The 57671-nt window shown below is 38.2% G+C and carries 53 protein-coding genes, 5 tRNA genes and 2 rRNA genes (2 of these 60 cut by a window edge); 19 read left to right on the top strand and 41 right to left on the bottom strand.

The features are described 5' to 3' along the window. On the bottom strand, window positions 1–420 hold the 5' portion of the coding sequence (locus PHV78_00570) for a prepilin-type N-terminal cleavage/methylation domain-containing protein (GenBank protein MDD5395747.1). The gene continues 57 nt to the left of window position 1, outside the view; 420 of the gene's 477 nt are visible here — the first part of the coding sequence; its start codon is at window positions 418–420; its stop codon lies off the left edge, out of view. 173 nt (window positions 421–593) lie between these two features. On the opposite strand from PHV78_00570, the gene PHV78_00575 reads away from it, so the two are divergent. Genes PHV78_00575 through pth form a run of 3 tightly spaced genes read left to right on the top strand, consistent with a single transcriptional unit; the run spans window position 594 to window position 4027 of the window. Then, window positions 594–2060: an LCP family protein gene (locus PHV78_00575; GenBank protein MDD5395748.1), complete on the top strand. Its 1467-nt coding sequence runs from the start codon at window positions 594–596 to the stop codon at window positions 2058–2060. A gap of 8 nt (window positions 2061–2068) precedes the next feature. Continuing rightward, entirely contained in the window at window positions 2069–3424 is a 1356-nt protein-coding gene (gene der / locus PHV78_00580; GenBank protein ID MDD5395749.1) for a ribosome biogenesis GTPase Der, read from the top strand. 45 nt (window positions 3425–3469) lie between these two features. Beyond that, window positions 3470–4027, top strand: coding sequence for an aminoacyl-tRNA hydrolase (pth, locus tag PHV78_00585; GenBank protein MDD5395750.1), 558 nt, complete (start codon window positions 3470–3472; stop codon window positions 4025–4027). 101 nt (window positions 4028–4128) lie between these two features. Here pth and PHV78_00590 read toward each other — a convergent pair whose 3' ends face one another. Next, window positions 4129–4506, bottom strand: a complete 378-nt coding sequence (locus PHV78_00590) for a hypothetical protein (GenBank protein ID MDD5395751.1) — start codon at window positions 4504–4506, stop codon at window positions 4129–4131. A gap of 506 nt (window positions 4507–5012) precedes the next feature. Here PHV78_00590 and PHV78_00595 point away from each other — a divergent pair. From PHV78_00595 to PHV78_00610, 4 genes are all read left to right on the top strand, one after another. Then, on the top strand, window positions 5013–6701 hold the full coding sequence (locus PHV78_00595) for a hypothetical protein (GenBank protein MDD5395752.1): 1689 nt from the start codon (window positions 5013–5015) through the stop codon (window positions 6699–6701). After that, entirely contained in the window at window positions 6698–7918 is a 1221-nt protein-coding gene (locus PHV78_00600) for a hypothetical protein (protein ID MDD5395753.1), read from the top strand. The genes PHV78_00595 and PHV78_00600 overlap by 4 nt, the downstream gene beginning before the upstream one ends. Then, window positions 7872–8612 carry a glycosyltransferase gene (locus PHV78_00605; GenBank protein MDD5395754.1) on the top strand — a complete coding sequence of 247 codons (741 nt, stop codon included), beginning with the start codon at window positions 7872–7874 and terminating at the stop codon, window positions 8610–8612. Before PHV78_00600 ends, PHV78_00605 begins: the two co-directional genes overlap by 47 nt. Before the next feature lie 379 nt (window positions 8613–8991). After that, complete coding sequence (locus PHV78_00610) at window positions 8992–9681, top strand: hypothetical protein (protein MDD5395755.1); 690 nt, start codon at window positions 8992–8994, stop codon at window positions 9679–9681. A 94-nt stretch (window positions 9682–9775) separates the two neighbouring features. Here the strand turns inward: PHV78_00610 and PHV78_00615 are convergent, their stop codons facing one another. The 9 genes from PHV78_00615 to PHV78_00655 form a co-directional block, all read right to left on the bottom strand. Next, on the bottom strand, window positions 9776–10189 hold the full coding sequence (locus tag PHV78_00615) for a hypothetical protein (protein ID MDD5395756.1): 414 nt from the start codon (window positions 10187–10189) through the stop codon (window positions 9776–9778). Window positions 10190–10225: 36 nt separating this feature from the next. Beyond that, window positions 10226–10603 (bottom strand): hypothetical protein, encoded by a 378-nt coding sequence (locus PHV78_00620; GenBank protein MDD5395757.1) that lies wholly within the window; start codon window positions 10601–10603, stop codon window positions 10226–10228. Window positions 10604–10745: 142 nt separating this feature from the next. After that, a complete protein-coding gene (locus tag PHV78_00625) occupies window positions 10746–11126 on the bottom strand; it encodes a pilin (GenBank protein MDD5395758.1) in 381 nt (126 codons plus the stop codon). 28 nt (window positions 11127–11154) lie between these two features. After that, window positions 11155–11832 (bottom strand): peptidoglycan-binding domain-containing protein, encoded by a 678-nt coding sequence (locus tag PHV78_00630; GenBank protein MDD5395759.1) that lies wholly within the window; start codon window positions 11830–11832, stop codon window positions 11155–11157. A 4-nt stretch (window positions 11833–11836) separates the two neighbouring features. After that, window positions 11837–12463, bottom strand: a complete 627-nt coding sequence (locus PHV78_00635) for a fibrillarin-like rRNA/tRNA 2'-O-methyltransferase (GenBank protein ID MDD5395760.1) — start codon at window positions 12461–12463, stop codon at window positions 11837–11839. 95 nt (window positions 12464–12558) lie between these two features. Beyond that, on the bottom strand, window positions 12559–13077 hold the full coding sequence (locus tag PHV78_00640) for a phosphatase PAP2 family protein (protein ID MDD5395761.1): 519 nt from the start codon (window positions 13075–13077) through the stop codon (window positions 12559–12561). Continuing rightward, entirely contained in the window at window positions 13074–15464 is a 2391-nt protein-coding gene (locus PHV78_00645; GenBank protein MDD5395762.1) for a lamin tail domain-containing protein, read from the bottom strand. Before PHV78_00645 ends, PHV78_00640 begins: the two co-directional genes overlap by 4 nt. Before the next feature lie 5 nt (window positions 15465–15469). Continuing rightward, window positions 15470–15850, bottom strand: coding sequence for a septum formation initiator family protein (locus PHV78_00650; GenBank protein ID MDD5395763.1), 381 nt, complete (start codon window positions 15848–15850; stop codon window positions 15470–15472). An 11-nt stretch (window positions 15851–15861) separates the two neighbouring features. Continuing rightward, entirely contained in the window at window positions 15862–17322 is a 1461-nt protein-coding gene (locus tag PHV78_00655; GenBank protein ID MDD5395764.1) for a flippase, read from the bottom strand. 30 nt (window positions 17323–17352) lie between these two features. Between PHV78_00655 and PHV78_00660 the strand changes: the two genes are divergently transcribed. The 3 genes from PHV78_00660 (at window position 17353) to PHV78_00670 (ending at window position 19534) form a co-directional block, all read left to right on the top strand. Then, window positions 17353–19314 (top strand): SpoIID/LytB domain-containing protein, encoded by a 1962-nt coding sequence (locus PHV78_00660; GenBank protein MDD5395765.1) that lies wholly within the window; start codon window positions 17353–17355, stop codon window positions 19312–19314. A gap of 64 nt (window positions 19315–19378) precedes the next feature. After that, a tRNA-Pro gene (locus PHV78_00665) sits at window positions 19379–19455 on the top strand. Between the two features lie 8 nt (window positions 19456–19463). After that, window positions 19464–19534: transfer RNA gene (locus tag PHV78_00670), tRNA-Gly, on the top strand. Window positions 19535–19610: 76 nt separating this feature from the next. On the opposite strand, the gene PHV78_00675 is transcribed toward PHV78_00670, so the two are convergent. The 9 genes from PHV78_00675 to PHV78_00715 all read right to left on the bottom strand — a co-directional run bounded on the left by PHV78_00675 (window position 19611) and on the right by PHV78_00715 (window position 24203). After that, window positions 19611–20858 (bottom strand): LUD domain-containing protein, encoded by a 1248-nt coding sequence (locus tag PHV78_00675; protein ID MDD5395766.1) that lies wholly within the window; start codon window positions 20856–20858, stop codon window positions 19611–19613. Continuing rightward, the gene (locus PHV78_00680) at window positions 20859–21155 is read right to left on the bottom strand and encodes a GIY-YIG nuclease family protein (protein MDD5395767.1); all 297 of its coding nucleotides are present in this window, start codon (window positions 21153–21155) and stop codon (window positions 20859–20861) included. A 9-nt stretch (window positions 21156–21164) separates the two neighbouring features. Continuing rightward, a complete protein-coding gene (locus PHV78_00685) occupies window positions 21165–21905 on the bottom strand; it encodes a (Fe-S)-binding protein (GenBank protein MDD5395768.1) in 741 nt (246 codons plus the stop codon). A 3-nt stretch (window positions 21906–21908) separates the two neighbouring features. Further along, window positions 21909–22583, bottom strand: coding sequence for a GAP family protein (locus PHV78_00690; GenBank protein ID MDD5395769.1), 675 nt, complete (start codon window positions 22581–22583; stop codon window positions 21909–21911). Next, window positions 22580–23107 (bottom strand): hypothetical protein, encoded by a 528-nt coding sequence (locus tag PHV78_00695; GenBank protein MDD5395770.1) that lies wholly within the window; start codon window positions 23105–23107, stop codon window positions 22580–22582. The genes PHV78_00690 and PHV78_00695 overlap by 4 nt, the downstream gene beginning before the upstream one ends. A gap of 172 nt (window positions 23108–23279) precedes the next feature. After that, on the bottom strand, window positions 23280–23558 hold the full coding sequence (locus PHV78_00700) for a GIY-YIG nuclease family protein (GenBank protein ID MDD5395771.1): 279 nt from the start codon (window positions 23556–23558) through the stop codon (window positions 23280–23282). Window positions 23559–23576: 18 nt separating this feature from the next. After that, window positions 23577–23648 (bottom strand) — tRNA-Phe (locus tag PHV78_00705). A 194-nt stretch (window positions 23649–23842) separates the two neighbouring features. After that, window positions 23843–23913: transfer RNA gene (locus PHV78_00710), tRNA-Val, on the bottom strand. A 217-nt stretch (window positions 23914–24130) separates the two neighbouring features. Beyond that, window positions 24131–24203: transfer RNA gene (locus tag PHV78_00715), tRNA-Ala, on the bottom strand. Window positions 24204–24394: 191 nt separating this feature from the next. Between PHV78_00715 and PHV78_00720 the strand changes: the two genes are divergently transcribed. Beyond that, on the top strand, window positions 24395–24760 hold the full coding sequence (locus tag PHV78_00720; GenBank protein ID MDD5395772.1) for a hypothetical protein: 366 nt from the start codon (window positions 24395–24397) through the stop codon (window positions 24758–24760). A gap of 484 nt (window positions 24761–25244) precedes the next feature. On the opposite strand, the gene PHV78_00725 is transcribed toward PHV78_00720, so the two are convergent. The 21 genes from PHV78_00725 to wecB form a co-directional block, all read right to left on the bottom strand. After that, a complete protein-coding gene (locus tag PHV78_00725) occupies window positions 25245–25667 on the bottom strand; it encodes a hypothetical protein (protein ID MDD5395773.1) in 423 nt (140 codons plus the stop codon). Between the two features lie 824 nt (window positions 25668–26491). Next, on the bottom strand, window positions 26492–27043 hold the full coding sequence (locus PHV78_00730) for a hypothetical protein (GenBank protein MDD5395774.1): 552 nt from the start codon (window positions 27041–27043) through the stop codon (window positions 26492–26494). An 18-nt stretch (window positions 27044–27061) separates the two neighbouring features. Beyond that, window positions 27062–27907, bottom strand: coding sequence for a Wzz/FepE/Etk N-terminal domain-containing protein (locus PHV78_00735; protein MDD5395775.1), 846 nt, complete (start codon window positions 27905–27907; stop codon window positions 27062–27064). An 11-nt stretch (window positions 27908–27918) separates the two neighbouring features. After that, window positions 27919–29373: an NAD-dependent epimerase/dehydratase family protein gene (locus PHV78_00740; GenBank protein ID MDD5395776.1), complete on the bottom strand. Its 1455-nt coding sequence runs from the start codon at window positions 29371–29373 to the stop codon at window positions 27919–27921. A 7-nt stretch (window positions 29374–29380) separates the two neighbouring features. Beyond that, a complete protein-coding gene (locus tag PHV78_00745; GenBank protein MDD5395777.1) occupies window positions 29381–30520 on the bottom strand; it encodes a DegT/DnrJ/EryC1/StrS family aminotransferase in 1140 nt (379 codons plus the stop codon). A gap of 136 nt (window positions 30521–30656) precedes the next feature. Beyond that, window positions 30657–31271 carry an acetyltransferase gene (locus PHV78_00750; protein MDD5395778.1) on the bottom strand — a complete coding sequence of 205 codons (615 nt, stop codon included), beginning with the start codon at window positions 31269–31271 and terminating at the stop codon, window positions 30657–30659. 137 nt (window positions 31272–31408) lie between these two features. After that, window positions 31409–31999, bottom strand: a complete 591-nt coding sequence (locus tag PHV78_00755; GenBank protein MDD5395779.1) for a sugar transferase — start codon at window positions 31997–31999, stop codon at window positions 31409–31411. Further along, window positions 31993–33225: a glycosyltransferase family 4 protein gene (locus tag PHV78_00760; protein MDD5395780.1), complete on the bottom strand. Its 1233-nt coding sequence runs from the start codon at window positions 33223–33225 to the stop codon at window positions 31993–31995. The genes PHV78_00755 and PHV78_00760 overlap by 7 nt, the downstream gene beginning before the upstream one ends. A gap of 2 nt (window positions 33226–33227) precedes the next feature. Then, window positions 33228–34208: a D-glucuronyl C5-epimerase family protein gene (locus PHV78_00765; GenBank protein MDD5395781.1), complete on the bottom strand. Its 981-nt coding sequence runs from the start codon at window positions 34206–34208 to the stop codon at window positions 33228–33230. 4 nt (window positions 34209–34212) lie between these two features. Further along, complete coding sequence (locus PHV78_00770; GenBank protein ID MDD5395782.1) at window positions 34213–36366, bottom strand: bi-domain-containing oxidoreductase; 2154 nt, start codon at window positions 36364–36366, stop codon at window positions 34213–34215. 42 nt (window positions 36367–36408) lie between these two features. Continuing rightward, window positions 36409–37215, bottom strand: a complete 807-nt coding sequence (locus PHV78_00775) for an AglZ/HisF2 family acetamidino modification protein (GenBank protein MDD5395783.1) — start codon at window positions 37213–37215, stop codon at window positions 36409–36411. A gap of 2 nt (window positions 37216–37217) precedes the next feature. Beyond that, entirely contained in the window at window positions 37218–37832 is a 615-nt protein-coding gene (gene hisH, locus PHV78_00780) for an imidazole glycerol phosphate synthase subunit HisH (protein ID MDD5395784.1), read from the bottom strand. Window positions 37833–37843: 11 nt separating this feature from the next. Further along, window positions 37844–38986, bottom strand: a complete 1143-nt coding sequence (locus tag PHV78_00785; protein ID MDD5395785.1) for an N-acetyl sugar amidotransferase — start codon at window positions 38984–38986, stop codon at window positions 37844–37846. A gap of 11 nt (window positions 38987–38997) precedes the next feature. Beyond that, window positions 38998–39840, bottom strand: a complete 843-nt coding sequence (locus PHV78_00790) for a methyltransferase domain-containing protein (protein MDD5395786.1) — start codon at window positions 39838–39840, stop codon at window positions 38998–39000. 1 nt (window position 39841) lies between these two features. Further along, window positions 39842–41212, bottom strand: coding sequence for a right-handed parallel beta-helix repeat-containing protein (locus PHV78_00795; protein MDD5395787.1), 1371 nt, complete (start codon window positions 41210–41212; stop codon window positions 39842–39844). Between the two features lie 12 nt (window positions 41213–41224). Beyond that, the gene (locus PHV78_00800) at window positions 41225–42346 is read right to left on the bottom strand and encodes a glycosyltransferase (GenBank protein MDD5395788.1); all 1122 of its coding nucleotides are present in this window, start codon (window positions 42344–42346) and stop codon (window positions 41225–41227) included. 1 nt (window position 42347) lies between these two features. Continuing rightward, on the bottom strand, window positions 42348–43535 hold the full coding sequence (locus tag PHV78_00805; GenBank protein ID MDD5395789.1) for a glycosyltransferase family 4 protein: 1188 nt from the start codon (window positions 43533–43535) through the stop codon (window positions 42348–42350). After that, a complete protein-coding gene (locus tag PHV78_00810; GenBank protein ID MDD5395790.1) occupies window positions 43528–44451 on the bottom strand; it encodes a class I SAM-dependent methyltransferase in 924 nt (307 codons plus the stop codon). Before PHV78_00810 ends, PHV78_00805 begins: the two co-directional genes overlap by 8 nt. A 9-nt stretch (window positions 44452–44460) precedes the next feature. Further along, window positions 44461–45975, bottom strand: coding sequence for a hypothetical protein (locus PHV78_00815; GenBank protein MDD5395791.1), 1515 nt, complete (start codon window positions 45973–45975; stop codon window positions 44461–44463). Window positions 45976–46082: 107 nt separating this feature from the next. Next, the gene (locus PHV78_00820; GenBank protein MDD5395792.1) at window positions 46083–46817 is read right to left on the bottom strand and encodes a class I SAM-dependent methyltransferase; all 735 of its coding nucleotides are present in this window, start codon (window positions 46815–46817) and stop codon (window positions 46083–46085) included. A 120-nt stretch (window positions 46818–46937) separates the two neighbouring features. Next, complete coding sequence (wecB, locus tag PHV78_00825; GenBank protein ID MDD5395793.1) at window positions 46938–48098, bottom strand: UDP-N-acetylglucosamine 2-epimerase (non-hydrolyzing); 1161 nt, start codon at window positions 48096–48098, stop codon at window positions 46938–46940. A gap of 100 nt (window positions 48099–48198) precedes the next feature. On the opposite strand from wecB, the gene PHV78_00830 reads away from it, so the two are divergent. The 8 genes from PHV78_00830 to PHV78_00865 form a co-directional block, all read left to right on the top strand. Continuing rightward, complete coding sequence (locus PHV78_00830; GenBank protein MDD5395794.1) at window positions 48199–50448, top strand: O-antigen ligase family protein; 2250 nt, start codon at window positions 48199–48201, stop codon at window positions 50446–50448. Window positions 50449–50460: 12 nt separating this feature from the next. Continuing rightward, window positions 50461–51108, top strand: a complete 648-nt coding sequence (locus tag PHV78_00835; protein MDD5395795.1) for a PHP-associated domain-containing protein — start codon at window positions 50461–50463, stop codon at window positions 51106–51108. Window positions 51109–51153: 45 nt separating this feature from the next. Further along, window positions 51154–52299, top strand: a complete 1146-nt coding sequence (locus PHV78_00840; protein MDD5395796.1) for an aromatic amino acid transport family protein — start codon at window positions 51154–51156, stop codon at window positions 52297–52299. Window positions 52300–52308: 9 nt separating this feature from the next. Then, window positions 52309–52626 (top strand): cupin domain-containing protein, encoded by a 318-nt coding sequence (locus PHV78_00845; GenBank protein MDD5395797.1) that lies wholly within the window; start codon window positions 52309–52311, stop codon window positions 52624–52626. A gap of 325 nt (window positions 52627–52951) precedes the next feature. Continuing rightward, a 23S ribosomal RNA gene (locus PHV78_00850) occupies window positions 52952–56062 on the top strand. Between the two features lie 65 nt (window positions 56063–56127). After that, window positions 56128–56242: ribosomal RNA gene (rrf, locus tag PHV78_00855) — 5S ribosomal RNA — on the top strand. A gap of 67 nt (window positions 56243–56309) precedes the next feature. After that, window positions 56310–57590: an endonuclease Q family protein gene (locus PHV78_00860; protein MDD5395798.1), complete on the top strand. Its 1281-nt coding sequence runs from the start codon at window positions 56310–56312 to the stop codon at window positions 57588–57590. Window positions 57591–57592: 2 nt separating this feature from the next. Then, window positions 57593–57671, top strand: partial view of a radical SAM protein gene (locus tag PHV78_00865; protein MDD5395799.1) — the start only. Its footprint extends 722 nt past the window's final position; the window shows 79 of its 801 coding nt (coding positions 1–79); the start codon lies at window positions 57593–57595; its stop codon lies beyond the right edge, outside the window.

Raw genomic sequence — 57671 nt, forward strand, 5'->3', positions numbered from 1 at the left:
ACCGAGACAATACTTAATAGTGTAACTGGCTCCGCTATTGTCATAACTATAAGTATAAACAGCACCAACGCCGGTTGAGGGACAGCTGCCATCGTTAACCGGAGTAGGGTTTGACGGAGCAACGGCCATATAAGTAGTGCCCGTGCAAGGCGCGGCAGACCAACCAGAAATGCTACTTAGGCATTTGCCTTCAATGGTTCCTGTATTAGTACCACCAGTAATGTTGGGGTAGGCATTATTGTCCAAAAAATACATTTCTAAGGCAGTTTGGACTTGTCTAACATCCGAAACACGTCGAGCGTCGCGCGCTTTAGCTCGAGCATTGCTTAGGGCGATAACCGCCATCGCGGCTAATAGACCAATAATAGCTACAACCACCAATAATTCGATAAGTGTGAAACCTTTTTTGTTGTGTCGCATATATTTTCTAAATTTCAAATAAAACGACCTTTAGCTAAAGATAAACATACTATATCATATCTATTATTTTTGGGTAGTAGTTATCCACAGAATAAGATTTAACGGTCTCGCCTTGCTAAAAAATAAAATTTTTGCTAACATAAAAACAAATTTAGAAATATTAAATCTTCTTCATGAAAGATTATCAGGTAAATCTTATCGACGGCATCAGACCGATAGATAAGATACAACTGGGCTACACAAAACCAACTAAGCCGGGCGGCCGCAGCAAGGTTGGTCGTTTTTTGTTTCGTATTTCAGTAATAGTAGTAATCATTGTCGTCTTCTTTTATACTAATATTAATTTTTCATCTCAAGGGCTAATCGGCGGCGTTGGCCGTTTGTCGTTTTGGGAAGGTATGGCCCGCCTAGCCTTAGGTAAAGATAAAATCTTAAAAGGAGAGCTGGGCGATCGTATTAATATTTTAATTTTAGGCATAGGCGGAGCTGATCATGAAGGGGCCAACCTAACTGATACTATTATCTTAATGAGCATTAAGCCCTCAACTAACGAAGTGGTTCTATTTTCTATACCGCGCGATCTGTACGTGCCAACCAAAGAATATGGTTGGCAAAAAATAAACGCCATAAATAGCCTGGCTTCGGCAAAAGCCAAAGACGGATCAGCCGTAACCAGTAAGATTATCGGCAATCTTTTTGGGACTACGGTTAATTATTGGGTTAAAATAGACTTCGCGGCTTTTAAAGATTTTGTTGACTGGATGGATGGCGTAGAGATTAATGTCGAAAGATCTTTTATAGACACGCAATATCCGGCCGCCAATTACGAATTCAAAGTAGTAAGTTTTAGAACCGGCCAGCAACATATGGATGGAACCACGGCCCTACAGTATGCCCGCTCCAGACATGGCAATAATGGCGAGGGCAGCGATTTTGCCCGAATGAAACGACAACAAAAATTGTTGTTAGCCATGAAAGAAAAAATGCAACAAAAAAACTATATCACTTCGGCTACCAAACTTTGGGAGGCTTATAATATTTTTAATCGGCGCATCGCCACCAACCTGGATTTTTCTGAAATGATCAGGCTCGGCAAAATGATGACCAGCTTTACCGAAAATAAAATTAAAAATTATACTTTTGAAGAAGAACCAACCGGCCCCCTGTATTCAGAAATCATTTCTACCGGCGCCTATGTGTTAAGACCTAAAGACGGTAATTTTAACCTATTGGCCGAACCAATAAAAAATGCTTTTAAAAATAACGCCGCTTCTTTGCCGACTCAAGGCCAAACAAACAATGAAAATATTAACGAATCGCCAATAACCAATATCACAAATAATGAAACGAGTCCTGCCGGCGCCAAACCGCAAATAATTATTTTGAACGGCACGAAAATTACCGGCCTAGCCCAGCAAATAAAAGGGCAATTAGAAAAACTTGACTACCAAATAATTAGTATAGGCAATGCGAGCACACAAAATTATACCAAAACAATAATTTACACTGTTGGTTCAGAGACCAACAGATTAAACGAATTAAAAAACGTCTTACGGGCCGATGCCGAATCTCTGCCCAATGCACTTAAATATTTAGTCACGCCGAATATTAATTTTTTGATTATTTTAGGTACTAACTAACACATTGTATGGCATACCCAAAAGTAGTTCTTGTCGGACAGATCAATGCCGGAAAATCTTCCCTTTTTAACCGTATTATCTCTAGGCAAAAAGCGTTAGTTTCAAAAACTCCCGGAACAACACGTGATCGCAATTATGCGGAAAGCGAATGGCAAGGAAAAAAATTTACTTTAGTTGATAGCGCCGGTTTTGAAAAAAGAATTAGCTTGGCCCAAGATTCTCTGTCGGCTGAATATTCTTCAATATTACAACAAGCCATTAAAAAACAAATCGAGCTTGCCATTGCCGAAGCAGATTTGATTTTATTTCTAATCGATATTCAGCAAGGCACTAACCAATTAGACATTGAGATGGCTAAGATGATTAAAAAAAATAAAAAACCTGTTATCTTGGTTTTGAATAAAGCTGACAGCTCTAAGTGGGTAAATGAAGCAAATGACTCTGCTTATTGGAATCTGGGCTTAGGTGAACCGCGAGCAGTCTCGGCCGTCACCGGATTAGGAATAGGCGATTTGCTTGACGAAGTCGCCAAAAAAATAAAACGCGGAGCGGGCGATAAAAAAAACACCATGCCAGCTATTCGCGTCGCCATCGCCGGCAGGCCTAACGTGGGCAAATCCAGTTTGATTAATGCCATCTTGGGAGAAGAGCGGGTTATTGTTTCGCCGGTTGCCCACACCACGCGCGAACCACAAGACACGCTTTTTTATTTTAACGATAAGCCAATTGTTTTTATTGATACGGCTGGTATTAGAAAAAAATCTAAAGTTAAACCGGATATTGAAAAAACCGGCGTATTAATGTCGCTTAAAGCTATTCGTAAAGCTGATATTATTGTTTTGGTCTTGGATATTAGCGAAAAAATTAGCCATCAAGACAAGGCTTTGGTTGATTTGATAGTCGAAGCTGGCAGAGGATTAATCCTGGCTATAAATAAAATCGACCTAGAAAACAACTTTAATAATAAGTTCGAAAAGTTTATCGAATATTATCAATGGAATTTGCCCGGAGCTAGTTGGGCGCCAATTATATTTATTTCTACTAAAACGAAGCAAAACGTCAATGAAATTTTAAACCTGATTGAATGTGTCGAAACCAATCGTCAACGAAAAATCTCCGAAAAAGATTTAACCGATTTTATAAAACAAGTCGTCTTAACTAAAAAATTCCGCGATAAATGGTGGGCTCAAGTAAAATTTACTCAAATTGACATTAACCCACCGCAGTTTTTACTTCTGATTCCACCTCTGGCGGCTAAAAGAAAGTTGCTCTCCCCGGCTCAACTTGCTATAATAGAAAAAAGCCTGCGACAAAAATGGTCCCTTGAGGGCACTTCCATTAAAATTAGCACTGGCGTTTTATAAAGGGCTTCGCCCCTTGTTGCCAGCGCTCATTCGGCAATAAATTTTATGTTCGCTATTATTGGTTTAGGCAATCCCGGAAAAAAATACGCCGACACGCGCCATAACGCGGGCTGGCAAATTTTAGATTCGCTGTCTGGCAAATTAAAATGGTCAAGCAGCAAACATTCTCCTATAAGCTATTGCTGGAAAGACATTAATGGGCAATCAATTGAACTAGTTAAACCGACTACTTTCATGAATAAATCCGGCCTAGCCATCGGTCATCTTGTTAAAAAACACCAGCTTAAGCCCCAAGATCTTATTGTCGTTCATGATGACAAAGACTTGCCCTTGGGAAAATTAAGAATTCAAATTAATCATGGAGCCGCCGGCCACAACGGCGTTAAATCTATCATCGAACATCTGAAATCAACCAACTTTATCCGTGTTCGCATCGGTATTCAGTCGGACGAAACAGAAAACACGCCGGCAGAAAAATTAGTATTACAAAAATTCTCAAAAAAAGAAAAATTGATTTTAAAAAAAGTGATTAACCAGGCCAACGAAGCGATAAAAATGATTATTGAAAAAGGATTAAATAAGGCCATGAGCAAGTTTAATTAAAATTTTTCTTAAGTAAAAATCGCTAAACTATTTTTGGCGATTTTTACTTAACACAAAAGGGGCTGCGTTAGCAGCCCCTAAGTCGTATTCATAACCACCTCCTATCGAACAATCTGGTAGTACGTGGTTAGCGTATCGCCCAGACCCTTGCGCCAGAACATTATCATTACTTCGTCTCCATATTCCACGAAACAGTCGCGGCGCGCTTCTCCATAGCAGCTGAGATAGACCCAGAACTTACTGCTGTAGGTGCCGTCGTTCTCGCGGACCGAAACCTCCAACCACATGGGCTGTTGGCCCTCATTGTACACTTCGGCGCTCTGGTTGGGAACGTGCAAGTACAAATACACATCCCCAGAAAAGACCAAACCCTGCTGGTCGACGTTCCACGTTTCTACGGGGAAAAACGACTGACAGGCTGGGCCACCAAAGAGAACCAGGGCCGAAAAGAACAAGAACAGCCTCCCGGCTGTTTTCATGATACTCTCCTTTCGTGAAGGCTTGTTTGTCCCTCACTCTTATGCCCCTCAGCCTATGACCTACGCTAGATAAACTAGATCAATCATAAATTGTGGCTACTTCCTGACTAGGAGGGATTGTCAGTTTCACCGCTGAGGAGCAGAAGAGTAAAGAACAATTCATTCATTCATATTAATATCATAACAGATTTTTTGACTTTTGTCAACCCCCCACCCTAAACTTTTTGGCGGGGTTAAGCCCGCACTTGAAATTTATAGGTAAGAGATCAAGAGGAAGGTGTTGCCTATAATAATTTTTTTTAATATAATAAAGGTAGTCCCTCCTCGCCCAGCTAGCTGATTCGAGGTGCTCCCGCCAGCCGTCGCCTGCCAGATGTTATAGTAAATAAAATTTAGATACGCCCTGCTAATAATAAACATTGAAAACACTTTGACTTATGGTAGGCAGGCCAAAATTCTAAGAAAAATTTTACAAATTGTGTGCTTAATTTTCTAATAATCTTAGTATGAAAAAGCTTCTGCCTTACATTATAATTTTCCTGCTAGTTTTAGGATTTTTCACCTTTTTGCAGTCCGCACCGCGACTAGGCGACGGTGATTCTTTTTATCACGCCAAAATTACCGAATTAATGATTCAGGGTCGTGCACCGGTTAAAATTTTTCCTTGGCTGCCTTACACAATTTTAAACAACTTCTATTACGACCATCATTTTTTGTTTCATATCTATCTTGTTCCTTTTCTTCTACTGATTGGCCAACCGTTGGTAGCTATTAAGGTCGGGACGATAATTTTGGGCGCACTTTTTGTCACCGTGCTCTATTGGTTTTTACGCCGCTATCAAATTAAATACGCACTGCTTTATCTTATTCCAGCCATCACTTCATATGTGCTAATCGTCAGATTAAATTTAGATAAAGCACCTGGCGCTTCGCTAATTTTCTTCTTGCTGGGCATTTATTTCATTTTACAAAGAAAAAAAATTGCCCTAGCAATTTTGTCTTTTTTGTATGTTTGGCTTTATGACGCCTGGCCGATTATTTTAATCACCACCCTGGCTTATTGCTTGGCTGTCGCCATTAAATCCGTTATCGATGATTGGCCCGCCTTAAGCAAAACTTTGGATAAAAAACTACTAAAGCAGGTTTTATTCTTTATTAAAAAAACCTTTGTTGGTTTTTTCAGTAAATCAAATCTAGCTCTCTTGGGGTCGTGCCTGATTGGCTTGATAGCCGGTATTGTTATCAATCCATACTTCCCTAATGATTTAAAGTTTTTCTGGGTTCATATCGTCAAAATCGGCATTTTCACACCAGGCTTAAAATACGGAGTTGGCGCTGAATGGTATCCTTACGACACCATTGCTCTGGTAAAAGAAAATATTTTAATCATGGCTCTTTGGCTATTTACAGTAGCTTGGTTCTTGGTTAGTTTTAAAAAACCAAGTAAAACCTTTCCTGAGGTAGAACCGCTTTTACCTCAACTCGGGCAAAGCAAAGAATCACTGTTTCTTGTTATTCTAAATACCTTTTTCTTTTTATACACGCTTAAGGCCAGGCGCATAGCTGAATATTTTATTCCGCTCACGGCCATCACCGCGGCTTTTGTTTTAAATAAAGCCATAAAAAATATTAACTTTAAAGAATTTTGGCAAGAAATAAAAAACGTATTCCTTAAGCCACGATTCATTTTAATAAGCATGCTCATCGCCCTGTTGATTGTAGTCTCGCTGGGCGCCCTAATCGGATCAATCATAAAAATTCAGCAAAATACTTTTAATTATTTCCGTCAAACCGCGCCAGCTTTTGACAGATTCTCCGGCGTCACTAACTTTATGAAAAACAACACGCCGGCCCGTTCGATCGTTTTCCATAATTCCTGGGCTTCATTTCCTGAATTCTTCTATCACGACGATAATAATTATTATATCACCGGCCTCGACTCAACGTTCTTCTATGACCCTAATCCTAGATTATATAATCTTTGGAAAGATATTACTCAGGCAAAAATTTCAAACAACTTAGCCGCAGAAATAAAAAATAACTTTAAAGCCGATTATGTTTTGGTCCAAAAAGAAGATGCTTTGTATAGAAATAACGAAACTCAAAATCTCATAAATATCATAAACGCCGATTCTCATTTTCAAAAATTATACGAAGATAAAGAAGCTATTTTTTATCAAATTAGCGGGATATGACTTTAAACAAAAATAATTCCAATAAAATAACCATTGTTTTTTTAATCGGAATAGCCATAATTATCCGCTTGATTTTGGCCCTTATTAATGTCTATCCGTTTGATTTTTGGTGTTTTGGCCAATGGACGGCCAGAATCTTATCGTTAAACAATGCTTTTAATTGGTCAGATCTTTATCTCAACCTGCCACCTGAAACGGTTTATCCGGTACTGCCAGTCGCCCTTTATGGCTATGGATTATTCGGTTTTTTGGGAAAAATAATTTTCGGCCATCAGCTTTTTACTTCGCCGTTTATTGCCCGCATTGTTTTAAAACTACTAGCCATTGTTTCCGATTTATTAGTCGGATTTTTTATTTATAAACTGCTAGTACCGAAATTTTCTAAGACAAAAGCCATAGTTATTTCTTTGTTTTTCTTACTTAATCCGGCGGTGTTTTTTGTCTCCAGTTTATGGGGGCAAATCGACGCCTTGGGCGCTTTAATGGTTTTAATCAGTGTTTATTTTTTGAATAAAAAATTCTACCGCTGGGCCTGGATTTTTATTTTCTTAGCTATTTTAGCAAAACTGCAAAGTATTTTTTTCCTGCCCTTAATTTTTGTTCTGGACTTCTGGAATAATCACTGGCGTAAAACTATTATTAATGTCGCGGTTGCTTCTTTAGCTGTTTTTGTAATTTTGTTGCCCTTTATGGCCGCTTTATTAAAATTATTATATATTATGTTTTCCGGTGCTGGTTTTTACGCCTATTTATCGATCAATGCCTTCAATTTTTGGCAAATTTTTCAATGGCGGCCAATCCATCTGAATTTCATCGCAGAAAACCATTGGTATCTTTTCGCGGCCCTGATTATTTTCGCTGTTTTCTATTTTTTGATTTTGAAAAAATTACTCAAAAATCAAAATACTTATAATTTAACTTTTGCTTGCCTGCTGATCGCCTTTAGCGCTTTTATGTTTTTAACGAAAATGCATGAAAGATATCTTTTCCCGGCGATTATGTTTATGCCGATTCTTTTGTCTTGGCAAAAAAAATATTTGGCCAACTATATTCTAATTTCCTTGTGTTATTTGGCTAATTTGATTTACGCGCTTTTTGCCATTAAAGCCCTCTACCAAATATCTATTGTTTTTGCGATATTGAATTTAGCTAATTTTGCGCATCTTTTTTATGATTACTACCAACAAAAAAATTCTAATCGTCCTACCCACCCTTAATGAAGAAAGGGCCTTGAGCGAAAACGTTAAGCGTGTTTTTGATTTCTGCCAAGATAATTTAAGTAATTATGATTGGCAAATTTTAATTGCCGACAATGGTTCAACTGACAACACGGTTTACATTTCACAGAACCTAACCAACCAACACCCCAGAATAACATATTTTCATCTAGATCAACCAGGGCGCGGCCGAGCCATGAAAAAGGCCTGGCTAGAAAATGAAGCTGATGTTTATTTATATATGGATGCTGACCTGGCTACGGATTTAAAATATTTACCCCCGCTAATTAAAGCAATTACTGATGAAGGTTTTGATTTGGCGACCGGTTCACGATTAAAAAGAGGAGCAAAAATTTCGCGATCTCTATTTAGAGAAATATCGTCACGAACTTATAATTTAATTTTGAGAGTTATTTTTCCGAAATATAAAATCCAGGATTCCCAGTGCGGCTTTAAAGCTATTTCTCAGCGCGTAAAAATTAAGGTTTTACCTTCAGTCAAAGATCCAATTTGGTTTTTTGACACCGAATTATTTATTCGAGCCAATGAATTGGGTTTCAAAATTAAAGAAATTCCTGTCGAGTGGCAGGACAATAAATTCGTCAAAAGAAAGACTCGAGTTAAAATTTTAAAAACCGTTACCGACGATTTAAGAGAAATTATAAAATTAAAAATAGAATTACTAAAAAAATAAAAGTAGCTTTACGGACTTGCCCAGTTAGAACAACTTTACTAATACCCTAGTTTCGACCCATTTTGGTCGTTTTTTAAATTAATATAATATTTTAGTGAATAAACTATTTAACAATACTAGATGAGGCATTGAGGGGGAGAAACGTAAAATTTTCTAACTGGGGTTGACAAAAAGACAAAAATATGATAGAATCTTAATAAGATATGGGGCCGTACTAGGAGGTATGGCCTTCTATGTCGAAGTAGAAACAAAGGAGGTACTGTGAAGTTCGTTACCACCCTACTGATCGCCATAATGGCGGTCATGTTCGTCGGCTGCGCCACCACCGGCATTACGCCGAATCCCACCGCCGGCTTCAGGTTTGAGTCGCAGGTAGTCGGTGACCCCCGAGACCGGCCTGCAGACACCAATCGCCAGCGCCGAAGTCTCTATCTCCGGCGCCAACATCCAAGACAGAGCCCTGCGGGATACGATCATAAAGAACGTCAAGGGCAAATTCGACGAGTTGGTTGACCAATGCCTTCAGTTCAACAACCTCGTCCTAACCAAGGCTGTTCTGGATATAAAAAAGCGGGATGCCGAAGACTCTATCTTAAGAGCGCAGGGCGTGATCAAGGCCAAGGTGGGCATCATCAACGGCTCTAACCAAGAGCTGTATGTGGTGGTCCCATCTCAAGACCGAGGCGTTCGAGTCTGTCCAATACAGACTGCCAAGGTTAACAAGGTGAATGGCAACATTCTCTACCTGACACCAAATTCCAAAGTACCCCTCGTTGTTCAGAGCAAAGTCAACGGGCGCTGGAGCAAAACGTACACCACTGTCATCGACGTTCCCTACGCAGCTCCAGAAGACCGCAAGCCCTATCGTGACCTAAACAACGAAGGCTACGACCTCATCTACATCATCAACCTCGACGAGATGAAGCCCGCTTCAACCTCAATCGGAGCTGGCGCAACCGGAAGTATTGGTGGGGTAGAAAATACCCGTTGCTGCCACAACGACCCAGCCTACTGGCGAACAGCCGGATTCAATGTATATGGGTCCGGACCCGGCGATCGATTGCGGTAGACAAGTGCGGTAGGCAAGAACTTCGAAACAAAAGGGACGCCCCTACGGGCGTCCCTTCCATTTTACTATATTGATATTATTTTTTAGCCATCAATTAGGGAGTCGGCGCAACCACGTATTTGATTCTGGAAAGAACAAACATGGCCAAGGCGTAAGAAATCAAAATAATAAATAGGCCGATCACGCCGTTCATCATTAAAGATTTAGCCTTAGTAATCTTTTCTTCATTGCCGCCGGAGGTCATCCACTGGAAACCACCGATAATGATAATGACCACGGCAATTAGGCCAAGGAAGCCTAAAACAATGCGAACAATTCGGCCAACAATAATGGCTAGGTCGGTTTGTCCGCAAATTTCCGCCGTACAAGCAGTTCTCTCTAGCTCTTCAACTTGAGCATAAGAGGTTAGTACCGGCGCTATGGCTAAAAATATCATAATTAAAAGGCTAACCGCAATTAAATGACGGCTAACCTTTTTAGTTATACTAATATTCATTAAATGCTTCATGAACATTAAAATGAATTATAAAAAATCACTCAATTACTAGTGCTGGGTATTGGTATCAACGATTCTGGTAATCGCGTTCATGATGAAAAGCGAAGCAGCGTAAGCAATGACGATAATGAACAAACCGATCACGCCGGCGCCCATTAACTTTTTGGCACCGCCAATCTTTTCTTCATTGCCGCCGGAGGTCATCCACTGGAAACCACCGATAATGATAATGACCACGGCAATTAGGCCAAGGAAGCCTAAAACCAAACGAACGATACGAGCAATAACCACGGTTAAGTCGGCATTGCTTAATTCAGTCTGTGTTTCAAACTGTTCCAATCCTTCGTTCATTGGAGGTAGGGCCATGACTATTAGAGGGGCCACCACCATAGCAGTTAAAGCTGTCGCGATAAGAACTTTTTTCATAGATCCTCTTCGCGCCATTAAGAAATAATGGCGTTTTTAATTAATTTTTAAAAATTAAGAGACTAATTAAAAGACTATCTTATATTATTAATATTAAATTAAAATTTTACTTTGTCAATTATTTATCCACACCAGCCCTAAATTAGGGGACTGGACTGACTGATCGGAAAATAATACTAAAGACAAAGTTAAGAATCGAATAACTGGCAAAAATCAAGGCCAGACCCAAGGCCGCCCAAACCATAGTATCGCGCCCACTTCTGATTTTATCTTCACTGCCGCCGGAGGTCATCCATTGAATACCACCCCAGATAAACATCACCAAGGCCAAAATTCCCAAAACATTTAAAACGCCGCGAATAATTCTGCCAATAATAAGCGATAAATCAGTCGTGCATAAAGGGTTGGGCAATTCCCCTGGACCAGCTGTACAACTAGCGGCCTCGGCGAAAACGGGAATGCCCGTCAAAGACAAAATGATAATTAAGCTAAATGATAAAACTATTTTTTGCCAATTCTTCATAAAAATTATAATGAATCAAGTATTAAATTTAATTACCGCATGGCTGAGCTGTATCACCGAATAAAACAGTGTTGGTAGTTTTATCCATTTTGCCATCCTGGCGATTACAGCTGGTGTTTTTTTCTTGAAAGGCCTTTAGCGCTGCTTTGGTTTGATCGCCAAAACAGCCATCAATAATCGGTTCTCCGCATTTAAAGGTGGTTAATTTCTGCTGAACGTTGCGAACGGCCGTGCTTTTACAGGGCACGTCCCAAACGCCGCTATCAACCACTGGGCATTCATTCCATTTTTCAAAACATTTTGGTTGTTGAAGCGAATATTCTTCGTCCACACCTAAAATTTTCATAAAATTGAAGACGATTACATAGGCAGAAAGCACTATCACAATGCCGATGACGGCGCCGATAATGGCATTTTTACCGTCAGAAACTTTTTGCGCATTGCCAGCCGAAGTCATCCAAAGTATCCCGCCATAAATAAAAACCACCAAAGCGGCTACGCCCAAAAATTTTAAAATAATAGAGGCAATATTGATGGCAAATCGCTCAGCGCTAGTTAGGGTACATTCGCCGTTATCGCGACAATCTTCTATTCCAGACCAAAGATTAATCGATTGGGCCTGAGTGGTTTTTAAAATAAAAAATAGGCCACCCACCACTAAAATTATCGCCATCAAAACAATAAATGTTTTTTGTTTATTAAACATAATTTTACCTTTCTTCTATTAACGGCACGAAAATAAAACCGGGAAATTTTTTAGTTTGATAGTCGGTTTGTGTTTTTCGTTCAATTATATATATCTCTTGTCTGTCTATGCCAACCGGCACGACAATACGGCCGCCAATTCTTATTTGTGAAAAAAGTTGTTTTGGCAATTCAGCGGAGGCTGCGCCCACATGGATAATATCATAGGGTGCGAATTCGGGCAAGCCTTTCGAGCCATCGGCAGTCATAAAAACAGCTCGACCGCTGGAAACAAATTTATATTTTTCTGCATTCTGCTCGCCAAATTCTTTAAGTTCATTAATCCTTTCTAGGCCATAAATCTTACCCTCTGGTCCGACGATTTCTGAAAATAAAGCTGTAGTCCAACCCGATCCAGAGCCAATGTCTAAGACCCTGTCTCCCCTTTTAGGTTGGCAAAGCTCCAACATAAAGGCTACTGTTGAGGGCTGGGAATTAGTTTGGCCATAACCAATTTCCTGTGGCACGTCTAAATCAGCCACGCCCCGATTCAAGGATAAAATAAAATCGGAACGTTTTATCCTTTTAAAAGCCTCGATAATAATCGAAGTTTTAAGAATATCTGATTGTATTAATTGTTCAGCTAAATCCATAACTTTATTGCTAGTGGAGTTGGCCCGCTTCGACTTGCGTTAAGCGAGGCAATTAATGAGAGACCTACCCGACAGTAGACAGGGTTTAATACCCCTTATTTTTGCATAATTTCTTTAATTAGCCAAGTGGAAAAGAGGGCTATTAAGATTCCGCCCAACACATCAGAAGGATAATGCACGCCCCCAACCACGCGAGCCAGACCAATAATAAGGGCCGAAATTACAAAAATTATTCCCAAAATTCTGTTAACTCGCCAAAAGTTAAGCGAAAAAACAAATCCTAAAATAGTATGGTTAGAGGGAAATGACTGAGAGCTGGTGATGTTGATTAGCTGATCAGAGATTCTATAAACCAAAAACGGGCGGTGGCGGTGATAAAATAAACCGATTAATAAATAAACTAATTCTGCCAAGGCTAAACTTAGAATCAAACTTAATAAGGCCCGACCATATCTTACCTTTCTCGCTCGAGGCACTAAAAAATAGGACAAAACGGCGATCATCGGCAGAAAAGCAATCAAGAAATCAGCGAAAAAAATAATCAAACCGTCCAGCCATAAAGAATGCCCAGCTAAACCGTTTAAAAAATTAAAGATGTAATAATCTAAAGTCATAAGGCCTTTTTTAATTTTAAGAATAAACCAAATAAAAACAAGGCCAAGGTCGCGGCGATAAAAATTAAATACTTCGTCGCCTGGCCGTTGGTTAATTTTAGCCAAAGATTGCCAATTGAAGAAGATAAATTATTTATTTCAGCATTTTTCCCTAAAGGTTCATCTGCTTCAACCGTCTCCATCACAGAATTATTTTGAATAATTAAATCACTATTAAATCGCGGTAAAATTTTCCAACCGATCTGATCGGGCAATAAAATTCCTTGTGCTATAACTTCTTGACCTTCTTTAAATATTTTTTTATCGATGTCTATTTTATTAGAAATAGAAACAACCACTTCGTCGTTGCCGTCGTCTATAAAAAACTTATTACCTTGTTTATCAATTAATTGCCCTTGAATTTTTACTAAACTACCAATCAAATCTTCATTTAAATCGCTAATGGTCGTCGATTTTACTTCTGCCGGCTGCCTAACGGAAACTATAACTAAATCTTCGGGCTGTTTTATTTTTATGCGATGTTGTGATAAAACAGAAGACAACAAACCCTTAACTTCAACTAAGTCGCCAATTTCTAACGGCGGAAAATCGCATCGCGAACAATAAACCTGCAAACCATTTAAATAAAAATATGTTTTGGCGAACATATTTGGCGGCGCGACAACTACGCCTTGAAAAATAATCTTATCATTTTCCGATAAATCGCTTAAATCAAATAATTCAATGGGCTTATAATCAGAATCACCGCCGGTTTGCTTAAAATTATCATCATTTTCTTCTCTTTCTTCATCCGAACTAAAAACATTAGCCAATCCCGGCGTAGGATTATTTGTGTAAGCCCAGGTGCCAAAAATATTTTTAGCATAACTGGCTCCCTTGGGCGAATCTTTATAGTCGATTTGTTCTTGAATGGTTTTATCGGGACGAATGAGGCGAACCGAATCAAAAGTATTATTAAGAATTAGTTTAGTTTGCTGGCGACCTAAAACTAAATAATTTTGCGGGGAAATTTTAATGCCGCTGGTAACAATATAAGCGCGGCTGCCTCCTTCGCTATCGTCTAATTGCCAATTACTCAAATCAACTTCTGTTAAGCTTGGATTAAACAATTCCACCCACTCATTTTCGGCAGCGTCTTTAGGATTGGGCAAAAACTCAGAAATAAAAATTGACGACGTTAGACTTGCGGACTGCCCGTTTTCCTCACTGGCGGAAAGATCTAAATTATTTGCCTGGCCCGGGGTTGGAATCAAACTAAAATAAAAATCGTTTTTATCGTTATTAGTATCAATACCGTTTTGTCGTCCGATAGATTTGCTTTTGCCGGGCCGCAGCGCATTGTCGTCCAGATTCCCATCTTCAAAATCACCGTAAGTAATTTTATCGATAATTGTTGATCCGTTCTTTAAAATTAAAACGTCACCGCTATTATTTAAAGTAAAAGTAAAATCACCGCTATCCAAAACCTTATATTGTTGAGGAGATAAAATAATGTTCGACAAAATTTTTAGTTTAGCAGTATTGTCTTCAATGGTCCAATTATTTAAATCTATTACTTGGTTGGTTGAATTATAAAACTCCGTCCATTCTTTTTCGTTTTTAGTCAAATCCGGTTCAGGAAAAATTTCACTGATCAAAATGTCTCCCGATTTAATTTCGTATGGCGCACTTCCGCCACCGCCCCCGGAAGGCGGCATACCGCAATCAGCCGAACAATTCATCTGGTTTTCTCCTGATTCGCAAACGTCATTGCCGCAAACTGGTCCGACAATGGGCGGCGTGGAAGAAGCTTGTGAATTCTGCGGATTGGGCGTGGTTTGTAAGAAAAAATCATTAAAATTATTATCAGTATCTTCTCCGTTGCCATCGGACGCGCCAGGTTTTCTCTCTAAACTTTGGCTAACTCCGGGATTAGCCGGAGTTGAGCTTGTCTCGCCCTCAAAGAAAGGATTAATATGCCTGGTTCCCCAAATTAAAGCATCGATTAAAACATCGGTGTCGTCCAATAAACCAATACTATTATTATTGGCGATGGAGGCAGTACTTGTCTCATCGGCAGCAAGGCCCTGACCATAACCATCTTCCGAATTAGCCCAAAGAAAATGCCCATGAGCTGGGATAGATTTACCGCTAGAAAATACTTTTATAGAATATTCTGCGCCTGATTGGGTTCGTTTATGTAATTTCCACCCTCCGACATCAACCGCCGATTCGGTGGGATTATATACTTCTATAAAATCATTAGTGGTTTGATCTCCGGTAATCTGTGTTTCGCTAATAACCAAATGATTTGACCAGTCAGCTTTAGCAAAATTAAAATAAAAAAAGCCGGAGCACAAAAAGACTCCGGTTAAAACAATCCTAAACGCTATGCTGGACTTGGGCATAAAATCTATCTAAAGAAATAGTCCCACCAATTGATTGGATTAATTTGCTGAAATTGTTTTTTATCTATTTGAGAATTTTTATCTTTCTCGGGAATAATTATAGCCACTTTTTCATCCGGCCTCTGCAGGCCGAATTTGAGACGAGCCTCTCTTTCCTTATAGAAGTCCGTATTAGCCTGCATTAATAAATTATTTAGCTGGCCGTTTTTTTCTTCCAAGGCCACGATATTCTTTTCTAAATCTCTTATTTGAGACCTGATGGATAAAAATTTTATCGTCTGCTTGCCCAGGGCTATTAAACAAAAAATGAAAATAACGGCCAAAAGAATAGTAAGGTTCGTAGAAGAAAAAAACATTTTTAGTCCGTTATTTTTTCTGTCCTTCATATATAATAATTTTACTGCTCTTTTTTATTAAAAAGACTGCGCCAAACCTGTCGATCAAAGCCCTTTAAATAGTATAAACAAATAAGATAAATCAGCCAAGCTAAGCCGGTTAATATAAATAAATTTAAGTGATAAAAAATTGCTAAAATCGCCACCATCCCCAGGCCGGCTAGCAGGGCCTTGGAAAAAAACCTTAAATTAGGACTAAAACCGCTAGCTCGTCGAATCACGTGCACAAGTAAAATAAACATCAAAAACTCCGTGGCTACGGTTACGCCAGCCGCGCCCCAATAAGAGTAGCGAGGAATAAAAATAAAATAACCTGTCAAAGAAAATATAGCCGTGAATAAATAAAATTTTAAAATATTTTTTTGTTGGTTTAAATTAACTATTGTTTGCTTGAAAAGTTCAGCCATAAACAAAATCCCCGTAGCCACAATAATCACACGTAAAATCTTTCCTGATTCGACAAATTCTTGTCCGCCAACCAATTTCATAATTCGAGGCCCCAAGAATAGAACAAATAGCACGGTAGGTAAACTGATTGCAATTAAAAAATCAAAGCTTTTTTGCAACAAATATTTAAATCGCTCCGTATTACCTTCTGTCCAGGCTCGAGAAACTTGCGCAAAAACTAATCCTAAAAAAAGCGGCGGAAAGGTTATTAAAACTTCAAAAACTCTATAGCAAGCGCCATAAAGACCAACCTCTGTTGCCGAACGATAGGCGGACAAGATTAAAGTATCGGCTTTAAAATAAATCGTATTTAAAATTATACCGAGACCAACTGGCCAGGCTTGTATAAGAATATTTTTCCAGAGTGAAAAATCGAAACTAAATTTTAATTTAAAATAACGGCGAGTTTTAAATAGTAAAAACAAAAAGTTGGCCGCGCTACTGAAAATAAACGCAGATAAAATATAATAAAAACCTAAATTTAAAACCGCAAATATTATGATTAGTCCCAGACAAATCACCCGACCGATTAATTCACCAATGATTATTTTACTCGTATCGAAATTTTTCTGATAAATAGCCGCTAAAAGTTGAATTAATGTCGAAAAAAATAAGGAAAGACTTAAAATAGCAACACCTATTTTAACTGCCAGGGGATAAGAGAAGAACAAGGAAACCAAGCAGGCCAATCCATAAAAAAATATGGCCGAAAAAAATCTTAAGGTAAAAATATTTTGTAGAATAAAATCGCTTTTATTTTTTCTCTCTGATTCAGACAGTGACAATTCAGCGTCTATTTCACCCATATATTTCAGGGTAATTAGATAAAGTCCAAAATCAACAACAATGCCAAACATTTGTAAATATGCAATGCTAATCGAATAATAGCCATATTGCTCCGGCCCCAAATATCTCAATATCAAGGAAATTACAAAAATTCCCAAAAGCAAACTCAAAAATCTTCCGGCAACCTGGATAATTGTGTGCTTGGCTACTTGCTTTGTTAGAGAAGTCATATAAAATTATCCTATCAGCAAATAAATGATTTGACAATCTTCTCTGGTTTGTTAAATTATAAAAAGATGATTTGCCAAAAGAAAAATTACTGGAGGAAGTGCTCGAGAACGATATTAATCGCTCTTGTTTTTATTGGTCAAATATTTTTTGTTAATTTAAATTTGGTTCAAGCTGCTTCTTATAGAGCCGGCATCGTAGTTTATTCGCCAAAACAAAAAATAACCCTAAAGGCCGGTATTGTGGCCAAATTAAGAATTAACTACATTAATAATGGCACTGCGAGTTGGCTTAACTCTGGCACCAGCGCTGTTAAATTGAAAACCGATTCCACCGGTAAAAGCTTTGTCCATTCACAGTGGATATCATCAACCTATCCAACCAAACTTTATTATCCAAAAGTTGGCCCAGGGCAAAGTATTTGGTTTGATGTTCCCATTATCACGCCCAAAACCAACGGCACTTATCCATTTAACTTATCACTAATCGCCGGCTCAACGACTATCAGTGGCAGCACGGCTACTTTTACAATCACCATAACTGGCGGCAAGGCTCCTTCAACTACTAATAATAGCGCACCGAGCCAGTCCACGACCATGAACGGCTTAAACGAGGTTTTACAAATAACCGAACAACAAAAAACCAACCTGCCTATCACCGTCGAACCAAATATTTCTTCTGGTTATCAGGTTAAGTTTAACGGACAAGCTGTTGATGTTAATAAGCTCGGTTCGCGCTTCCAGGTCGATTATAATTTTTCGCTAAAAAAATATTTTATCAATGACCAAAACGGACAACGAATCTTAATGACTGACCAATCCATTGAATTTGTCCCAACTAATGGGACTGATCAATTGAAATTAACAGCTGGTTCTTCTTATAACTTTTGTGGTTATTTAAAATTTGTCTATCAATCTACCAATTCGAGACTATCCATTTTAACCAATACAGCCGAGTCATGTTATCCTAAATTAATCGCTCCTGTGCCAACAATAAGCCCAATCCCTCAGCCGGAAGTTTGGTGGCAAGCTATTAGTGCCGACACAAGCGCTACAAGCGATTTTCGCTTTGAGCAAGAGCCGATCATAAAAGTTGGCTTACTTTATCAAACCGCTGACTCTCAAGCGAATTTGCCGTTTAAAATTCATACGCTTAATAACAAGCCATACGAACTTAGAGACGATAATAATAATTTATTGACTATGGCCACAACTGGAGACACCTTGACTGTTGATTTTGATTTTATATTAAATAAAACATTTGTTGATTCAAATGGCGTTAGATTATTCTTAACCGATTCGCCGCTTCATTTTGTCGCTAGAGAACCCGAAACTATTTTTGAAATCTCTTCATGGAAAAATGGCCCGTTCTGGGGCATGAATGTCAATGACAATGACTATCGCGGCAATCTAATTGTTGAGTATAATCCGAATACGGAAAGATTTTGGCTAATTAACGAAATCGGCATGGAAGAATATTTGCGCGGCAACAGCGAAATTTGGGACACTTGGCCCACTGAAATGTTAAAAGCACAAATAATTGCCGCGCGAACCTATGCGCTCTTTAGATACATCAATCCAAAATATACTAATTCGCCATCGGCCGATGATGATCCGATTTTTACCGTGCGCTCTACGCAAGCCGATCAGGTTTATCGCGGCTATCAGGGAGAATTGCGCAATCCAAACATCGTTCAAGCCGCCTCTGACACGCGCGCCATGATTGCTACTTATAATAACGATCCTATCTTGGCTTATTATTTTGCCCAAACTAACGGACGAACCCGCGATTCGGTTTCGGCTGGCATGACGCGGGCACCAGTTGACTATTTAAAAGGCGTCATTGATCCGCCAGGCGAGGGCCTAACCCTAAAAGGACACGGCGTAGGACTACCGCAAGTAGGCGGCAAGGTGGCAGCTCAACAAGGAGCAAATTTTGCCCAAATTTTAAAATATTATTATCAAGGCATTCAAATTAAAAAGCTCTATCCATAACCTCTTGATTTACTGGGGGAAATTTGATACAATATTGAAATCCAATATTTCTTTTTTTATATAACGGGGTGTGGCCCAGTAGTCTAAGGCGTCTGCTTTGGGAGCAGAAGACCGTGGGTGCGAATCCCACCACCCCGACCAATTAACATGCGGGTATCGTATAGCGGCATTACCTCAGCTTTCCAAGCTGATGAGAGGGGTTCGACTCCCCTTACCCGCTTATATAAAACAGAATAAAAAGCAAAAACAAAAAACGGGCCAAGATGGCTCGCTTTTTTATTATATAAAAATAATTTTTAGCAACAGAATAAACTACCAGGCGGTTGGTCACCAATTTCGCCAAACGGATTGCCATATTTTTCTAGATTGGCAATCATTTTTTTATTTTCTTCAGTCGATAGGGCTGCACCATTTAATTTTTGCCTGACTTTTTTCATCAGTTCGGGTAAATCAATCACCGGACAATTTATAAAACACGATGAGCATAAGGTGCAGGAATAGGCATTGGCCTTTTTTGCCTCGGATAACCCGCGTGATAAAGCGGCAAAAATAATTCCTTTACTACCCAGATATTTGTCACCATATTGCCGTCCTAGGTTGTGAAAGGCTGGACAGAAATTAAGACAAGCGCCGCAGTTTAAACAATATAGCAATTCTACAAAGCCCTCTTGCATCAATCGCGAACGACCATTATCAACTAAAATTAAATAAACCTGTTTTGGACCCTGGGCGCCGATGACCAATTTATTCTGCACATCGCCGGTTTTGGATGGACCAGAAATTATCGAAACGTAAGTCGGCCAATCCTGACCCGTACCCCAAACCGCGGAAGCCTTAACAATTTGCATGGCCGCCTCAAGATCAGGCACTAACTTTTCAACGCTAGAAATAATAATATGTTTAGTCGGCCAGCGCGAAACCAAAGAAACATTACCCTCATTTTCCAATAGAACTATTTTTCCGTCGCTAGTAATGGCGTTAGCGCCAGTAATGCCGACGGTAGCTTCAATAATTTTTTGGTGAATTTTTTCTCGGGCAAAAGCGGCGATAGCCTCTGGCGTAACCTCTATTTTACGGCCAAATTTTTGATAAATCTTGTCAACAATTCTTTGCGGCGCAACGTGAAGGGCCGGAATAACCGGATGTAAATCTTCTTCGCCCAGTAAATGATTTATCCAGTCGCCCAAATCGGTCTCCACTAATTCTTTGTCGGAAAAAGCCTGAGCAACGTCAATTTCATCGGCGATATTTGATTTTGATTTTAAAATTAAACGATCGTCTTGGCATAATCCGCTTAAAATATTTCTAGCTTCGACGTCATCTTTAACTTCAATGACTTTAATTTTATTTTTTTCTAAATTAGCGATGGTCTGTTTTTTTATCACCTCTAAGTTGGTAAAAACATCTCTTTTCATGTGGCGAATTTTTTTTGCCAATTCATCTCGCTCTTGAGAACTCAAAGCCTTCTCGCGTTTTTGGCGATATTCTAAAACAACCTGCCAAATGTTTTCTTTTATTTCCGGTGGTAATAAATTTTTAGACATTTACCTGCCTAAAATTTTTGTCTTTAAGGCCTCTTTGGGAGTTAAAGACGCAAAAAAACTTTTTAAAATATTTTTTAACTGATTGCGACCCCAACCAGTTTTAAGCCATTGTTCTCTACAAAAAGCATCGTGCTTATTAATAAACGCTTCATAATAAATTAACTTAAAAGGAGCACGTTTTTTTGTTGCATAAACTCTGCCTGTATTGTGCAGTAATAGGCGCTGTTTTAGATTATTGGTACAACCAAGATATAGTAGGCCATCCTTCTTGCTCTGTAAAACATAGACATAATACATATTTTAAACTCAAAAATTTTGGCGGGTAAATAATTGGCTTAATTCTTTTACTTCTAGACCTTGAGAATTTTCTTTTAAATTCATATAACACAAAGGGCAGCTGGTAACCAAAATTGGCGCGCCGGTTTGCTTGGCCTGATTGATTCTGTCTTTGGCGATTTGATTGGCCAATCCCGGCTCATTGGACTTTACTCCGCCTCCGCCGCCGCAGCAATAAGATTCTTGACGATTTAACGTCATTTCTTTTATTTCATAGCCTAATTTTTGCAAAACTTGACGCGGCGCCTCGTAAACTCCCATTTGCCGACCCAAATGACAAGGATCATGATAAGTAATCATTCCAGAGCTTACGGATTTAATCTTAAATTTTTCATCTCGAATTGCCCGCTCTATAGTTTCGCTAATATGCTCTATCTCGATATCCCATTTTTCTCCGAGGATGATCGGGTATTCTTTTTTAAAAATCATAAAACAGGCCGGGCAGTTGGTAATAATCTTTTTAATGCCATGGTCCTTGAAAATTTTTAAATTTTTCTCAGCCAATTCTTTGAAATTTTTTTGGTAGCCTGCTTTTAGGGCGGGCGAGCCGCAGCAAACTTCCATAGAAGAAAGTTCAATAAAATCTATTTTAGCCTGGCGCAAAATCCGTCGGTAATTTTCTAATAAGTCCTTACCGACAAATTTAGTTAAACACCCAGGATAATAAAGGGTGTTTTGTCCGCTAAAAATTTTTGATAAAAAAGAAGTCATTTTTTAGGCTAATAGTAATAAGATCGCCAAGCCAACCAAAAATAGCCCGGCCGCCAGCTTCATCCAGTGGCGATTTTTTTGCCGCCATACTTCCAGCTTCTCTGAAGATAAGCCAAAATTAACTAAAAGAAGTATTAATAATAACGGCAAAATAAAAACAAAATTATACAACAACAAATACAAAACTCCCTTGCCCCGACTGCATGATTCCGCCAAAAGACACAAAACGCCGAGATAAATTCCGCCAGTACAAGGTAGCTCAAAGGCTGAAACCAAAAACCCCAAAATAACAGCGCCGGGAATCGAGGCTTGATGAATATATTTTTCTATAATTGGTTTCTTTGATTTGGGAATGGCCAGAGTAAAGCCCCGTCCATACCAAAAAAAATCTTTTAAATTAACCAGGCCCATCAAAATCAAAAGACCAGCGGCGACTTTGGTAATCAATGAACCGATTTTAAAGGTGGTAAAAATTTGTAAAATGCCTAGGCCGGCTAAAAAATAAACTACGAAAACCGTCAAAATATAAATCAGGCCAATTCGAAAGGTTCGCCGAGGTGAACCGATCAGCGTCAAATAGCTCAATAAAAAAATTAAAACAGCAAAAGCGCAAGGATTAATCGAGTCTATGGCCGCCGCGCCAACAACCGTAGGAATGTTTAAAATTTGTAAATTCATTTTTTTCTTTTAAACAATTTGATGACCGCGAAAACAATAATTGCCAAAACCAAAATTATTATTGCCCAACCAATAATGGCTTGTTTGGCGGTTCCCTCTGACTGATTGTTTTGATCGGCTAAAACTTTATCCTGTGGCGAAGAACAAGTCTGATTGGCGCAACGCAAAACCTCGTTGGTAATTTGATTTTTAACGTTATCGTCATAACCAACCCAGGCCTTGTCATTAAGAAAAATAACCGGGACGACCAAATTAGATAAATCTAAATTATAGGCTTTGGCGAAGGCAAAATATAATTTTCGATTATCATTGTTATAGTAAACTTCAAAAGGTTTTATCTGCACTTGCGGATGTTCTTTGACTAAATCGCTAAAAAAAGCCTCGGCTTGAACGCAATGCGGGCAACCTTCACCGCGGAAAAAATATAATTCAATGGGTTTGTTTTGCGCTAAGGCCTTGGGAGCAGAAAAAAAACCGCCTAAAAATATCAGCGCTAAAATTATAAGGAAGATTTTGTTTTTCATATGATCATTATAATGGTTATAAAAAAGATGTCTACTAAAATAACAAGCGGTCCAAAAACCGCCCATTATTTGGTGCCGGGGGACAGAGCCCCGCAGAATCACCTTCGGTGATCTACGGGGTAAATTGAACTATCGACAATCCTCAGTACAGATAAAATTTTCAGTCTTCGCTCTACTTCACCCCGCCCCTTACGGGCGGGGCAAGCTGAGCTGTCCCAATTAATCTATTTTTATAAATCACATTTTTCTTTTTAAGCCAACGTTCATGTTTACGAGCATCCTGATAACCAGAATAAACTTTAACATAAACCAATTCCCATGGTTTATGCTTATTTGTAATTTTTGATTTACCCGAATTATGCTCAAAAAGTCTTCGTGTTGGATTTGTGGAAATACCCGTATAAAATTGTTTATTTTTTATACTTCGAATTAAATAAACAGCGCAATTCATAAATAAAAAATTTGCTATTGCCGGGGGACAGAGTTGAACTGTCGACGCAAGGATTTTCAGTCCTTCGCTCTACCGCTGAGCTACCCCGGCAAATCCCCGACAATAGCAAATTTTAAATAATAAAAAGAAAAATAATACCCCGGCAAACAATAAAATTATTATAAAGATTTAAATAATTTAGTCAATTATCTTTGGTGGGCACTGAGGGTTCCGCCAACTGGCGGAGAACCCCTGGCCTAAATGGGCGACCAATCCGCCAACTGGCGGAGAACCCCTGGCCTAAATGGGCGACCAAGGAATCGAACCTTGTTTTCTTCCGTGTAAAGGAAATGTTTTGCCATTAAACTAGTCGCCCTTGTATGATTAATTATACCATTTTTTTCTTTTTTCTCAAGAAAAACGGGGCGCAGAACGCGCCCCGCCCCAAGGAGGTTCTCATGCCTAGGGGGCTGGGAACCCGCGGTCACACTCCATGATTAACCTCGGGAAGATCTCTCAAACGTGAGTTTGGGCCCTGACGTTCTAGAGAAGTCGGGACTCCGACTGCAACGTCGGAGAGATACGAGGCAAAAGGGGCCGTATGCGAATTGAACGCATGACCTCCGCCTTGCAAAGGGGGAGCTCTACCAACTGAGCTAACGGCCCGACTATCAATATAAAAAATATAGCAAATTTATAAAATTTTGTCAAGAATTTATCTGCTTTATCTTAGCATTGACCGTCTTAGTTTTTGACAGAGGGATTGACAAAAATGAAAAAATATGATAAATTAATTGTTAACAACCAAACGAGAGGTAATCTTGTCAAACAAAGTAATCCGCGCGCTCTTAGTGCTTATGCTCGTTGCAGCTCTCTGGGCGCTAGCCAGGGGAATTGCGGGGGCGACCAGTCGTCTCGACAACTCGTGCCTAGGTTCAGAAGTGACCATCTTCGCCCTGATAACCGCGATTGTCTGGATGGTCGCACCCAATGCAAACGAGGCAACGCCTAAAGGCGTAGCCTGGACCATTATCGGCACCATACTGCCATTCGCTTGGGTGCTGGCCCAGACGTTCTTCTTCCGCAGTCAACCGTTTGAGGTTAATCGATCGCTCTGGGCGAGCTTTATCGTCGCCGTAATCGGCTACTGGCTCATCTTTCTGGGCGGCACCTTTGCTCTGCCCGAACAAAAAGAACAGGTAGCGGCACTGTCGCCGCCGTAGATAAACCAAGGAGGCATATGTCTATCCGTGCAGGCCCTCCGACACTAGTCGGAGGGCTCTATTTTTTTATTGACAAAAATTACACAAAGAATAAAATTTTATTTATAAGGAGGCTTGATGCAAATGCGAGTGTATGAAGGACGATGTCCGGTGTGCCGAATGCAGGAGATTCTTGAGGCCACCTCCTCTGAAGTGGCCCGAGTAACTCTCTATCATTTTCACCGGGAACATTATTCGTTTTGCCCTGTCCCCAGACAATGGCTCGTGATCAGAGAAGCTGCCAGGCGCAACCGCCTAATCCCCAGACTTACCTCTCTTGCATCGTCGACCGTCTAAAGACCCGGGTCAGACCCGGGTCTTTTATTTTTAACAAATAAAAATTAAAAAAGAAAAGAGGGCGGGAGACGGCTCCCGCCCTAGTAGAAACGGAGATTCACATCCCTCCAAAGAAATGCGAAACTCCTTCTGTCCTCGCTCGGCGCCGCTAGGTGATGCGGTAGTTCTTCGTCGAGTTCAGACCGGACCCCTGGTTGTTCAGTGCGACGGCTTCCTTGATGTCGGTGACCAGCATGGCGACGCCCGTGTACAGCGGACCAGTGGCGACAATCGGGCACAAGTAGCCCGTACCTTCCTGTGCGATCATGGCCTGTGTAGATGCGGCGTTCGTGCCCCAGCTCGCCATTTGCTCTCGGTTGGTTGCGCCGGCCTGGATCTGGATCGTCGGGTTGGTCGCGATGGTCTTAAGGTTGGCCTGCGTCGGCCAGATGACGACATCGGACCTCATCGCCAGTAGACATGGCTCGTTTGAAGCGGATGCGCTGCTGTTGTGGATGAATACGGTCCTGGCTGCCATCGTCGAGGTGCCCGGCCCGTGGTTCATGTTGATCGCGACGGCGAGAACGTCCATGGAAGGGGGACTGTTCACTGCCGCAGCCGTCGATGTGGACACGATGACCTGGTTCTGGTTGCCCGCGTCGTTCTCGAACGCCGATGACGAAGTGCTCGATGTGTTAAGCGCGACCTCGCTCCTCGGAGGTGACGCCGCGACCATCGACACCAGTACCAGGCAGCAAGCTAGCGTGAGAAGTTTCCTCATCACGCACTCCCTTCTTCCCTTTGTGAGGGAATGCCACCAAAGGTCATCCCGCGCAGGGATAGGTGGCGCTTAGGATGTTAAAGCTGCCTCTCTGCGGTCAACCACGCATGGCTGACATCTGACATCGTTCCTCCGCGAGGCAAACGATGCTAGATTGCATTGATTATAAAATAACAGATTAATAAAATTTGTAAAGTTATTGGTGGGGAAAATTAATAATTTTGAAAATTAAAGAGAGGGAGCCAACACCGGTGAGGGTGTGTTGGCTCCCTTAAGGGAATACAGCTGGCACAACAAGTGGAGGCGCGACTTGCTCTGTCTCTGCTCCCTTTTCGGCGGTGGCTGCAGGTGATGCAGGTGCTCGGAAAAAAATGGATCCCCTTGTTGTTTGTTCTGTTAGTTTTCTCGGTAAGCTGGCGAGAGTTCGGGTTCCTCGAAAGTGAATATAGCAGGTTAGGCACCGAGCAAGACAACAGAACCTCCATCCATATTTTTAGTATGATACTTTTATTTTAAAAATGAAGCTGAAAATAGTGGATAACTTTTACGGATCAAATTTCTAACAAACACAAAAGAGCGAGAAAATTTCTCGCTCTTCTACTTAAAATAATTTATTAATTATAATTAATAAATTATTATGAAACAGTTTTGTTTTTTGGAAAAACCCTTTGCCATAAAGCCTTTGTCTCTAAATTTTCGTTTACTACCACCCAACGATACAAAAGCGGACTAATAATAATTGCCAAGGCGATGTTACCAACCAAATGCATGGCCGTAAAAGGAATCTGCCCCGTTAACGACTGCATAAATGATTGATGAAAAAATAAAGGACCGATACTTAAACCGGTCGCTGCATCATATAAAATCGTTGCGATCACCGAATAGCCGACATAATTGATAACCTTGCTGGCTCGATTTTTGAAAAACCACCAAGCACCTAAACCAACCAAACCATAGGCTACGCCTGTAATCAAGGTCCAGATGCCTGTTTTTCCGACAATCAGATCAAATAAAACTATACTTAAAAATCCATAAACAAAACCAGCGATTGCGCCATATTTTTTTGTTAATGGCATTTGAGTGGCCAAAATTGGCTCTAAATTTGGCGCGCGCAGAGGGATTAAGCGAACAACAAGGCAGGTTAACCAGGAAATAATAATTTTCGGCCAACTATTTTTTATATTCATAAATCTTAAATTAAACCGCTAGTAATTTATCGTTTTTTTCTTGGAAATGGATTCGGCGACAAAGGCGTAGCAAATAGCAATAATAAAACCAAAAACTGCAGCCACGGTAACATTTAATCTTTTATTCGGCTTAATTGGATAAGCTGGCAAAACGGGAGGAATGTCTATGCTTGATTCTTGACTTAAATAATTTAATTCTCTTTGTTTATTGTAAAGTTGCTTTTGCAATTCCTCCCATCTGAACTTAGCCGCCTGTCGCGCCTCAATATAGCTAGCCGTAATATAGCCCTGCGCCTCAGAAGTTGTACCGGCCAATGCTTTTATTTTAACATCAAAATCGGCAATCGCATCAGCGTTTTTAATCAAATCCTCCTGTAAAAGACCAATCTCCGCTTCTAAATTAGGCTTGAAACGCGAAGCTATAAGGTTTTCCCTGTTAATAATAAACTTATTGATTACGTCGATTTTTTGTTTTGTTCTTTGTGGGGTCGAATCATAAGCTTTTACCTCCAACGAATCGCCACTAATCGAAACTTTGAATGTGCCAGCTAAATATCCAAAGTTTGATTCTGGTATTTTTAGTTGTCGGCAAAGCTCTCTTAAAACTGCTTCTTGTTTTAAAACTTCAATAACATTATTTAGAGATTCAACTGTTTTGCCGGAAATTTTTGCCGGCACAATAAGCGAAGAAGCCTGATAAGTTTTGGGTAATAAAAAGCTGATTGTAATGGCCAGAATAATAATGGTTATAAAAATGGCCGAGACGATTTTGCGGCGTCGCCAAACAACACGCGCATAGTCGCTCAAATTAATTTCTAGCTCCTCGTCATAATATGGTTTTTGAGAATTTTGTTGATTATCCATAAAAATATAAATTATCTAGAATTATAATATTTCGAGTCGGTCGGATTTTTAAGGTCACCGCGTTGAAGAGCGTTATAAATTTCAATAATCCCGTCTTTAACCGTTTTGGTTGGAAAAAAATTGAACACCATCTTTACCTTATTAAATAAAACGTTGTAATTACGCTCATCTAGGCTATTTGTTAAAATATTAATTTTTGTTTCGGGCATAATTTCTTTAATTAATTTTGATATGTCCGAAATTAAATAATTTTCCTCATTAGCACCAAGATTAAAAATTTGTCCATTAATTTTTTGAAGGGGTGTTCGTAGACAAACCAATAATGTATTGGTAATATCTTCAACATGAATGAACGGTCGCCATTGATTACCGCCAAAAATCATAATTTCTTTTTCTGTATAGGCTTTCATGGTTAATAGATTAACCACCAAATCAAAGCGCATACGCGGCGATAAACCATAAACAGTAGAAAATCTAAAAACAATTGGTAAAAATTTTTCGCTAGTCATTTTAATCAATTCTTTCTCGGCATAAATTTTGCTTTCGGCATACAAAGAAACTGGATTTAAGACAGAACTCTCAGTTAATTCTTCATTCCCGCTGGCCCCGTAGCTGCTACAGGTCGACGCGAATATAAAGCGGCGAATCCCCTTGTCGCGACATATTTTGGCTAAATTAACCGTTGATAAATAATTAGTTTTAATCGCCAAATCAGGCTTAGCGGCGCAGGCCGGATCGCCCACAATAGCCGCTAGATGAACCACTGCATCAACGTCTTCCAACGCTCTTTTTAGTTCGTCTTGATTCTGTATATCACCTTCTAAAAATAAAAAATTAGGGTTCTGAAACAAATCTTTAATCGATTGATCGCCAAAGAGCAATTTATCTATTACTTTAACTCGATAATTATTTTGTAAAAGTTTTCTCGCCAGAACTGAACCGATATAGCCAGCGCCACCGGTTATCAAGACAGTATTAATTCGTTCTTTTTCTGATGGATCTCTTTTCTTTAAAAAAAACTTCCATTTATTTTCTGACGATAATTCTTTTTTAATTAATTGCCAATAAATTCTTTTTGAAAAACGAACTGCTACCACAAACATAAATAATAAAATGCCATAAGAAAAAATAATTGCGCGCGGAAAACTATCTATCCACGGTTGATTACGAAAAATCAGAACACTCATGGCAAAAAATGATGTACTGATAATAACCGAAGCTAATATTTTAGGAATATCTGTCAGACTTATATAAGACCCTGATAAACGATAAAGTTTTTGAATTAAAAAGGTCGGAAGAGTAACTAAGATCGCGATAATGGTTGCCCAGAAGATTAAGGACATTTTGGCGTTTGGTATATGACCATCGAACCTGAATAAAAAAGAAATATATATTGCCAGAACAATACAAATTAGATCAACGATTATTAGGGTTAAGGTTTTATTTTTATATAATTTTTCTTTCATTTACAAACTAGCTTATGGTTTTTAAAATTCTTTTAAATGTGCGGGCGATATATTTAATTTGCCTTTTTGTAAGATTATTATAAAACGGTAAAGCAATGGTGCGGTCAGAAATAAATTCAGAAATAGGAAAATCTCCTATATTATAACCAAAAGTTTTTTTAAATAATGGCTGCAGATGTATCGAGGGAAAATAATTATTACACCCCACTCCATTCTCGCGCAATAATTTTAATATCCGATCTCGTTGAATAATATTATACTTATCGCCTAATCTAATAATATAGGCCTGCCAGCTCATCTTAATATTGGGAGCCACCTGCGGCAATATAATCTCAGAAATATCTTTCAGATAATAATTATACATTTTAGCGACCTTGGCTCTTTTAGCGATCATCTCTCTTAAACGAGTGGTTTGGGCATAGCCTAGAGCGCAATTTATTTCACTAATGCGATAATTATGGCCCAAACGCACGTGCTCTAGCCATTTTTGATCGCCCCCCCGACCCTGATTACGCATACTTCTAGACAGTTCAGCAATTTTATCATTGTTAGTCACCACAAATCCGCCCTCACCGGTTGTCATCTGTTTATTGGGATAAAAAGCAAAGGCACCGGCTTCGCCAAAACAACCACAATTAATCCATCTTCTTCTCGTCTTCGAATAATAAGATGAACCGATGGCCTCACAAGAGTCTTCGATAATTTTTAAATTATACTTCTGGGCAATTCTTATAATCGGATCCCAGTCGGCCGGATAACCAAAAACATCAATCGGCAAAATTGCTCGAGTTTTTTTAGTAATTGCTTTTTCGATTTTCTTAGGATCGATATTAAATGTTTTAGGGTCAATGTCGACAAAAACCGGCCTAGCACGTTCAAATATTACACAAGTAGCAGAAGAAATAAAGGTAAACGGAGAAGTAATCACTTCGTCGCCATCTTTGATGCCAAGTGATTTAACGATTAGATGTAAAGCCGAGGTGCCACTATTAACGGCGATGGCGTGTTTGATTCCAATGAATTTAGCAAAGGCCTGCTCAAATTTGGGCAACCATGGACCCAAACTCAAGATTGGCGTTTTTAAAACAGACATTACGGCTTGACGTTCTTTGTTTGTAATATCTGGCCGCGCTAAAGGAATATTCATAATCTTACTATAATAAAAATACTAATAATGACATTATAAGACAATAATAGCGCAGTGTCAAGAAATTTTTTTAAAAATAGGACTGCTGATTAAAAGCACTCCTATCAGCCCACTTAACAAAATATAAAAATAATTGCTATTTGGCATGAGCGGGCACACCCATTACCATTGAATTGTCGGGTATATCTCTTATTACCGCCGCCCCCATACCAATTGTACAGCAAACGCCCACATTGCAATACTGACGAATACAACTATTGGCGCCGACAAAACTAAAGTCGCCGACTTTAACGCCACCACAAAGACAAGCTTGTGGAGCAATATGAACCGCGTAACCGACAATATCGTCATGGTCCAAGCTGGCGCCAGTATTAATAATACAATCTTCCCCAATAATAACGCCGGGGTTAATAATGGCTCCGGCCGCCACCAATGTCCCAGATTGAATATTGGTTTGTAATTTAGAAATAATAGTTCCCGGATGTATAAGTATCGGAAGACTAAACCCCAACTCTCTTAAAAGCTTCGCCTTGTCTCGACGAATTTTATTATCACCGATGGCTACAAATGCTGTTTTTACGTTCTTGGGAATTTGTTTTATTCCTTGATAAACCGGCTGATCTAAAAATGTACTTTTTTCGTCGCAATCGTCTACAAAGCCAACAATGTGGTATTCTCCTCTCAACCGAATAATATCGGCCACTACTTTGGCGTGACCCCCGGTCCCATAAATAATAATCGACTTGGACATATATTCTTTATTAGGCGTGACCAACGTGGCGTCGATCGCGCCGATTATCTACTTTTTATTCCCCCACCCCCAAGATTAACAAAAACCAGAAAAAGGGTCAACCCGTCTCCGATAAAATAAAAATTAAAGATTAATAGCTAAAAACGTAACAATAAATATCGAATCGTTTGACAAAAAATAATGAAGTCTGACCACAAACTCCATCTCTGAATATAATCTTCATCTAATTCAATAATCTTTTCGTCGGAAATTGTTTTGTTTTTATATATATATAATTGAGAGGGACCCGTCATCCCCGGCAAGACATCTGTCCTCTTTCCTTTTAATCGTGAATTAGCATGAACCCTGGGCAAAAAAAATGGTCTCGGCCCAACGAAGCTCATGTCCCCCCGGATGACATTAAATAATTGTGGGATTTCGTCCATATGAGACCGCCTCAACCAAAAACCAAATAAAAAGACGCGCGGATCATGACCAGACAACTCATATCGAATAGTTTGATCTACGGATATGTTACTTGGGCTAAGCGACATAGTCCGAAACTTCCATATCCTAAAAATTTTACCATGATAACCGACTCTTTCTTGTCGGAAAAATAAAGGTCCATTGGGCGACGATACTTTAATTCCAAGAATAATTAGTAAAAATAATGGGCTTAAGATAATCAAAGCACCCGACGAAAAGACAACATCTATAGTTCTTTTTGCTGCTCTCGAGAGATTTAGCATTGATTAGTCAAATTTAAAATAAATAATAAATATTTTTCGGCTAATTTCTGGCGGTCAAAATTTTGTGTGACAAATCGATAACCATTTTCACCAAAAATTTTTACTTCTTCCGGGTGTTGATATAGACGCAGAGTGGCTTCCTTGAATTGTTGAACATTCTCTGGCTCAACAAAAAGACCGGCCTGAGCTTGATTAATCACTAATTTTCTGGCCGCGCCATCAATCGGCAAAATAGTCGGTTTTTTACAAGACATATAATCAAAAACCTTATTGGGGTAGGTGGTCGTATAAATCTTTTTTAAAACAGCAGTACAGACATCCGCTGCATTAATAAAATCCACAATTTTATTTTTTGGCATCGACTCTAAAAACTGAATATTAGTTAGATTCTTTTCTCGGACAACTTTTTGCAATTGAGGCTTCTCCATTCCATTGCCAATCAAAACGAATAAAATCTCTGGATTGGTTCGAAGTGATTCGGCCACATTAATCAATTGAATTAAATTATTGGCCACGCCATGGGCCCCAACATAAAGAATAATAAATTTATTGTCCCAATGATATTGTTGGCGTACCCAATTATCTTTTGGGCCCGGCAAAAAAATATCTAAGTCAGCACCGTTAGGAATATAAATAATTTTATCTTTTTTTACCCCCTTTTCTGAAATTAGATATTCCTCAAAAGCCGGGGTTAGCACGTTGACTAAATCAGCCTGGCGATAAATAAACGCTTCCAGCCAAAGTGATAATTTAATAATTAATTTGTTCTTCAATATCCCCTCATCAATCGCAAACTTTGGCCAAAGATCGCGAACTTCAAAAATTAAGGGGGCTCGCTTAAAAATCTTTGCCAAATACCCGGGGATAGCTACAAATAAAGGCGGGGATGTAGTAACAATAACATCCGGCCGAGAGACACAAAATAAAATTGCCCAGATCGAAGAAAAAACGAAAGAAAAATAAGCCCACAATCGACCCAAAAAATTTTTATTATATTGTTCTGAAACGAAACAACGATAAACCGTAATACCGTCATCAATTATCTCTTTGTTGACCCACTTATTTTTATAATTATTTAATTTTTTACCACTAGTATAATCTACCATTCCACTCACCACTGTAACTTTATGTCCGCAGCCAGCCCAATATTTGGCGAATTGATTGAATCGTGAACCGCCCACCCCGTTCTTTTCTAAAAAATATTGATGAATAATTAAGATGTTCATGATTAATAATAAAAAATTTTGAAAACTGTTTTATACATCTGACTTAATAAAATAAATAGTTTATTTTTCTGATATTTGTCCCAGCGGTCATGATAAAATTTAAAAATCGGTTTATTGGTCATCCGATACATAATTTCTAATTGCACAACATGTAAAGAATGATAAAAACGGCTAGTCAACATTTTCATTTTTGTCCCAGACTGTTCATACAAAGACCAAAAACCGGCATCAAAATATGATAAATTATTTCTTAGTGTTTCTAAACAATTGTCAAAAAGATCTTTAGCGCTGACTTCTTTGGTTAACAACCAATAATCCCAAACGCCCATTAATGTCCATAAAAAACCATTTAAAATGTGAGTTGGCGGTTCAACAATAGTTTCTTCTAACCAATAATCACCGTGCCGATCAATATCAAGAACCCCTCCTTTCTTAATGGAAACCAAAAGAGAAGCAAATGCCTTTTGTGCGGCAGCTAAATATTTCTCCTCTTTGGTCGTCAGATAAATTCTAACTAAAAGCGAAATGCCATTTCCCTGAGCTAGGGCCGAATACCAAGGAGCCTTTAATTTATCGCGATACTCCCAATCAAAGTGATGCATCCAGACCAATATGCCTTGATCATTTTTCTCTAAATTATCGACCAGCCAGTTGGCTTGCCTAATGGCAATATATAGATTTTGTTGATTATGATTTTGTTGATACAAATTATAATGCCCCAAGCCATATTGAGCGATAGCAATTGGATTATATTGTTGACCAATCTGACCATGATAATCCAAAAGAGGTATACCGCCCGAATCAAACGGACCAAGATATTTGGTCTTATCAAAAAAGGTCATGTAGTATTGATCTAAGCTATCAAATACCGCGGCCTCATTAACGGCGGGTCTTTCGTGCCAAAAAGTTAATTGGCTATTACTTTTCCCGAGATAAGAAGCAAAAACTCTTTGCCAATAATTCAAACGCGACTTTAAGCTCATATTTTTATACTAAATGAATGGGTTTATTTTCTCTTAACGACTCCAATACTTTGAGGGTGACTGAACTGCTCTCAAATAATTCATTAAGGGGGATTGGAGAGGGCAACCCTTGATAAATTGCTTCAATAAAAGTTTTAAATTCATTAAAATGACCCTTGTCTTGGCTGAATAATTTTTGTTTTTTTACTCCGGCGGCGGTATAAAGCAGGGCTGAACGGAAATTATCAATAATCATTGTTTGATTGTCGCCGAATATTTCAATAGATTCTTTCGGCGCATTTTTATTACCCAAAGAAGTATATAAAACACAACCGCGAGAACCATTGGCAAAATTAATCGAGATAAAGACATTGTCTTGATTTTGGACATTTCCCCCTAGTGGCACGGAAGTAGCATAGACATCGGTTGGCCGAGAACCAGTTAAAAATCTGATTAAGTCAATTAAATGGCAGGCCTCACCGATAATCCTGCCACCCTGTTTTAGATCATGAACCCAATGCTCTTTGGGTATGTAGCCGGCATTCATTCGGGCATAAATCATCAGAGGAGGAGATTGAGTAAACATTTTTTTGGCCAACATTATTTGAGGCGCAAAACGGCGATTAAAGCCAACCATTAATCGGCCCTTCGACTCCTTAGCTACAGCCATAATTTTTTCTAACTCTTGCTCTGTTAAAGCAAGTGGTTTTTCAATATGAACATTTTTATTTTTTTTCAGGGCCTCTATGACAATTTGAGCGTGTAAATCATGACGCGTGGAAACGACGACTAAATTAACGTCTGGATCATCAATAATCCGGCGATAGTCGGTGGTAGCATATTTACCATTAAATTTTTTAATTACCGTAGCAGCCTCTTGACCGCTCGTGTCGGCAACGGCCCATAAAACCGCCTTTTTAATTTTGCTCAAGCTGGGGAGAATCATCGCTTTGGCAAAATTACCAACACCAATCAAGCCGACTTTAATTTGATTGATTGATTGAAACTTTTGAGGTTCTTTCTGATAAATAATCGTCGGCGTTATTTTGGCTTCTGGTAAATATTTTAATAAAATACCAACAATTTCTTCCCCACCGGGATGCAAAACAAGATTGTAGGCATCCTGGGCTTTATTAATATCAAAGACATGGGTTACTAAAGATTTAATATTTATTTTACCTTCAGCCAATAAGCGTAAAATTTCTTGCAAATTTCTTTTTTCAGTCCAACGAACATAAGGCAAGGGGTAGTCTATCCCCGCATCTTCATAATTATTATCATAGCGACCGGGACCGTAAGAACAGGAAACGGTTAATTGAATTTCTTTTTCATAATATATTTTTCTTGGGATATCAATCAAGACGTCTCCCACTACCGAAATCTTTCCTTTTTTATGAACTATCTCGCCGGCTAATTCAATCGGCTGATTGCTCTTCGTGGCAGCGGTAATAATCACTGCATCCAAGCCAAGATTATTAGTAAAATTATTACTGGCAATTAGTGGATCCCCTGCTCCTATAACTACACCATTTTTTAGGCCCAAATCTATAGCCCTATTAACTTGTTGAGCATTAAGATCAAAGCCAATCACCGGATGACCATATGCTCGCAGAATTTGACAGGTTATTTGACCGATTAAACCTAAGCCAATCACTCCGACCGTCTCGCCGGCGGTTAAATTTAGAACGCGAACGCCCTCTAGAGCAATGGCAGCAACGGTAGTAAAAGCGGCCTCTTGAGTAGAAATATTATTCGGTATCTTGGCGCAAAGGTTTTTGGGTATAAAAACAAATTCTGCATGAGCAGCATAACCACCGCCAGCACAAGCCACTAAATCGCCAATTTTAAATTCTTCTGCGCCCTCCCCCACGGACACCACTTCACCGGCACAGCTATAACCTAAAGGCATATGCTCATTCAGTTTTTGTTTAACCGTCTTGATGGTAGCTACTAAACCATCTGTTTTAATTTTATTCATAACCTGCTTAACTAAGTCTGGTCTTGAACGGCCCTTGGCTATTAAACTTTTTTGCGCCAATTGGACAGCTGATTTTTCTGTACCAACGCTAATTAAAGAAAAAAGATTTCTAACCAAAACGCCGCCCGACCTAATTGACGGAGTTGGGACATCCACTACTTCAATCTCGCCATTTTTTAGATCCAGAGAAATTTGTTTCATAATTTTATAAATAAATATTTTATGTCAAAATAAATACTAAGGTTATTTTATTAATGTCTTTTGATTCAAAAAATCTTGATAAGCTTCTTTTATTAAAGCATTTTTTTCGGCAGAACTAGGATAATTTATAAGCACTGCATGATAAGTGCCCTTAAAGACGAAAAGGCTGCCCGCCGCCGCGCCAATAATCCCATATCGACTGACTAGAAGTTTAATGTCTTTTAATGAGCCCGCGCCGCCAAGTACGGTTAAGGGTAAATTTATTGATTTCCGAATCTGATCAATTAAGGTCAAGTCATAACCATTCATCATTCCGTCACGATTAATAGAATTGATGACTATTTCACCGGCGCCGCGTATAGTCATCTCCATTGCGACCTGGACTGGATCTTGACCAGTATTTTTTTGCCCATTGCAACTAAAAATTTTATATTTGTTATCTACTGAATCTTTTTTTACGTCTAAAACCACTACTATACTCTGGTTGCCAACCTGTTTAGCTATTTTTAAAACTAGCTCTGGATCTTTTAGAGCAGCGGCGCTAATGGCTATTTTTTCCACGCCCAAGGCAAATATTCTTTGAACCTGTTCAATGGTCCTAATACCCCCGCCATAGCAAAGCGGCATCCGACATTCAACAGCTAAATTTTGAATCATTTGATAGTCAGGCTCTTTGTTCTCAATGGTTGCATCAATATCTAAAACAATTAGTTCGTCAACTTCCTTCTCATTAAATATTTTTACGGCGTTAAGTGGATCGCCGATATATTTAGGATTTTTAAACTGAATAGTTTTAACTAACCCCCGGTTGTGAACCAATAAACAGGGAATAATTCTCGGATAAAGCATAACTATAAATTAGCAAAATTTTTAAGAAGCTGAATGCCGTTTTGATGGCTCTTCTCGGGATGAAATTGAACGCCGTAAATATTCTCGGAATTAACTGCACAAGTAAACTGACCCCCATAATCTGTCGTGGCGAGAATATCTTCTTGATTATTACACAGAAAATAATATGAATGAAGGAAATAAAATCGCGCACCATCGGTCAGTCCTTGAAATAATTTATTATTATTTGTTGGACTAACACTGTTCCAACCCATATGGGGAAGAAGCGTACCGCTGGTTAATCTTGAAGTATCAAATTTTTTAACCACTCCATCAACCCAGCCCAAGCCAGTTGATAATCCTTCTTCACTAGATCGAGCCAATATTTGCATGCCCACGCAAACGCCGAGTAACGGCAATCTGCGCTCTAGTACCAGCATTCCAAGTAAGTTTTTTAAACCAGATTTTTCTAATCGCTCCATCGCATAATCAAAGGCCCCAACTCCCGGTAAAATAATTTTAGTTGCATTATTTAAGTCCTCTGCCCTGGAGACAATTTTAAATGGAATGTTTAAAATTTTATAAATATTAGCAAAGGATTTTATATTACCCAGGCCATAATCAATGATTGCAATCATAACTATTACTATTATCTAATAGCTCTTCTTTCTAGGCCCAACATTCTCATTATTTTTGTGCCTAGAATAAAAATGCCTAATTGTGACTTATAGTCTTTATATGACTTATTTGGCGAATCCATATATTCTTGTAATTTTTTAACCGATATTCCAAGTTTGGTGGCAATATATTCAAAATCTTGAGCGATGGTGCTTTCATTATATGGTAGCTGAGTTAACCCTTTTAATGCCTCCTCTCTACTCATTTGTTTAGTTAAGATTAAACTCGAGAACTGAACTCTTCTGGTATCATAGCCAAATTTTTTGAAAAGCCAGTAACTTTCATAGAATCTGGTAAATCTTGATTCAAAGTGTTTCTGCGGATACTTTTGCCAACCAAATTTGTCAACCAAAAGATTCATGGCCTCTTCTTTAATATAGGGAACGTAGTTCAATGGCTTTATGACTTTAATGCCTTTAACATAGCGCAGGTATATTTTATGTCTGAGAATATTGGTTAAAGGAAAATTAACGAGCGAGCGCTGGCCGAATTTTCGATGAATATCCTTTAGTTGAGTTAAGTCACTGCCCATATAAGTCCACTCCATGGGATTTTTAACACATTCCGTGGAATAGTTGGCGCCAGTTAATACATATTTAATTTTATGCTTTTCGGCAAAATTATACAGAGCGGCAAAAATGGCATGATCTTGCGGCCAATCAATGTGCGGCACCCCGGCCTCAAAGAAGGCAAGCTGAAGATCTTTCATCTCTTCCCAATCAATCACTTCGGTATATAGATCTATCCCTAATTTATCCATCAATTGTTCAATATTATTAACTGAAAGTTGTGAGTTCCATCCCCCGTCAACGTGAAAGGCTAAAGGTCGAAGGCCTAGCTTTTCTTTAGCAATATAGGCTAAATATGAACTATCAACCCCGCCGCTCATTCCTAAAATGCAATCAAATTCTTTGCCTTGACCTTCTTTTCTGATTTTTTCAATTACTTTTTGTAATGATTGCCACCCCTGGGCATCCGTGTGCCAATGGGGAAGAATATTTTTATAAAAATTATTACAGTGGTCACAAACTCCATTTTTGTCAAATTTAATCTTAGAATCACTCGTATCCATTACACAGTTCGTACAAATTTGATATTTCTCTGCCTCAACCATAAAAACTCATTTTATCTATTAAGCCTTGCTCTTATTAAAATTGTTCGATATTTTGACGTATAAGGAATTCTTAGGCTCACTCTTTGACCCATTATCTTTTTAATGATATTTTTTACAAAATTAATTATGCCATCCTTCCTTCTTCTTTTTATATTTACAACCGAAAAACCATTCCTAGTTAAGTAACTTATAATATGTTTTTCTCCGGCAAAAACAAGATGATCAGGTAGGTCTAGCTCAGTAGGGACCTCGTCTCTGCTATCAAGATCAGCGATATTGCCTGTTTCAATAAGAAATTCCCCACCGGGCAGTAAAACCCTCCTTACGTCTTCTAGAAAAATATCAAAATCTGGAAGATGAGAAAAAACATTAATTAAAGATAAAAAACTAAATTTTTCTTCTAGACTGTTCAAATAACCACCCCTTATTGTTAGTCCCCGTTTTTCTGCGTAGGTTCTTTTCGGCTCCATAGGCTCTAGTCCTTCAATTTTACTACCTTTTGGCGCGAGCGATAATACAGCTTCAAGCACTTCTCCAAAACCAGCCCCCACATCTAACCAGGAAATTTCTTTTGAATCCAACCAAACATCACTAAACATATCAGCTATTATTTTCTTATAAAGATTGATCTTTGAAGCAGCACGATGAGTAACGGCTGTTCGTTTATGATTTATTTCACGATGAACTCCCGTTTTTACGGCCTCATCTATCAACGATAAACAAGGTCGGGGGTTGACGTAAACAAGTCCGCAATTTAAACATTTTACGGCCGTAAATTCATTTTCTTTTGCCCAGGGAATATTTTCTGACTTATGACAATAGGGACAATTAATAGCTTCAACCTTATTATTCATTTTAATATTCGTTATTATCTTCTATATTATGTTTCTTATTAACATCAAGAATCAAGCCTTCAACCATATTCTCAATCTGATTATTTTTAATAACATTAAATTTGCTAATATCCGCCGATCCCATTAAGTGGTCAATTTTGATACCATACATCATATATCCTTTACTTATATTTAAGGGGCTACTATTAAAAATTTTATTATTTTCAATTAAATTATAACTTGATTCTGTGCGTAATTCTATTCCCGCCGCTCCCCATTGCGAGAAATATAGGCCCCAAAATTTCTTGTTTAGCTCAGGATCCAAATAATTTTTTATTCGATTGCTTGGGGTGATATAATCATAGGCTGTCGGATATGGCCAATATTCTGGTTCGTAGGCAAGTATATCTTTTGGATCGCCAGTTAATTTTTCATACTCTGGAAAAAGATAATCGGGATGTTTATCATATCGCTCAATATCACCGGGCAAAAAACTCTCATCGCAACCTCGCTCTCTGGCAATAAGCTGAATTCTTGCTGCCTGAAGATTATTATCATATATTATATTTTTAACAATATTATTATAATATGAATTATGATAAATAAAAATACCTGACTGTAGATTTTTGCCAATTTCATTATTCTTTATCTCACAAAATTGTGACTCTTCTATTCTAATACCAATTATATTGTTTAATACTTTGTTTTTTTCAATGATACCGCCACTAACATTTCTAAAAACTGGTCCCTGTTCGCAACCAGATATTTCATTTTTTAAAAATGATATCTTCTGTAAATTCTTTTCAGTTGAGTCTTTGGATAAAGGTAAATATCTGGCGGCAATACTCCAATATCCGCAATTGCTTATTTTGTTTTCGATAACATTAATATAATCGGTTAAGTCTTTGGTTGTAGTTATATAAATGCCTATCCAATATCCATTTATATGGTTTTTTGAGATATCAACATGAGAAGAATTCTCAATCCAAACTGCCGTTGACCCATTAATCCAATCGGGGGCTCCTGCTTGAAAATAAAATCCGATATTGGAACTCTGACTTTCGGGCATGCTCTCAAAGATGAATCCTGATAGTTCAAAATTGTCAACATTTTTTATGACAAAAACGGGTTTAGTCTGCGCGGAAAAGATTTTTACATTATTGTTTTCCGCAATTATCTTTGTATTGTTGAACTTCGAATCAATTAAGATGCTATCTTTAACAAAATAATTACCCCTTGGAATAATAATTATTTTATTTCCTTTAATTGCCGCTTTTTCTATATATTGCTTCAACTCTTGATTATGATTAGTGTTTACATAAATAACAAAAATTATAGCCAAGGCAATTGGGATAGAAATCAAGATAAATATAATTATTGCTCTGATTTTCATCAGCTTATTTATTTATATTAAAATACTTAATATTTTTTCTAAAAATTTTTCTTCTAATTTTTCAAAATAAAAGTTTTCTTTTATTTGTTTAGAGTTTTTTCTATAAATTTCTAATATATTAGGATTCAATAGTATCTGTCTTATTATTTTTTTTGTATCTTCTGAATTCTTTTCTGAGACAGTAAAGCCTGCTTTATATTCATTAACCTTTTCGGCCAAAGCAGTATTTTTAGCGACAATGATCGGAAGGCCACAAACGATGGCTTCATAAAGCTTGTTAGGAATAGCTTTTCTGACATTAAATATTGAAGCATCATAAACGCCATAAACAAGATCAATTTTATTATAAATAGAGACAATTTCCGTTTCATAATCAAAAAGACCCGTCATCGCGACATTAGAATAGCCCTTTGCCACCTCTTTAATATAGGAATAGTCCGGTCCCTCACCGGCGACGATTATCTGGACTCTGTCCGCCAAATCTTTACAAGCCTCGAACAAATTAATTAATTGTTGAGAATATCTTACTGAGCCAATAAATCCAATTGTTAATTTTTGATGTTTTTCGGGCCTAAAATTTTTAAATATCCGTTTTTCAGGTAAATTCTCCATAATAAGTATTTGTCTTCTAGACAAATACCGACTATATTCTTCTTGAAAAAACGGAGAGGTGAACACAAACAAATCAACTGCCCTGAAATATATTTTATGCAAAAAGTTTATTAACCAAGATATAATAAAATATTTTTTAAATCGTCCGCCCGGAATATCAGAAACCTCATATATAATTTTTTTGGATCTATGTAAAAATTTATAGGTTGTACCTATAATTAACATATCTATGCCGTCTATATACAAAATCTCTGGTTTTTCTTTATAAAGAGCTATAAGAGCAATAAAAAATAGTTTAATGTTTTCAACTATTCTTTTCAAAATTTCTCTCGAACAAGAAATGTTTAATTCTTTTATACCAAGATTTATTTCGGGCGGAAGTGTTTTTATTTCCTTAAATCTATTCCAATAGACAACAGAAATCCTTGAACTTATTTTATTTAAGCTTTTTATCCTTTTTGAAATCCTTGGATTGGGACAGTAGCTTAGGAGTAGCGTTATTTTTTTATTTATTTTCTGCATTTTAATTTTTAGATTTCGATAATATATCTTGATATAAACCTATGGTTTTATTTGTAATTGTTTGCCAAGAAAAACTGTCAAGAATCTTAACAAGACCTTCGCGCAATTTACTTCTTAAGTCTTCTTTTTTTGACAATCTAATAATAGTCTCTTTCAGTTCTTTGACGTTTCCATAATTTACTAATAAAATGTTTTCTTCGTTTATTAGCTCATCTGGTGGATTTTTTGAAAAAGTACTAATAATAGGTAGTTTATGAAAAATGGCGGCCATAAGACTACCGCGCTTTGTTGAAACTCCATCTTCAAACGGTAAGACACAAGCATCAGATGATAAAAGATAATAAGAAACTTCGGTCGGGCTACAGTATCCCGTAAAATGAACATGTTTTTCTAGGTGATTAAGCTCAATTATTTCTCTGATTCTCTTATATATATCCCCTCCAAACTGTCCAATAAACAATAACTTAAAATTTGAATGACCATTTTTTATTAAGAGGTCGAGGGCATTTAGTAAGAATTCTATGCCCTTACCTAAGCGGATGCTACCAAAAAAACAAATAATGAAATCGTTATTATTTGTTTTTATCCTCTCTTTTATTTCTTGAATTATTCTTAAATCAATTACATCCTTCTCCGGAGGCAAAATATTGGCTCCGTCGGGAATATAAATTATTTTGCTTTCTAGCAATAGCCTGAACGGCCATAAAAATTTTAAAATATCTTTTTTATATAATTTACTTACAACTATTATCCTGCTGCTAAATAAAATACTTATACTTAATCTTAATTTGCCCAATAATGAACGATTACTAAATTCATGAAGGGTAGAAATAGTACCAACTTTAGGTCGAGTTAATTTTAAAATAAATGGAAAAAAATCCACAGCAAGATCACGCTTATAGTTTTGGGTAGGGTATTGAATATGGACAATATCTGGTTTAATTTTTCTAATAAAATTAAATAACTTTATTATTCCTCCAAAATTCCATCGCGGGATTATTTTAAATATATTTTTTTCTTTTAATTCCACCCTCATATCATCTTCTGTTGATGTAACCAAATACACATTCTCTGGATTCAAGTTTTTTATTAGCTCGTCATACAAACATTTAGTATAATCGGCAAGTCCGCCTCGACAGGGTGGATAATCCCCACTAACCAGACATATTTTTTTATCCGACTTAATCATTTTTATTTATTCTTATAATAAGTCTGCGTCCTAATCTATTTAATATAGGTAACTTATAAAGAACTTTCCTATAAATTTTAGCTAATGATGGTGGTAAGAATTCTTCAAATAAGAAATCAGAGGTTGTTATATTGAGATAATAATTTTCCCCTAAAACTTTTTTAACATCTGAAAAGGTAAATGCCCGATGAATAACCGTATCGATTCTTTGAGGTTGATATAAATTATGAAATGGCGGTAAAATTTGAGAAAAAAACAAACCGATAAGTGTTTCTATCCAAATAAGAGGATTTAAAAGTGCCATTGTTTTAAAATCAGAAATAAACGACAAATGTCTTGATGGAACGGTAATAACAATCGCTCCGTCATTTTTTGTTATTCTTTTTATTTCATCTATGGCCTTTTGGGGGCTAATGAGATGCTCTATGGTTTCAACGGAAATAATAATATCAAACTTATTTTCCAAATGGGAAAGCTCTTCGGCGTTTTCAACATCTAAACTTATAATATTTTTATATTTGTTCAAGCGTTGTTTGGCCAAGGCAATTCTGTTCGGTGAGATATCTACACCAAAAAGATCAACTTGATTTATGTCTATATTCTTTACGATCTGCTCTAATAAATATCCATCGGCACAGCCAATGTCTAGTATTTTTAATGGCCTCTTTTCTATTCTTTTTAATATATTTATTATCTCATCATATCTCTTAAAATAAAATATTTGCCCGCTCTTTCTCCAGCCACTCGACAAATTTTCTAGAAATTGCGCCGTCTCATCTTCATTTTTCGTTATGCCCGCCTGCTCTATTAAATTAAAAGTTTTTCTAGTTTTTTGAAATAACTGCCAATAATTATATCTATACCAAAGATAATGAAAAACAAAAATAATGAAAATTCCTAAAACAAAAGTTTTCATTTTAATTTATCATTTTAATTCACCATTTATTAAGTCCTGCCGAAAAACCCCACAGCCAGCACTAATGGCCAATATTAAACCGAATAAATAATTGGTTGCCAAAGACCAGTTGCTAGTTAAAATGGGAAAACTTCCCAAAAATAAGGAAAAAAAGATAATTTTTATTGCCAAATTTTTAGAACGATAAAACCTCTTAAAAAAACTATAAAAAATAATAAACAATAAGGCCAAATAAATTAACAACCCCCCAACTCCAAACTGTAAAAGCATCTGAATAAAAGGATGGTGAGGTCTTAAGAAATGATCCTTCTCTAACCATTCAATAGGATAAGCGCCGCGCCCCTCTCTTTCATATATTATTTGAGGAATAGGATAATACTCGCTCGTAAAATAATCACCCAAGCCTCGACCCCAAATTAATGAATTGGTTGCATACAGCCTTCCTAAAATATTAATTGCCTCTATCTCTCTTACGGCAATTGTTGTCGTGCCCGACGTTGGACTTAATCTCCAATCAAGTAAATGACTGGATCTTGACACAAAATAAGCAAAATTTTTAGGAAAAATTATTGATACCCCGGCTACTAAAATTAAAAATATAATTCCAAAAATAGTAATAATTTTAATGAATTTCGGCAACGAAAACGCAAAAATAAAAAAACTTAAGGCAAAGGAAATACCCAAAGAAAGAAGCACATATCTTGATCCGGTTGAATAGCAATTAAATAAAATTAAAATTATAAAAAGAATAAGGCCTAATCTTGAAAAAAGAGGATTTCTCCATTTACGCGGCCAAATTAAAAGACCAGTCCAAAAATAAAGAGGAATTAAGATAAACTGAATAGTTGATGAATAATTAAATTGATTAGTAATAGCGTAGACACCTAGCCTAGAATAAATAAATTGTATTGTCATAACAAATATTCTTGCGGTAAATGCCAGGATAATTATTTTAAAGAACTTGATTAATTCATCCCTTGAACGAAACGTTGTTTTAATTAAAAAATAACCTGCAACAATAACTATAATAGGGCTTAATTGACTTGAATATTGAATCGGATTAAGCAAAATATTGGAAAAACCAATAATGGCTGCCAATATATAAAGACAGCTTATTGCTAATAAAATTTGTTCATAAATATTCAATGAAAATTTGAATTTTTTCTTTAATAAAATGTCAAAAACCATTTTTATTAAAAATATAACCAAAAGATAAGCTAAAATAGTATTGCCGGCCAGGGGATAGCCAATAATAGACTTAACTAATCTTTCGCCCAGGTCTACAAATTTTGATTGATCATCGCTTAATAAAAGAAGAATACTGATAAGATAAACAAATTTCTTCTGGTTAATAAACAATAAAATCAGGGCAACTATGCCCAAAATAATAAGGACCCAAAGAGGCCCAGAATAAGACAAAAAATCAACAAGGATAAATAAAAATATAAAAAGAATAAAAAGAGATGGCATGCCCAAAAGAAAACGGCCCCCACTCTTCTTGTTTTGAGAATTAAGCTTTTCCATATTTACACTTTCAAACAACCAATAAAAAAATATCTGGCCGAGAAGTTAATTTCTAAAAATTAATACTGATTCTAAATATTATAACCTTTTAAAAACAAAAATTTCAATCAACTTCTTTTCTTTGCAAAGGCCAAAATGGCAAGCTTAAAGTTATTAAAAGCAAAACGTTGATGAAATACTCCCAAAAAATAAAAAAAACGAGAGAACGATAAATAAGATGGTTCTGCTTCATAGCCAGAAACACAATAGTCAAAATTATGACGATTAAGCATTAATTCAATTTTATTTATCGTATTACATTTATAAAAAGTCGGAAAAACATCCTTTTCGTTATTCCTCTCTTTTATTTTATTAAGTACCGTATTGTGAAATCTATTAGGAATCAATTTAGAAAAGAGAGCAACGTAACCTCTTGCGTTTGGCGTTCTAAGACAAAGATAGCCCCCAGGGCGAATCACTCTCTGGCACTCCGAGAACAAAAGCTCTGGATTTTTCATATGTTCTAAAACGTGATCACAAATACAAACATCCACGGATCCGTCTTCTAATGGCCACCTTTCGTTTTCTTTTATGAGCCGAAATTCGTCTATAAATGGATTTACCGCCCCACAGTCATTTACATCGATGCCAACGACCTTTTTGCACTTACCTTTTAATATGCGTAAGTTTCTACGGGTTATGACAGGATCTTCTCCATAGGCCCCTCGACCGCAGCCCACATCAAGGACAATAGATGAAGAATTAATAAGTGAATTGACCCGAAGATAAAAAACTATAGCTATGTCTACGTTAGTAAATCCCCCGAACTTGCTTTCTGGATAATAGTCAAACTTATACTCCATAAACTATAATAAATCTTTTAATTATATTGATTTATTGGTTAAAAAAAATAAAATCCGAAATTGGTCCCGATAAAAAATTAATGATTCAAGCACTATCGATCTAATCCAAAAATTATTAATTTAGATATTATGATCTTTCAAAAAGAGGTTGGAGAGTTCAAAAAATCTTATATATTTTTTCAAAATTACTTTAACAATCCTCGTCGCTGCCTTTCCATCCCAAAGCGGTGGCGTGCGACCCGTTTTAAATCTATTCTCTAAAATAAGCTTTAACTGCTTAAAAATTTTATTTTTATCTAAGTCGGTTATAATATTGGTCCCCATAGTCACCGTAATCGGCCGTTCTGTCTCATGACGCAAGGTTAGACATGGCACATTAAAAACAGTAGTCTCCTCTTGAATCCCACCGCTATCAGTTAGAACAACCTTGGCCCGACTAATTAATCTTAGAAAATCAAGATACCCCAAAGCACTAACAATGGTCAAGCTAGGCATTTTAAATTCATCTTCTAGACCAAAATCTTTGATATTTTTCTGCGTTCTGGGATGAACCGAAAAGATAATCGGCAATTTTTGACCCACCAATTTCAAAACATCAATAATTTCTAAAAGTTTTTCTTTTTTATCGACCACCTCGGGCCGATGAAGAGTTAAAACAGCATAAGATTTGCTTTTTAATCCTAATCTCTTTAAAATCTTTGATTGTCTGATTTTACTTAAATTATTCTTTAAAGTATCAATCATAACATTGCCGACAAAGAATATCTTTTCTTTAGCAATGCCCTCTTTAAGTAAATTTTTTTTTGCAGATAACTCGGTGGTAAATAAAAAATCGGCAAGCCGATCGGTCAAAACTCGATTGATTTCCTCTGGCATATTCCAATTATCACTTCTTAGTCCCGCCTCCACATGAGCTATTGGTATTCTAATCTTAGCGGCAACAAGTGCACAGGCCAAGGTAGAGTTGACGTCGCCTAAAACTAAAACTAAATCAGGTTTTTCTCTAAGCATAACATCGTCGATGCGATTCATAATCTCGGCCGTTTGCTTGGCATGTGGGCCAGAACCGACATAAAGATAAACATCTGGACGCGGCAAACCCAGGACCTTAAAAAACTCTTTAGACATCGCCTGATCATAATGCTGGCCCGTATGAACCAAAATTGGTTGAATAAACTGCGGATATTTTTTCATCTCCTTGATTAGAGGGGCCATCTTCACAAAATTAGGCCTAGCGCCAACTATACAAAATATTTTTAACTTTTTATATATTTTTTTCATAAAAATTAGTAAAACAAAATTAATGAATATGCGTCCATTCCAATATAGCATGACTTGACTCTCTTGGCAATAATCTCAACTTCTATTATAGTAATACTATATGATTTCGCCTAAGTTAGAAAAAATTTGTTTATTTGTTATTAGGTGGGCCAGTTATTTGGTTTTGTTTTTACCTCTTTTGGTCTCCAGACAAACATTTTATCCTTATGTTTTTGGAAAAATAATTTTCTTTAGGGTATTAATTGAAATAATGTTTGCCGCTTGGCTAATTTTGATTATCTGCCCCGTAAAAGATCATGGGTCTCACGGGGCAAGCAATAAAGACTACCGACCGAATTGGAAAAATCCATTAATATTGAGTTCGACAATTTTTATCATTATTTTATTTCTAACCTCCATTTTCGGCGTGGATTTCAAAAAATCTTTTTGGTCAAATCAAGAAAGAATGACTGGTCTCTTAACTTTACTGCACTTTTGGATATGGTTTTTAATTCTAACTAGCACCTTCAAGCGATGGCAAGATTGGCAAAAATTAGTTTGGACTAGCTTGATTTGTTCTGTTTTAGTCGGACTTTATGGGCTGGGTCAAAATCTTGGTCTAAAATTTTTATTAGCCGAAGCAGACGTAATGAGAATGACAGCGACCCTGGGAAACCCTATCTTTATAGGAACTTATGCTATGATGCATATATTCTTGGCTGGTTTCCTGAGCCAATTAGAAAAAAATAAAAAAATAAAAATTCTTACTTATTTAATAGTATTATTTAATTTTTCGATTGTAATTTTTAGCGCTAGTCGTGGCCCGTTGATTTCCTGTATTTTCGCTTTTCTAATCTTTTTAATTTGGATTATATCTCGTCACCAAAATCGAAAAAAAAAGATCACCCTAATTGTCGCCTTAATTTTATTAATTATTATTTTTGTCGCCTTTTATGCTTATCTACAAACCAATCAAGGCAAGAACTTAAAATCACATTTACCATTTTTTCTTTATCGTTTTTTAGACGCTCAAGGCCTAACCCATGGTATAGACCAAAGAACTCAATCATGGCAAATCGCCTGGCAGGGCTTTAAAGAAAAACCAATTTTTGGTTGGGGATGGGAAAATTATAATATAGTATTTAATAAATACTATCAACCGGCCTTTTTAGGTTTTGTGGGGCTTGAAGGAACGTGGTACGATCATTCCCACAATCAAATCCTGGATCTTCTGGCGATGAGTGGTTTTTTGGGGGGCCTGGCATATTTATTTTTCTACGGAACAATTTTTTATTTATTGATCAAAAAATTTAGAAGAGAATCTGATTTTTCTTCACGATGGCCAATGATAACGCTGATGATTATGCTGGCGGTTTATTTCATCCAGAACTTAACCGTTTTTGACACGCCTGGCCCAATGATTATTTTTTATTTTTCCTTGGGCTTGGTTTATTTCTTCACTGTTTCTTTAAATAATAAAAATACAGCGCCCCAAAATCTAAAAAATAAAAATTCATCTCTTGTAATTATTATTCCTTTATTAATCATGTTGCCGATAGGGCTTTATAGTTTCAACTTCAAACCACTAAATCAGAGCCTGGAAGGATTTAAGGGCGTGTCTGTATCAAGAACAGATCTAGCTACAGGAATTAATTTTTATAAACAGTCCTTAGCAACAAAAAGTTTTGTCAATCCGGAAATAAGGTTGCAACTGGCTAAAACTATTTCGGAACAAACTAAAGACAATCCTGATTATGGCAATGGCCTTGCCTTGGCCGTTCAAGAAATGGCAAAAAATACCCAAGAACATCCGCTTGACGCGCGATATTGGTTATATTTAGGCCAACTCTATGATCTCAATAATAATCCCGATGATGCCCGGGCAGGACAAAATGCTTTAGAGAAGGCCCTTTCGCTTTCCCCTAAAAGACAACAAATATATTTTGAATTGGCAAAAAATCAGATTATTCAAAAAAACTATTCAACGGCCATTGAATATGCTCGCCAATCCATAGAACTAGACCCCAAAATCGGTTTATCTCATTATGACTTGGGTTTGATTTATTTTGCCAGTCAAGAATATTCCAAAATGCTCGAAGAATATGCTCAGGCCGAACAACTCGGTTATAACCCATTCCGAGATAAAAACGGATACTTAACCGCCTCGACGGCTTATGCTGAATTAAATAATATGGACATGGCTCTTGACTTCGCCGAAAAAGGACTTAAAAAATGGCCTAACGATAAAATGCTGATTATCCAAAAAATAGTTTTACTCCAACAAGCAGAAAAAACGAAAGAATTAAATGATTTTATCAATCAATTAGCCCAAGAAAATCCTCAACTATTAAAGGAGCTTGGCGGTAATTAAAAATTCCATGTGATGGTTAAAGCTGTCTTCCACATCCATTCAAAGTATTCTTCCGACAGTTTCTCTAGTCTAGAAAAAATCGCCGGCTTTTGCCAAAAGAAAAATATTAATTTAGTCTTTTTGTGTGATCACAACAATCTGGCCCCGACAACCACCATAAATGGAGTTCAAATTATTGGCGGGGAAGAAATTAAAACGCGTGAAGGTGAAATTATTGGTCTTTTCGTCAAAGAAAAAATTGAGCCCAACTTGCTTTTGGCAGAAACTATAAAAAAAATAAAAGAACAGGGCGGACTGGTAGCCACTCCCCATCCTTTTAACAGCTTAATCCGCCGCTGGAGCGGCAAAAAAATACAACCCGAAAATTTATTAAAAAATATCGATCAAATTGATATTGTTGAAGTTTTTAATGCCCGTAATATTTATCCGGTCGACAATAAAAAGGCTCTGGAATTTGCCGAGAAAAATAAAAAGATAAAAATCGTCGGCAGCGACGCCCACGTGATTAATGAAATTGATAACACTAGTTTTTTAATTGATAATTTTTCTACTCCTCAAGAATTTTTAAATAACCTATCTCGGGCGGAATTTTCTACCAAAACTGGTTCTCTTGTTGACCAACTGAAGTCGTTATTTGTTAAAATTATAAAATTTTTCTAAATTAGTATTCTAGGTTTTTCGAGAAGTGTTAAGATAAAAAATCTTATGAATTTACCGAATTCCTTGCAGAAAAAAATTGAATTTTTAAAAGCTCTGGCGGTTTTTGCCGGCACGATTATCGGCGTCGGCATTTTCGGCCTACCCTACGTCGCCTTAAAATCTGGATTTTTTGTCGTAGTGGCTTATTTTATTTTGGTGGCTATTTTGGCTATTATTGTCCAGATTCTTTTGGGCGAAATGGCTTGCGATACGCATAAAATCGCCCGTATTCCAGGTTACGCCGAGGAGTACATCGGGCCAAAGGCAAAAAAAATATCTTTTATCATCTCGTCGCTTGGTTTAATTGGTGCGCTTTTAGCTTACTTGATCTTGGGCGGCGCTTTTTTAGGCTCGATTCTTCGGCCGGTCTTGGGCGGCGCTAATTTGATTTATGTTCTATTGTTTTTTACCGCCGGCGCCGCGCTGATTTTTGCCCGCGTGCGAAATATTGCCCGTTTTGAATTAATAATGTTCGTTGCCTTTGTGATTATTTTATTTATTTTTATTTATCACGGATTTCCTCATGTTGATTATCAAAATTTATTGGGCTTTAATCCCAAATTAATTACCTTCCCTTACGGCATTATTTTATTTTCTCTCTGGGGTATTGCTTTGGTACCGGAGATAAAAGAAATTGTCGAAAGAAATCGACCATGCTTAAGAGGAGTCATTGCCGCCGGCGTCATCGTTTCTGCTCTTTGTTATTTATTTTTTGTCTTTATCTTTTTGGGTGTCAGCGGTCAAACAACCACGCCCGACGCTATGACTGGTTTTATTAATACGCTAGGCAATGGCGTGAGAACCTTGGGTTTTGTTTTTGGCCTAATCACTACCTTCACCTCTTTTATTGCTCTAGGCATGACACTAAAAAAAATATTTTGGCTCGATTTTCATCTACCACGAAATGCTTCTTGGGCGCTGGCTTGTTTTATTCCTTTAGGATTATATTTTTGCGGTTTTAAAAATTTTATAGACATCATCGGTTTAACCGGCGCCCTGATGCTTGGCCTTGAAGCTATTATGGTCGTCTTTATTTATAAAAATTTCTTGCAAAAAAGGTTTCATCAAAACGCTCCTTGGTGGCTCTACTTGCTCGTTGTCTTGTTTGTTATCGGTATAGTCTTACAGTTTATATATTTCTTTACTTCATAAAATATCTACATGCAGGAATCTAGTGCGCCATTTGGCAAAGTGCAAAATCTTGAGTCAAACGATAAGTTCGGCTCAAGCGTTTTAATCGTCGAGGTTGGCCAAGAAATAACCAAGCACTACCACAAAAAAACCAAAGAAATAGAGGTTATTTTAGAGGGAGAAATAATCTGCGACGGTGAAATACAAAGGCCAGGCGAAGTTAATATTTGGGAACCAATGCAAATGCATGGTTACAAAAACATCTCTAACGCGCCGGTAAAAATTCTTTGCTTAGCCGTGCCTCCTTACGATCCAAACGATTCGTTTGAGGTGGGCCCAACCGCCTAATTTTGACTTTCCACGGTTTATCCACAGAAAAAATATTGACAAATTTTCATTTTTTTTGTATAATTTATATACAAATTAGATAATACTAATGTTTAAACTCATGTTAAACAAAAATTCCATATCTCAATTGGGCGGTTGATTCCAACAGCATTTTTTTAGGTGCGTTGAAACCGCCTGAAAGCGGTTTTTTGTTTAATAAAATATTTTCTGCTCTTTAACAACTCGCGTTAAAAACAATGAAAGCACAATATGCCTAATACAATCCGTTCATCCGCCTACTGGCGGAGACGGACTAACTAAAAATTTTTTCGATTTTTAGTGAGGTAAATAAGAAAAATTGGGCACATGGTGGATGCCTTGGTTCCAAGAGGCGATGAAGGACGTAGCAGCCTGCGATAAGCTTCGGTGAGGTGGCAAGCAACCTTTGACCCGGAGATTTCCGAATGGGGAAACCTATTTGCGTAAACCGCAAATGTTCCGACTTTTGTCGGAAAGCAAACCTAGGGAAGTGAAACATCTCAGTACCTAGAGGAAAATAAACCAATCAACATAGATTTATACTGCTAATCATGCGCTAAACACGCACTGGTTCTCGGTATAAATCTATGATCATTCCCTTAGTAGTGGCGAGCGAAACGGGAATTAGTCTAAACTTTGTTTTCTCCAAGCAAGTCGTTGGGTGATTTGTCGAAAGACAAATTAATTCATGACTTGTGGCGGCAGTAGGGCCTAGCGGGAAAGCAGAGCGTTGTGGGATTAGTAACGCTTCGATACCTATTTATTGGAATGCGTGAAAGAACTTTTAGAAGAAGGGCCTGGAATGGCCCGCCAAAGAGGGTGAAAGCCCCGTATCTAAAAAAAGTTTTTTTATTCATAGTTATTAGTCCCGAGTATCACAGGGCTCGAGGAACTCTGTGTGAATCCGGGAGGACTATCTCCTAAGACTAAATACTACTTGGAAACCGATAGTGAACTAGTACCGTGAGGGAAAGGTGAAAAGCAGCCCGGTGAGGGCGATGAAATAGTATCTGAAACCATGTGCTAACTAAGAGTCGGAGCCCCCCACTTTCTGAATCCAAATTTTAGATTCAGAAAGTGGGGGGTGACGGCGTTCCTATTGAAGAATGAACCAACGAGTTTTTAGCACTAGCATTAGCTTAATCCCGTTTTACGGGAGTAGGCGTAGGGAAACCAAGTCTTAAAAGGGCGACTAGTTAGTGGTAAAACACCCGAAACCAGACGAGCTACTCATGGCCAGGATGAGCTCCGACGAAGGTCGGAGGGAGGTCCGAACCCATTCGCTGTGCAACACGATGGGATGAGCTGTGAGTTGGAGTGAAAAGCTAATCGAGTTTGGTAATAGCTGGTTCTCCCCGAAATAGCTTCAGGGCTAGCCTTTCGTTGCAACTTTGAGGGTAGAGCACTGAATGGACTGGGGTGGAGTAATCCTACCCAATCTAACCAAACTCCGAATCTCAAAGCCAAGAACGAAGGAGTCAGACAGTGGGGGCTAAGCTCCACGCGTCAAAAGGGAAACAGCCCAGATCTCTATCTAAGGTCCCTAAATCTATACTAAGTGTCAAAAGAAGTGAAAAAGCTTAGACAACCAGGAGGTTGGCTTAGAAGCAGCCATCCTTTAAAGAAAGCGTAACAGCTCACTGGTCAAGTTTTTTCGCGCTGAAAATTTATCGGGGCTAAGTATAGTACCGAAGGTGAGAATTCTCAACTTTGTTGAGAGTGGTAGGGGAGCGTTCTTAATGCGGTGAAGTCGAACCGTGAGGTTCGGTGGAGCGTTAAGAAGTGAGAATGTTGGTATAAGTAGCAAAAAAACAGGTGAGAATCCTGTTCACCGTAAACCCAAGGTTTCCTGGGCACTGATTTTCATCCCAGGGTTAGGCGGTCCTAAGGCGTAGCTGAAAGGCGAAGCTGATGGACAGCCGGTTAATATTCCGGCCCTAGAATTAATTTCCAATGGAGTGACACTTTCTCTCATTTCGAGCGTGATTTGGCTATTCGCGTCTAAGAGGAGAATTGATCTGCTTGGCAAATCCGGCAGATAAATATTTTCTTTGAATGAAATGTCGCAAGGCAAATTCGAAAGTCGAGGGAGTCAAGAAAACCTTCTAGGATCCGCCGCAAGGTGGAAAAATTAATTCTATCCGTACCGTAAACCGACACAGGTGGGTGGGCATAAGTGTGCTAAGGTGTACGAGAGAACCCTCGTTAAGGAACTAGGCAAAAAAGCAGCTGTAAGTTCGCAATAAAGCTCGCCCGACTTCGGTCGGGCCGCAGCTAAAGTCTATCAAGCGACTGTTTACCAAAAACACAGGTCCCTGCACAAAGCGTAAGCTGAGGTATAGGGGCTGATGCCTGGCCAGTGTCAGAACGTTAAGAGGAGAGGTGACCCCTGCTTCGGCAGGAAGTAGCCTTGAATCCAAGCGCTGATGAACGCCGGCGGTAACTATAACCGTCCTATGGTAGCGTAATCCCTTGCCGGGTGAGTTCCGGCCTGCACGAATGGCATAACGACTTGATAACTGTCTCAACGAGGGACTCGGTGAAATTGCAAAGGGCGTGAAGACGCGCTCAACATGTGGCTAGACGAAAAGACCCCATGAAGCTTTACTACAACTTGGTATTGGATTAGGATTAAATCTGTTTAGAATAGGTGGGAGGTCCGACTTCGGTCGGGCCGACAGTGAAATACCACCCTCATTTAATTTTAATTCTTATCCCGACGAAATCGGGAAACAGTGCCTGGTGGGTAGTTTAACTGGGGCGGTTGCCTCCTAAAATGTAACGGAGGCGTTTAAAGGTCAGCTTGGTGCGGATGGAAATCGCACTGGACGTGCAAAGGCATAAGCTGGCTTGACTGCAAGAGCTACAACTCGCGCAGAGAGGAAACTCTAACTTAGTGAACCGATGCGTCCGCATAGGCGGCGCAAAGATCATCGGATAAAAGCTACTCTGGGGATAACAGGCTAGTCTGGTCCAAGAGTCCATATCGACGACCAGGTTCGGCACCTCGATGTCGGCTCATCGCATCCTGGGGCTGTAGAAGGTCCCAATGGTTTGGCTGTTCGCCAATTAAAGCGATACGTGAGCTGGGTTCAGAACGTCGTAAGACAGTTCGGTCTCCTATCTACCACATGCGCACGAAAATTGAGAGGGCTAGTCCCTAGTACGAGAGGACCGGGACTAACGAACCTCTGGTGTACCAGCTGTCCTGCCAAGGGCACCGCTGGGTAGCTACCGTTCGGCACGGATAAGCGCTGAAAGCATATAAGCGCGAAGCCGTCCTCAAGATTAGTTTTCGTTCCTTTGACTTCGGTCAAAGGAGAAGATTCCTGGAAGATGACCAGGTTAATAGGTTCTAGGTATAAGACCAGTAATGGTTTAAGCCGAGGAATCCTAATAAATCAAAATTCTTATTTACCTCGCTAAGGATCGAAAAATAAAAAATATTATTTTAACGTACACAAATTAAAACGCGCGCAAAGTCTTGGTGTCTCAAACGAAGGGGCCACACCCGTTCCCATCCCGAACACGGAAGTTAAGCCCTTCAGTGCCGATGGTAGTCCGTCAGTCGACGGATGAGAGTAGGCCGACGCCAGGACCTTGCGCGCGTTTTTTATTACCAAAAGCTGGGCATTCTGGCTCTTTTTTGATATAATATTTATATTATGCAATACATCGCAGATCTACATATACACAGCAAATACTCCCGGGCTACCTCTAAAAGCACAGACTTGGAACATTTAACTCAGTGGGCGCAAATTAAAGGCATCCAAATTTTAGGCACTGGCGATTTTACTCACCCGCTCTGGTTTAAAGAAATCCAAAACAAGTTAGAACCAGTTAAAGATGGATTATATAAATTAAAAACCGCACAGTCAGACATGCGTTTTATTTTGTCTACCGAATTCTCTTGCATTTATACCAAAAACGACAAATGCCGACGAATCCATCTTTGTGTTTTTGCGCCGAACATTGCCACGGTTGCCAAAATCAACCAAACATTGGGCGGAAAATATAATCTAAAATCCGACGGCCGGCCGATTTTGGGAATCGATGCCAAAGAATTGCTAAAAATTTTATTAGATATTTCTCCGGACATTGTGATGATCCCGGCTCACGCCTGGACTCCCTGGTTTTCTATTTTTGGTTCAAAGTCCGGCTTTGATTCAGTCGAAGAATGCTTTAATGAGCTCGCGCCTAAAATTTTTGCCCTAGAAACCGGACTTTCTTCCGACCCAATGATGAATTGGCAGTGGTCGTATCTCGATAAATACACTCTGATTTCCAATTCTGACGCGCATTCACCGGAAAAACTCGGCCGCGAAGCTAACGTCTTTGACTTTAAACAAGAACCAACTTATAAAGATTTAATGCAAAGCATTAAAACTAGGCAAGGATTTCTTTACACCATTGAATTTTTCCCTGAAGAAGGCAAATACCACCTCGACGGCCACCGTGCCCATAATGTCGTCTTAGAACCAAAACAAACCAAGAAACTCAAGGGCATTTGCCCGGTTTGCCACCGGCCATTAACCGTTGGTGTTTTAAGTCGAGTCGCCGAACTAGCTGATCGCGAGGCGCCACAACGGCCTAAAGGCGCGCCTGACCAAAAAAGTATTATTCCACTTAAAGAAATTATCTCTGAAATCGAGGGCGTAATGCCGACCAGTAAGCGGGTTGATGCCATTTATCACGAAATGATTAAAAGGGGTAAAAATGAATTTAATATTTTACTAAATTTATCACGCGAGGAGATAACCAATGTCAGCGAACCGAAAATGGCTGAGGCGATAATGAAAATGCGCGCCGGTGAAGTCATAAAAAACCCTGGCTACGATGGAGTTTTCGGCCAAATAAAAATTTTCCCCGACTCGCCAGATTTAAAAAGGCTAGGATCTTCTCTGCCAGGTAAAAAAACAAACAAAAATCAAAAAGTATTATTTTAAATATGGAAATCCGCTTGATTCAAAGCAAGTCCGCCCTGCATAAATCAAAATTAGCCGGCGGCGGATATACTCTCAACCCCT

This window comes from Patescibacteria group bacterium (genome assembly GCA_028715115.1).
Classification (GTDB): Bacteria; Patescibacteriota; Patescibacteriia; order UBA2591; family UBA4787; genus JAQUSN01.

Excerpts from the sequence above, each read along its gene's own strand:
- PHV78_00775 (MDD5395783.1), bottom strand. The coding sequence starts at position 37,215 with ATGCTTTATCCGAGAATTATTCCCTGTTTATTGGTTCACAACCGGGGG.
- PHV78_00640 (MDD5395761.1), bottom strand. The coding sequence starts at position 13,077 with ATGACTTTAGATTATTACATCTTTAATTTTTTAAACGGTTTAGCTGGG.
- PHV78_00760 (MDD5395780.1), bottom strand. The coding sequence starts at position 33,225 with ATGAACATCTTAATTATTCATCAATATTTTTTAGAAAAGAACGGGGTG.
- PHV78_00840 (MDD5395796.1), top strand. The coding sequence starts at position 51,154 with ATGAATTTACCGAATTCCTTGCAGAAAAAAATTGAATTTTTAAAAGCT.
- PHV78_00575 (MDD5395748.1), top strand. The coding sequence starts at position 594 with ATGAAAGATTATCAGGTAAATCTTATCGACGGCATCAGACCGATAGAT.
- PHV78_00650 (MDD5395763.1), bottom strand. The coding sequence starts at position 15,850 with ATGAAGGACAGAAAAAATAACGGACTAAAAATGTTTTTTTCTTCTACG.
- PHV78_00820 (MDD5395792.1), bottom strand. The coding sequence starts at position 46,817 with ATGGAGTATAAGTTTGACTATTATCCAGAAAGCAAGTTCGGGGGATTT.
- PHV78_00765 (MDD5395781.1), bottom strand. The coding sequence starts at position 34,208 with ATGAGCTTAAAGTCGCGTTTGAATTATTGGCAAAGAGTTTTTGCTTCT.
- PHV78_00620 (MDD5395757.1), bottom strand. The coding sequence starts at position 10,603 with ATGAAAAAAGTTCTTATCGCGACAGCTTTAACTGCTATGGTGGTGGCC.
- PHV78_00860 (MDD5395798.1), top strand. The coding sequence starts at position 56,310 with ATGCAATACATCGCAGATCTACATATACACAGCAAATACTCCCGGGCT.
- PHV78_00635 (MDD5395760.1), bottom strand. The coding sequence starts at position 12,463 with ATGGATTTAGCTGAACAATTAATACAATCAGATATTCTTAAAACTTCG.
- PHV78_00730 (MDD5395774.1), bottom strand. The coding sequence starts at position 27,043 with ATGAATATAAAAAATAGTTGGCCGAAAATTATTATTTCCTGGTTAACC.
- PHV78_00655 (MDD5395764.1), bottom strand. The coding sequence starts at position 17,322 with ATGACTTCTCTAACAAAGCAAGTAGCCAAGCACACAATTATCCAGGTT.
- PHV78_00720 (MDD5395772.1), top strand. The coding sequence starts at position 24,395 with ATGCTCGTTGCAGCTCTCTGGGCGCTAGCCAGGGGAATTGCGGGGGCG.
- PHV78_00605 (MDD5395754.1), top strand. The coding sequence starts at position 7,872 with ATGATTACTACCAACAAAAAAATTCTAATCGTCCTACCCACCCTTAAT.
- wecB (MDD5395793.1), bottom strand. The coding sequence starts at position 48,098 with ATGAAAAAAATATATAAAAAGTTAAAAATATTTTGTATAGTTGGCGCT.
- PHV78_00745 (MDD5395777.1), bottom strand. The coding sequence starts at position 30,520 with ATGAATATTCCTTTAGCGCGGCCAGATATTACAAACAAAGAACGTCAA.
- PHV78_00750 (MDD5395778.1), bottom strand. The coding sequence starts at position 31,271 with ATGTCCAAGTCGATTATTATTTATGGGACCGGGGGTCACGCCAAAGTA.
- der (MDD5395749.1), top strand. The coding sequence starts at position 2,069 with ATGGCATACCCAAAAGTAGTTCTTGTCGGACAGATCAATGCCGGAAAA.
- PHV78_00735 (MDD5395775.1), bottom strand. The coding sequence starts at position 27,907 with ATGGATAATCAACAAAATTCTCAAAAACCATATTATGACGAGGAGCTA.
- PHV78_00810 (MDD5395790.1), bottom strand. The coding sequence starts at position 44,451 with ATGAAAACTTTTGTTTTAGGAATTTTCATTATTTTTGTTTTTCATTAT.
- PHV78_00755 (MDD5395779.1), bottom strand. The coding sequence starts at position 31,999 with ATGCTAAATCTCTCGAGAGCAGCAAAAAGAACTATAGATGTTGTCTTT.
- PHV78_00695 (MDD5395770.1), bottom strand. The coding sequence starts at position 23,107 with ATGAAAAACAAAATCTTCCTTATAATTTTAGCGCTGATATTTTTAGGC.
- PHV78_00680 (MDD5395767.1), bottom strand. The coding sequence starts at position 21,155 with ATGTATTATGTCTATGTTTTACAGAGCAAGAAGGATGGCCTACTATAT.
- PHV78_00615 (MDD5395756.1), bottom strand. The coding sequence starts at position 10,189 with ATGAAGCATTTAATGAATATTAGTATAACTAAAAAGGTTAGCCGTCAT.
- PHV78_00740 (MDD5395776.1), bottom strand. The coding sequence starts at position 29,373 with ATGAAAGAAAAATTATATAAAAATAAAACCTTAACCCTAATAATCGTT.
- PHV78_00790 (MDD5395786.1), bottom strand. The coding sequence starts at position 39,840 with ATGAATAATAAGGTTGAAGCTATTAATTGTCCCTATTGTCATAAGTCA.
- hisH (MDD5395784.1), bottom strand. The coding sequence starts at position 37,832 with ATGATTGCAATCATTGATTATGGCCTGGGTAATATAAAATCCTTTGCT.
- PHV78_00785 (MDD5395785.1), bottom strand. The coding sequence starts at position 38,986 with ATGGTTGAGGCAGAGAAATATCAAATTTGTACGAACTGTGTAATGGAT.
- PHV78_00690 (MDD5395769.1), bottom strand. The coding sequence starts at position 22,583 with ATGAATTTACAAATTTTAAACATTCCTACGGTTGTTGGCGCGGCGGCC.
- PHV78_00800 (MDD5395788.1), bottom strand. The coding sequence starts at position 42,346 with ATGCAGAAAATAAATAAAAAAATAACGCTACTCCTAAGCTACTGTCCC.
- PHV78_00725 (MDD5395773.1), bottom strand. The coding sequence starts at position 25,667 with ATGGACGTTCTCGCCGTCGCGATCAACATGAACCACGGGCCGGGCACC.
- PHV78_00700 (MDD5395771.1), bottom strand. The coding sequence starts at position 23,558 with ATGAATTGCGCTGTTTATTTAATTCGAAGTATAAAAAATAAACAATTT.
- PHV78_00770 (MDD5395782.1), bottom strand. The coding sequence starts at position 36,366 with ATGAAACAAATTTCTCTGGATCTAAAAAATGGCGAGATTGAAGTAGTG.
- PHV78_00675 (MDD5395766.1), bottom strand. The coding sequence starts at position 20,858 with ATGTCTAAAAATTTATTACCACCGGAAATAAAAGAAAACATTTGGCAG.
- PHV78_00845 (MDD5395797.1), top strand. The coding sequence starts at position 52,309 with ATGCAGGAATCTAGTGCGCCATTTGGCAAAGTGCAAAATCTTGAGTCA.
- PHV78_00795 (MDD5395787.1), bottom strand. The coding sequence starts at position 41,212 with ATGAAAATCAGAGCAATAATTATATTTATCTTGATTTCTATCCCAATT.
- pth (MDD5395750.1), top strand. The coding sequence starts at position 3,470 with ATGTTCGCTATTATTGGTTTAGGCAATCCCGGAAAAAAATACGCCGAC.
- PHV78_00590 (MDD5395751.1), bottom strand. The coding sequence starts at position 4,506 with ATGAAAACAGCCGGGAGGCTGTTCTTGTTCTTTTCGGCCCTGGTTCTC.
- PHV78_00630 (MDD5395759.1), bottom strand. The coding sequence starts at position 11,832 with ATGTTTAATAAACAAAAAACATTTATTGTTTTGATGGCGATAATTTTA.
- PHV78_00835 (MDD5395795.1), top strand. The coding sequence starts at position 50,461 with ATGGTTAAAGCTGTCTTCCACATCCATTCAAAGTATTCTTCCGACAGT.
- PHV78_00625 (MDD5395758.1), bottom strand. The coding sequence starts at position 11,126 with ATGAAGAATTGGCAAAAAATAGTTTTATCATTTAGCTTAATTATCATT.
- PHV78_00600 (MDD5395753.1), top strand. The coding sequence starts at position 6,698 with ATGACTTTAAACAAAAATAATTCCAATAAAATAACCATTGTTTTTTTA.
- PHV78_00645 (MDD5395762.1), bottom strand. The coding sequence starts at position 15,464 with ATGCCCAAGTCCAGCATAGCGTTTAGGATTGTTTTAACCGGAGTCTTT.
- PHV78_00830 (MDD5395794.1), top strand. The coding sequence starts at position 48,199 with ATGATTTCGCCTAAGTTAGAAAAAATTTGTTTATTTGTTATTAGGTGG.
- PHV78_00595 (MDD5395752.1), top strand. The coding sequence starts at position 5,013 with ATGAAAAAGCTTCTGCCTTACATTATAATTTTCCTGCTAGTTTTAGGA.
- PHV78_00685 (MDD5395768.1), bottom strand. The coding sequence starts at position 21,905 with ATGACTTCTTTTTTATCAAAAATTTTTAGCGGACAAAACACCCTTTAT.
- PHV78_00815 (MDD5395791.1), bottom strand. The coding sequence starts at position 45,975 with ATGGAAAAGCTTAATTCTCAAAACAAGAAGAGTGGGGGCCGTTTTCTT.
- PHV78_00805 (MDD5395789.1), bottom strand. The coding sequence starts at position 43,535 with ATGATTAAGTCGGATAAAAAAATATGTCTGGTTAGTGGGGATTATCCA.